Raw genomic sequence first — 51,340 nt, 5'->3', positions numbered from 1 at the left:
GTCAAGCGCGATGCGAAGCGCGGGCTGGCGTCGCTGTGCATCGGCGGCGGGATGGGCGTCGCGCTCGCGGTCGAACGCAGTTGAGCAGGGGCTGATGACGATATTGCACGCGGGCGGCGTCGGCCAGTGCCGCCCGCGTGCGCAGCAACCTTCGCGCGGAACAAGCAACCAACAACAAGCGTGAGGTTCCGGTGCGCCGTGCCCGCCTTGCGGGCACCAGCGCATCGCAGCGGTGGGGCCGCAGCATGTGCCATGCCGTCGCTCCGCATCATTGACTACCTTTTTGTCGGTAACTTATAGGATGACTAAGCGAATTGCAGTTGTGACTGGTGGAATGGGCGGCCTCGGCGAAGCGATCAGCATCCGGTTGAACGATGCGGGCCACCGGGTCGTCGTCACGTATTCGCCGAACAACGCGGGCGCCGATCGCTGGCTGACGGAAATGCATGCGGCCGGCCGCGAATTCCATGCGTATCCGGTGGACGTGGCCGACCACGATTCGTGCCAGCAGTGCATCGACGAGATCGTTCGGGACGTCGGCCCGGTCGACATTCTGGTGAACAACGCGGGCATCACGCGCGACATGACGCTGCGCAAGCTCGACAAGGTCAACTGGGATGCGGTGATCCGCACCAACCTCGATTCCGTGTTCAACATGACGAAGCCGGTCTGCGACGGCATGGTCGAGCGCGGCTGGGGACGCATCGTCAACATCTCGTCGGTCAATGGCTCGAAGGGCTCGGTCGGCCAGACCAACTACGCGGCCGCGAAGGCCGGCATGCACGGCTTCACGAAATCGCTCGCGCTCGAGGTCGCGCGCAAGGGCGTGACGGTGAATACGGTATCGCCGGGCTATCTCGCGACGAAGATGGTGACGGCGATCCCGCAGGACATCCTCGATACGAAGATCCTTCCGCAGATTCCGGCGGGACGGCTCGGTCAACCCGAGGAAGTCGCGGCGCTGATCGCGTATCTGTGCTCGGAGGAGGCCGGCTTCGTGACGGGCTCCAACATCGCGATCAACGGCGGCCAGCACATGCACTGACGCGCGGCGGCCCGGGCGGCGTTCGCGCGCGCGTCCGGGCCGTGCTCCCGCTGTATCCAGCGCCGGGGCGGCGCGGCACGCGCGGTGACGGATCACGGACGCAGCTTCGCCGCGCATGCGGCGGGCCGTGTGCGCCCGCGCTCCGACACCCGCGTCGCGCCAAGCGCGCCGCACCGGCCTCGCATTCCGGAGGAGGCATGGGTGACACCTGGATGGGACTCGCGATCGGCGGCTCGGCCCTGGCCGTCGCGCTGACGATGGCGATCGCGCTTCACTGGCTCGAGCGGCGCCGTGCGCGGCTGCTGCGCAACTTCGATCCGCTCGATTGCTGGCTCGTCGCGTACGGCAAGCGCCTCGCGCGCGGGCCGGCGCGTCGCACGCGCAGCGGCGCGCGCTGACGGCGGCGGTGCGGCAACGGCGCGTTCACGCGTCGTGCCGCATCGCGCGCATTCGTGTGCGGTACGCGGGACGCCCGCGCTCAATCGCTGCTTTTCGCCGAACCTTCGCCCGAACCGTTCTTGTGGAAGATCCGCTTCGTCGTGCGCTTGGTGGCATCCCAGCCCTCGCGCGACGCATGCGCGATGCCGTGGCCGACTGTCTTCGCGGCGCTCGCGGTTGCGTGGCCGAAGCTTCGCGCGGCCTCGCCGGTCTTGTGCGCCGCTTCTTTCGAATCGCGCTTGATGTCCTGCTTCACTTCCGACATGTCCGCGTGCGCGATCGGGCTGATCAGCGCGAGAACGAACGCGGTGCAAATGAACTGACGTGCTTTCACGACCTGGTTTCCTTGGGGCGAGTCATCGAGGGTTTGCGCTGCCGGCAGGCGGCGGAACGAATACGCCGGCCGCCGATGCGTCGAGCATCACCGCGGCGCGGCCGCCGAGCAGCACGCGCTCGCCGCAGCGCAGCGTGAAGTCGTACAGCACGGAGCGGTCGTCGCCGCCGATGCGCTCGGCGTCGACGATCAGCGGCAGCTCGAACGTATCGAGCCGATCGACGAACGCGTCGACGTTGCGCACGCTCGCCAGATAGCCGGCGCGCGGCCGCGCAGGTTCCGTCTGCGTGTGCTGCGTACCGACCAGCGCGCCGTGCACGGCCATCGCCTGTGCCGCGTATTCGATTCCGCAGACCGACGCGAGCCGGCCGTGCGAGCGAAGCGGGTTGTGCGGATCGCGATGGCTCGTCGCGCTGCAGCGGATCCGCGCGGCATCCCATGCTTCGACGCGATCGAGCAAGCACATCGCGCCTTCGTGCGGAATGTGCGCGGCGATCCATGCACGATCGAGCGTTGCCGTCGTCAGCGCAGGCATCGGCGTCGTCATTGCGCGTGCTCCGCCGCGGGATTCGCCGGCGCGATATCGACCCGCACGCGCGTATCGTCGAGATAGTCGAGCACGACGCTCGCCGTGTGCCGAGCGGCGAGCGCGTCGAGCAGTGGCAGTGCGCGCGCGGCCGGATTGCCGGTGCGCAGCGCGTCGAGTTCGGGGTTCGCGAGCGTCGTCGCCGGCGCGTCGGTGAGCTGCACGTCGATGCGCGCGAGCGTGCGTTCGCTCGCGTCGGGCACGAGCACGAGCGCGACGCCGAATGCGTCAACGATCGGTCGCACCGCACGCAGCGGCTCCGGATAGTCGGTGTCGTAGGCGATCAGCAGGCTCGGCACATGATCGACTACGACCTGGCACAGGCTCTCCAGCAGGCCCGCGGCAAAGCTGCCGTCGTGAGCGCACAGCACGTTCGACGCCGCCATCGAGCGGGTCGCGATGCTCCAGTAGCCGGCCGGCGCGTTGTGCACGGAGTTGTGAAAGCGGGTGGGCGACAGGTGGCGATCGTCGCCGGCGAGGGTCTCGCAGATCGCGTGGCAGTTCTGGCCGTCGCCGCCGGACGCGCTGAACACGGTCGCGAGCGTGGCGGCATCGCGCCCGCTCGCGGCTGCCGCTTCGAGGCCGACCGCAAGCGCGACGCGCACGACGGGGCCGGTGCGGCGGCGTTCCGCCGGCGGCAGGCTGGCGGGCGGCGGCAGCACGGTACGCGCGCTCGCATAGGCCGCGCGGCCGGCGAGCACGTCGGCCGCGTGCGGCCAGTCGTTCAGTCCCGGCCCGACGAGGCCGACACTTTCGATGAAGGCGGTGAGGGTCATGTCGGCTCCCGGCGGCGGGCATGCTCGGCACGGCCGAGGATCAGGCTGCAGTTCGTGCCGCCGAATCCGAACGAATTCGACAGGACCGCACGCACGCGCGCGTCGCGGCTCGCGAGCACGTAGTCGCAGGCCAGTGCCGGGTCGGGCTGCGTCGTGTTGATGCCGGCCGGCACGAACTGCTCGCGCAGCGCGATCGCGGTGACGACCGCTTCGAGCGCGCCGGCCGCACCGAGCGTGTGACCGGTCGCCCCCTTCGTCGAGCTGCACGGCGTGCGCGCGAGCAGCGCGCCCACGGCGCGGCTTTCGGCGGCATCGTTGCTGGGCGTGGCGGTGCCGTGCAGGTTCACGTAGTCGATGTCGCCTGCCGCGAGGCCGGCCGACGCGAGTGCCTGTTCGATCGCGATGCGCGCCCCGAGCCCTTCCGGATGCGGCGACGACATGTGATGCGCATCGCTCGATTCGCCGATGCCGAGCAGCAGGATCGCGTCGTCGTCGAGCGCGGCGCGTGTATCCGGCACGCGTTCGAGCAGCGCGAACGCAGCCGCTTCGCCGATCGAGATGCCGTCGCGCGCGACGTCGAACGGCCGGCACGGCCTGCGCGACAGCAGTTCGAGCGAATTGAAGCCGTACAGCGTCGTCAGGCACAGCGAATCGACGCCGCCGACGACGGCCGCATCGATCAGCCCCGCTTCGATCATCCGGCGCGCGGAGCCGAACACCTTCGCGCCGGACGAACACGCGGACGAAATCGCCATCGCCGGCCCGCGCAGCGCGAAATACGCGCGCACGAACGCGGCCGGCGAATACGGGTTGTGCGTGTGCGCATAGCGGAACCCTGCGGGCAGCGCGCCGCTCGCCGGATCGCGTTGCACGTACGCGCGTTCGGTCTCGAGAATGCCGGACGTGCTCGTGCCGATGAACACGCCGACGCGCGCGGCGCCATGGCGCGATACGGCCGCCGCGACGCGCGCGTCGAAGCCGTCCTGGACGAGGCCGAGTTGTGCGAGGCGGTTGTTGCGGCAGTCGAAGTCGGCGAGATCCGTGCGCACGGGATGCGCATCGACGCCGTCCACGGCGCCGATCCAGGTGTCGAGATCGGCGCGTTCGAAGTCGCACGGCGTGAGCCCGCCGCGTGCGTTGCGCAGCGCGTCGACGGTCGCATCGAGGCCGCTGCCGATGCAACTGGTGGCGGTGAAGTGCGAGATCAGGAGAGGTTTCACGAGGGTCGTATCCGGTGACCGGAACGGGCGCCGCAGCAGGGCTGGCGGGCGCGCCGGGCAGGGTCAGATTTTATCAAACGGGGGTGCCGGCGTGCCCGGCTGGCCGGGCGGTTCCGGCGCGAGCGCGGCGCGCAGCGTGGTCCAGTGCAACTGCGCATCGGCGGCCGCGCGCAGCAGCGCCGGCAGCACGTCGAGCACGACCGGTTCGCCGCGCGCGTCGCGTGCCGCGTGGCCGTCGTGCACGAGCAGGATGTCGCGCGGCGCCAGACCGTCGAGCAGGCGGCGCGTGACGACGTCCGCGTCGCTCGCGCGCGTGTCGAAGCCGCGGCGCGTCCAGCTGGCGAGCTGCAGGCCGAGCTCGCACAGCACCGGCTCGAGAAATGGATTGCGCAGGCCGGCCGGCGCGCGGAAGAAGCGCGGGCGCGTGCCGGCGATCTCGGTCAGCGTCTGCTGCGCGGCCGCGATCTCGCGCCGCAGCGCGGCGGGCCCCGACAGCGAGAACGTATGCCGGTGCCGCTGGCTGTGGTTCTCGACCGCATGGCCGCGCGCGACGATCGCTTCGATCCACCGCGGATGGCGGCGCGCGAGATCGCCGATGCAGAAGAACGTCGCGCGCGCATCGTGACGATCGAGCAGGTCGAGCACACGCGGCGTGACGTCGGGGTCCGGGCCGTCGTCGATCGTCAACGCGATCCGGCGGCCGGCGCCGGCCGGCAGGCGCGTCCAGTTCGGTCCGAGCAGCGCGCTGCGCGGCCACAGGCCGGCGGCAGTCAGCGCGAGATGCGACGCGACCACGCCGCCGGCTGCCCACGGCCATGCAGCCGGTTGCGCGACGACGGCCGCGAGCGCGCCCGCGTGCAGCGCCGCCGTGCCGGCGATCAGCGGCGTGGGTTTCCAGCGGCGCGCATCGCCGGGCTGCCACGGTGGAACGGACAACGGCGCATTCATGCGCGGACTCCTGTCAGGTTGGGACGAGCGCTGCTCGTCGCTGCGGCGCGTGGCGCGAGAATCGCGGCGAACGCGAGCGCGAGCATTGCGCCAGGGCCGACGGTCAGCCCGAAGGTTTCGAGCAGCGGCACGCGCGACAGCGCGAGCAGGCCGAAGCCGGCGACCGTCGCGAGGTTCGCGATCAGCAGCGACACGAGCGTATACGGCGTGACCGGTTGTGCGTCGTCGCGTTTGTTGAAGAACAGCGCATAGTTCGAGCCGACCGCGACGATCAGCAGCATCCCGACGAGATGCAGGATGGTCAGCGGCACGCGGGCGAGCGCGAAGCCGGCCGTCACCACCAGCACGGCCGCGACCAGCGGCGCGAGCGCGCGCACGACGCGGCGCGGCGAGCGCAGCGCGATCAGCAGCAGCACGGCGATCGCCGCGAAACCCGCGAGCGACAGCCGGATGTCCTCGTGCACGTAGTTCACGTACAGGCGGTCGGCCTCGGCCTTCATGTCGACGAACAGCGCATCCGGTACGCCGGCGCGCGCGACCGCCGCGCGGATCGGCGCGGCATCGAGCGCCGGTTCGGCCGCCGACGCGGTACGGGCGGCATCAGGCGCGCGCAGCGGCAACATCGCGCTCCAGCGGCCCGCGCGCTCGGTCAGCAGCGCGTCGACGGCGAGCGCCATCGACGTGCCGCGCAGGTCCGCGCGCGTGACCAGCGGCGCGCGGCGTGCGGTCTCGACATCGGCGATGAACGGTGCGAACAGTTCGGGCTGGACCGAGATCGGCTGGTTCGCGATGGCCGCACGCATGCGCATGGCAAGCACGTCGGCGTCCGGCAGGCTCGCCTGGCGCGCGCGCTGCGCGGCCTCGCTCGGCAGGTAGCGCGCGGGACTTTCGAAGCCCGCGAGCGTGCCGCGATCGACGAGCGGCTGCAATTGCGCGGCGACCTGTTCCGCGCGTTCGAGCGCGGCCTGTTCGGTCGGCGCGGAAATCATGACGAGGTAGCGCACGTCCGGCGCGCCGACATCGGCGCGCAGCCGTGCATCGAGTGCCTGCGCGCGGGCGGGAACGGGGCTCAGCGCTGCAAGCTCGCGGCTCCACAGGCCGTCGCGATGCAACACGAGCGTCGCGCACGCGGCGAGCACGAGCACGGCGAGCGGCCAGCGCAGCCGCGGCGCCGCAGCGGCCGCACGCGCGAGCACCGCGCCGACGCGCGACACGTCGCGAATCGCGACGTGCTCGCCGCGCAGGTGAGGCAGCACGAAGCGCGTGACGAGCGCGGCGGCCGTCAACCCGGCGATCGAGTACAGCCCGAGCTGCACGAGGCCCGGAAAACCGGAGAACAGCATCGACGCAAAGCCGCACACGGACGTCAGCACGCCGAGCCTGATCGTCGGCCAGTACGTGGCGACCCATGCGCGCGTCGCGTCGGCGGACCGCGCGGTGCCGCGCGCGCCGACCTGCGCCGATTGCACGAACAGGTAGATCGAATAGTCGACGGCTTCGCCGATCAGCGTCGTGCCGAAGCCGAGCGTCAGCCCGTGGACCGTGCCGAACACGATGCTGACCGCCGCGATGCCGGCCGCGATGCCGGTCAGCACCGGCAGCAGCCCCAGCGCGAGCGTGCGCGGCGAGCGGTACAGCGTCAGCAGCAGCGCGACGATCAGCACGATGCTTGCCGTCGACAGCCGCTCGACGTCGTGCCGGATCGTGTCGCGCGTGTCGACCGAGAACACGCCGGGGCCGGTCATCGCGAGCGTGTACGCGGCGCGGTTCGACAGCGTCTGCGTCGCGGCGGAGAACGCGTGGCGCACCGCGTCGATCGCGCGCGCCTGCGCGTCGGTGTCGGAGCCGGCGGCGGCCGTCTGCACGACCAGCACCGCGCGCGTGCCGTCGCGCGACGTCCACACGCCATCGCGCATCGCGGGCTGCGCGCCGCTGTCGAGCTGGTCGACGAGCGCGGTCACTTCGCCGGTCGGGTCGCGCGGCAACATCGCCTTCGCGACGAGGCCCGCCGACGAGCTCAGCAGGTCGAGGCTGTCGCCGAGCGCCTGGTGCAGGCCGCCCGCGCTGAAGCGTTGCGGCGAGACGGCCGGGCTCAGCAGATAACGATGGTCGAACACGAACTGCCGGTCGTGCTCGTCGTTGACCGCTTCGCCGTTGTTGATCGCCGAGAATTGCCGGTCGGCGCGCAGCGTGCCGGCGACGCGCCGCGACAGCGCGGCGCGCGTGGCCGCATCGCCGCCGTCGATCGCGACGAGGATCAGCCGCGACACGATGCCGTCACGCAGTTGATCGACGAGCACGCGCTGCCCGGCGCTCGGCGCGCTCGGCAGGAACGCGGACAGGTCCGCCGTGAAATTCGCACGGGCGATCGCGATCCCGCATGCGACGAGCGCAACCAGCCACACGAGCACGGCGCGCTGCCGCCACGCGGGCGGGCGATGCGCGACGGGGGCGGCCGGCCGGGTGCGCTCGTCCATCACTTCGCCGGGACGGGTTGCAGGCGCATCGTCGAATGGTCGCCGTCGGCCTGCTGGATCGCGACGCTGCGCAACACGTCGCGCGAGCCCTCGAGCGTGATCGTGCTGACGACCTTCAGCATCCGCGAATCGAGCGGCGTGAGCATCAGCGTCCAGTCGTCGCCGTGGCCGGCGAGTGCGACCTTGTAGACCTGCTCGAGCGCGTAACGATTGCCGGCGAGCGTCGCGCGGATGCTGTCGATGAACGCGCCGAGTTCCGGATAGCGCGCGAGCGCGAGCGTGTACTTGCGGTTGTTGCGCTCGACGGTGAGCATGTCGCCGTCGACGACGAGATGTTCGGGCTTCGGGCTCAGCGTGTGCTTCTCGAGGTGGTCGGGCGCGACGAACACGAGCTCGCCCGATGATTCGAGCGGTTGCGCGGCGATCGACAGCGTCTTCGTCTCGATGAACGTCGCGCGTCCGGACTTGTGCTGCGCGAGCGTCGACATCAGCCGGTCGAGGGTCCACGCCGAACCGGTGTCGGCCGCGTGCGCGGGCAGCGCGAGCGCGACGGCGGCCGTGATGGCGAACGTGCGCGCCGAGCGGCGCAGCACGGGCGCGGACGGTAGCGGGAACAGCGACAGGAAGCGGAGAACGGCGGTCATGCGTCGGAATCCCTCGTGACGGACAGGTTGGCGCACGCGCGCGCATCGTCGCGGCGCGCGGCGGCCGTGCCGGTCTGCCAGAAATCGAAATAGTTGAACCAGTTGTACGGGGCCGCGCGGCAATACCTGTCGAGCAGCGCGACGTAGCGCGCGAGCGCCGCGTCGACGGCCGCCGCGCGCGCTTCGCGGCGCACGTCGGAGAAATCGGCGAGCGTCTCGAAGTGCACGTCATAGCGGTTGCCGTCGCGATAGAGGCCCGTCATGAACAGCACCGGGCGCCGCAGCATCGCGGCCATGTACAGCGGCCCGAGCGGGAACGCGGCCGGTGCGCCGAGCAGCGGCAGCCGCCGCATTGAGGTTGGTGCATCGTCGAGCAGCGTGCGGTCGGCGAGCATGCCGACCATGCAGTTCGCGTCGAGACGCTCGCGCACCTTCAGCATCGAGTCGACCTGCCCGAGCGGAATCACTTCCGGTTTCGCGGCCGGGTTCACGGCGGCGAGCGTCGCGTTGATCTTGCGCGCGTTCTCTTCGAACATCGTGACGACGACGCGCAGGTCCGGACGCGTGCGGCCGATCGCGCGCACGACTTCGAAGCTGCCGAGGTGCGCGCCCATCAGGAATGCGCCGCGCCCGCCGGCGAGCGCATCCTCGACACGCGTTTCGCCGTGCAGGCGGATGTCGAACAGGTCGAAGCGGCCGTTCATCAGGTAGACGCGGTCGTGGATCGTCGCGGCGAACGTGAACACGTGCCGGTACACGTCGCGCCAGCGCACTGGACGGTCGAGCACGCGGCGCAGATAGTCGCGTGACGCCGAGCAGGCGGCCGGCGAGAACAGCACGAAATACGTCGCGATGGCGTGCAGCACGACACGCGACGGCCGTCGGCCGAACCGTAGCGAGATCCAGGTCATCGCGCGCAGCAACGCCGCGTTGCTGCGTTCCTGGCGCTCGGCCCATGCGGTGCGCTTCATGGCCGTGCGCCCTCCTGCGCGGCGGCCGGTGCGGACAGCACGCCGGTGGCGACGTCGCGCGCGCCGGCGCGCAGCGTGAAGCGGATCGCGCCGCCGGCCGCTGCATCGAACGCGAGATCGAGCGGCTCGCCGGGCGCGACCGGGCTCAGGAATTTCGCGGAAGCCAGCCGCCACGTGTGCAGCGGGCGGTTCAGCGACGCACCGAGCGCGGCGATCGCGCGATCGAGCAGCACGACGCCCGGCACGATCGGATGACCGGGAAAATGACCGGGCAGCGCCGGGTGATCGGCGGGAATCGTGAACGTTAGCGGCGCATCGGTTACGGCGCGCGCGCTCGCTTCGGGCGCTGCGGCCCGCGTGTGCCGTGCGACGAGCGCGGCGAGCACGTCGCGCGGCAGCTTGCCCGTTTCGTTGCGCGGCAAAGCGTCGACGAACACGAGCGGACGCGGCATGAACGCGGGATCGATCCGTTCGCGCAGCGCGCGCCGCAGGTCGGCCGCGGCGAGCGTCGGCGCGACCACGAGCGCGACGAGCCGCGTGACCGGTTGGCGGGTCGCATCGGCGTCGGCCGGCGTGGCGTCGTCCGGCATGAAGAACACGCCGTCGACGACGCCGGCGATCGCGTTCAATTGGTGATTCAGATAGGCGAGCGACGTGCGCTTGCCCGCGATGTTGACGAGGTCGGCCTTGCGGCCGTGCAGCAGGAACCGGCCGTCGCCGAGCAGTTCGAGTGCGTCGCCCATCGGCACCGGGGTTTCGACGTGACCGCCCGACACCCACACGGTCGGACCGCTGTCGTCGCCTGCGGCGTCGCGGCCCGGCGCGTCATGTGCCGGGCGTGCGTCGAGGCGGATGCCGGGGAAGAGCTGCCACGTCGCGCCTTGCGACGTGCGGCGCGTCGCGATCTGGCCGGTCTCGGTGCTGCCGTAGATCTCGACGAGCGGCGCATCGAGCGCGGCCTCGGCTTCGCACGCGAGCTTTTCCGACAGCGGCGCGGTGGCCGACAGCACGAGCGCGGCCGGCGGCAGCGCATGGCCGGCCGACAGCAGTGCGCGCAGGTGAATCGGCGACGTGACGAGCACGCGTGGCTGCGGGATCGCGGCGAGTTCGTCGCGAATGTCGACCGGGTAGAACGGCTGGCGGTTGCTGAACGCGAGGCCGCCGATCAGTGCGAGCAGCACCGTCGACTCGAAGCCGTACATGTGTTGCGCGGGCACGGTGCCGATCAGCGTGGCCGCGCGGCCGTCGAGCAGGCCGAGGCGCTCGGCCGCCGCGCGCACGCAGCCGACCAGGAAGCCCCAGGTCTTGCGGTGCGGCACCGGCGCGCCGGTCGAGCCCGACGTGAACACGTACGCCATGATTCGCGACGCGTCGATCTGCGGCACCACGCACGGCGCGTCGTCGAGGCGGTCGCCGGGTGCGGCGTCCGGATAGGCGAAGCGCGGCAGGTCGATCGTGCAGTCCGGCGTGTCGTGCAGGCAGAACGCGTCCGGTGCGAACGACGCGAGCTGGCGCACCATCTCCGGCGTGTGTGTCGACGGCAGCAGGCTGATCCTGCCGGCGACGAGTGCCGCGCACAGGCTGACCGCGAAGCGGTAGCGATCGCGGCATACGTTGAACACGTGGCCGCCGGCGGGCAGCGCGGCGGCGACGCGCGCGACGTCGGCGACGAACGCGCGCACGCTGACGGGCGTGCCGTCACGCCAGGCAATTACCTGGTCCGGCGAGGAATGGAACACCAGCGGGTAAGTCGGCATAAATCGGCGAAAGCGGGAGACGGTCACCGGCGCGGCCGCGATGCGGCGCCGCGCCGGCCATGAATTCATCGTGACGGCTGTGTCGACGCGCGGTACGCGCGCACCGTGTCGATCATCCTCGGCCTTGCGTGGTGCGGCAGTGCGAAGCGCCGGCACGCATGCTCGGCGGCGAACATCACCGCGACGAGCGGCAGCGACAGGTAGTTCGCGAACGTCGACCACGCGACGATCGGCGCGGTCGCGAACAGCAGCGTCGACACGGCGGCGATCGCGACGAAGAACAGCGTCCATGCGAACGTGATGCGCCGCGTGTAGATCGCGACGGCCGGTGAGATCGTGCCGTGGATCATCGTCGCGAAGCGCGTGCACAGCGGCACCTGGCCGGCCGCGAGCGTGCGGCCGAACAGCAGCGCCAGCGCGAGGTTGAAGCTCGCGTGCTCCAGATACAGGCCCCATTCGAAATGGCGCGCGAGCGGAATGCGCGCGGCCCACAGCGCCACCGTGGCGAGCAGCCATGCGGACACCAGCCATCCACGCCTCGGCGAGCGCAATGCGGCGCCGAGCGCGAACAGCAGCGGCGGCACGAGCGCCATCGCGAGGCCGAAGCCGTGCGCGCCGGGTGTCGCGGCCGCGTAGTGCGCGCCGATCTGGTACGCCGCCACCGCAGCGGCCGCGCCGACGCCGCGTGCGATGCCGAGCGGCGAGGTCATCGCGGCGCTCCGGGCGCGCGGCGCGTGCGCGCATGGCTGTCGTCCGTCGCGGCGCGGCGGCGGACGGGCGGGCAAACCGGGGCGAGACGAATGGACGGGCGCGGCATGGCTGCTGGAAACATCGGACGGATCGGGGCCGGACGCGTTCGTCGGGCCGTCAAACATCATATGAATGGCGGCCGGGACGCGTGTCCGGGCCGGTTGTCGTGCACGCACATTTTAGGGCTGCGGCGCGGCGGTTCGAGGTCGACGCAGCCGGGTTTTGTAACCGAATGTATGGCAGCGCACTGAACCTTTCGTGGCGGTGATTCTTTTCCGCCCGAAGCGGCTCAAGCGTCTGCTGCGATCGGGTCCCGAAACCGGCGGCGGCGGGGGCCTTCAGTCTGTAACCAATCCCCGTGTACGTGCCGATACCCATCGTCTAGAATCCGCGTAACTTTTACCAACGACCCCCAATCACGCAGGCGGGGAAGCCGGCAGACGCCGGAGGGACGGAGGTTCGCGCGCGCTTCGCACGCGCCGGGCGTGCACGACGCTTGCCGTTTCCGGGTGCCTCCCGCTGCCATGGGCCGCCTGCCAGCAAGCATGATGAACGCACTTGAACAAGAGCTCGCCACGCTGATCATCGGCGAACTGAATCTCGAAGACGTCACGCTCGAAACGGTGACGGCCGGGACCCCGCTGTATGGCGAGGGCTTCGGGCTCGACTCCATCGACATCCTCGAAATCGCGCTGCTGATCTCGAAGAAATACGGCTTCGAGCTGCGCTCGGACAATCCGGACAACCAGAAGATCTTCGCGACGCTCGGCGCGCTTGCCGAGTACGTCGCCGCGCATCGCACCAAGTGACGGCGGCGCGCGCGAACGCGACGCGGCACGCAGACGATGACGGCACGCGGCGGCGGTCGCTGGACGAACCACGGCCGCGTCGATCGAGAGGAAACGCGATGAACGGAGCAATGCGATGCGGGCGCTCGTAACGGGCGGCAGCGGCGCACTCGGGCAGGCGATCTGCGCGGCGCTCGCGCAGGCCGGCCACGAAGTCTGGGTCCACGCGAACCGGAATCTCGCGCAGGCGGAGGCGGTCGCGCAGCAGATCGTCGCGGCCGGCGGCACCGCGCATGCGATTGCCTTCGACGTGACCGACGCCGATGCGACGCTCGCCGCGCTCGCGCCGTTCATCGACGACGCACCGGTGCAGATCCTCGTCTACAACGCGGGCATTCACGACGACGCCCCGATGGCCGGCATGTCGCGCCGGCAGTGGCATAGCGTGATCGACGTGACGCTCAATGGTTTTTTCAACGTGACGCAGCCGTTGCTGCTGCCGATGATCCGCACGCGGCGCGGCCGGATCGTCAACATCGCGTCGGTCGCCGGCGTGACCGGCAACCGCGGGCAGGTCAACTACGCGGCCGCGAAGGCGGGGTTGATCGGCGCGACGAAGTCGCTGTCGCTGGAGCTCGCGTCGCGCGGCATCACGGTGAATGCGGTCGCGCCCGGCATTATCGAATCGCCGATGGCCGACCATGCCTTTCCCGCCGAACGGATCAAGCAGCTCGTGCCGGTGCAACGCGCGGGCCGGCCCGACGAAGTCGCGGCGATGGTCGCGTATCTGGTATCCGATGCGGCCGCTTATGTGACGGGACAGGTGTTGTCCGTCAACGGCGGGCTCGCATGACGACGCGCGCGGCGTCGGCCTGACGCGACGCAACGGCGCGCAACGCGGCGCGTGGCCACGACGCCGCGAGCCCGCACCGCATAGTGAGGAAATCGAAGTGTCAGTGTATTCAGTCGACGCCGAACGGCGAGCGTGTTCCCCGTCGTCCGCCACGACCGAGGTCGCGCGCGAACACGTGACAGGCGGTGCCGCCGCATTGCGCGCGGGCCTGTCGCTGCGCGAACGCGGCGTCGACGAAGCCTGTCGGCAGTCGCCTGCAGGTCATACACTTTTGTCAGGATCCTCGTCTCCGCAATCGGCCGTTTCCATGTTCAAGCTGCACGCCTCGTCCACCCATCTCGTACTGATTCCGAGCTACAACCCGGGCGTCAAGGTCGACACGACCGTGCGCAACGCCCGCGCGCAGTGGAACCCGGTGTGGGTCGTCGTCGACGGCAGCACCGACGGCAGCGCCGAGCGGCTGCAGGCGATGGCCGAGCGCGACCCCGGGCTGCGCGTGATCGTGCTGCCGGAGAACCGCGGCAAGGGCGCCGCGGTGCTGGCCGGGCTCGACGCGGCGGCCGCAAGCGGCTTCACGCACGTGCTGACGATGGACTCCGACGGCCAGCATCCGGCCGACCTGATTCCCGAATTCATGGCCGCGTCGCAGGCGGCGCCGGATGCGATGGTGCTGGGCCTGCCGAAGTTCGACGCGAGCGCGCCGCAGCTGCGCGTGCAGGGCCGGCGGCTGTCGAACGGATGGGCCGACCTCGAGACGCTTTGGGCCGGGATCGGCGATTCGCTGTACGGCTTCCGCGTGTACCCCGTCGCACCGCTCGCCGCGATCATGCATCGCCAGCCGTGGATGCGCGGCTTCGACTTCGATCCGGAAGCCGCCGTGCGGCTGTGCTGGGCCGGGGTGCGACCGATCCGCATCGAAGCGCCGGTGCGCTACTTCGGCGCGCACGAGGGCGGCGTGTCGCATTTCCACTATGGCCGCGACAACGTGCTGCTCGTATGGATGCACCTGCGGCTCGTCGCCGGTTTTGTGGTGCGGCTGCCGATGCTGGCCGCGCGGCGGCTCACGCGCCGGTCGCGTTCGACGTTCAGCCGGTCATCCGGTCGCGGCGATTGATGATCCGATTGTCGTCAAATGATTGAGCAATCGCGTCGTTCGTTTCGAATTGCTTGGTAATCAAACTGTCATTTGATGTAAACGTCTGGTAATTTTCTGCCGGATTATGCAAAATCCCCGCTTCCAAATACAACTACCGAGGGATCCGGGATGCATATCAAGAAAGCGGCGGCAGCGTGTGGCATGGCGTTCCTGTTGAGCGCATGCGGTGGCGTGCAGAGTCTCGACGCGAACAGCCTGACGTCGGCGGGGACCAGCCTGTTCAAGGCAGCGACGCTGTCGGACAGCGACATCGCGGCGCTGTCGAACGACTCGTGCAAGGCGAGCGACGCCGAATCGAAGATCGCCGCGCCGAACAGCGCGTACTCGAAGCGCCTGACAAAGGTGATGAAGGGCTTCGGCGACATGACGCTCAACGGCCAGAAAATCAACTACAAGGTCTACGTGACCAAGGACGTCAACGCGTGGGCGATGGGCAACGGCTGCGTGCGCGTGTACAGCGGCCTGATGGACATGATGAACGACGACGAACTGCGCGGTGTGATCGGTCATGAAATGGGCCACGTCGCGCTGGGTCACTCGAAGAAGGCGATGCAGACCGCCTACGCGGTCAGCGCGGCACGCACCGCGGCCGGTGCGGCATCGCCGGGCGTCGCGGCCCTGACGAGCTCGCAGCTCGGCGACATCACCGAGAAGTTCATCAACGCGCAATTCTCGCAGACGCAGGAAAGCGCGGCCGACGACTACTCGTTCGACCTGATGAAGCAGAAGAACATGAACCAGAAGGGCCTCGTCACCGCGTTCCAGAAGCTTGCGCAGCTCGATGGCGGCAAGAGCTCGATGATGAGCTCGCACCCGTCGTCGGCCAGCCGTGCGCAGCACATCCAGGATCGCATCGCGAAGGGCAGCTGATCGCCGCCTGGTGCGCCGGCCGCGTTCGGCGCCCGCGATGAACGAAACCCCACGCTCTTGCGGGCGTGGGGTTTTTGTTTTTCGGGGAACCGGAAAAGGGCCGCGCCTCTTGCTTACGGCACCATCCCCGGCAGCACGTAGGCCTGCACGAGCGTGATCAGGCCGACGATCACCGCGAACAACAGGCTGTGGCGCACCGTGAAGCGGAACAGCTCCGATTCCTTGCCGACGAGGCCGGTCGCCGCGCATGCCACCGCGATCGACTGCGGCGAGATCATCTTCGCGGTCACGCCGCCCGTGGTGTTCGCGGCGACCGCGAGTGTCTCGGGTACGCCGAGCTGATGGGCCGTGGCCTGCTGCAGCGAGCAGAAGAGGGCGTTCGACGACGTGTCCGAGCCGGTCAGGAACACGCCGAGCCAGCCGAGGAACGGCGAGAAGAACGGGAACGCGGCGCCGGTCGCGGCCAGCATCAGCGCGAGCGTCGACGACATTCCCGAGTAGTTCGCGACGAACGCGAACGCGAGCACGAGGCCGATCGACAGGATCGGGCGCGTGAGTTCCTTCAGCGTCTCGCCGAACGTGACGAGCGCGTCGCGCGGCTTCATCCGCAACAGCGCCATCGAGATCAGCGCGGTCACGAGGATCGCGCTGCCCACCGCCGACACCAGATCGATCTTCAGCACGGCGTCGAGCGCCTTCGGCGTCGCGGCGATCGGCGCGGTCTTCACGACGAGCTGGTCGAGCCCGGCCACATGGAACTTCAGCACGGTCGACGCGAGCGCGCCGTGCGCGGCGAACAACGCCTTGAACGGCGCGATGCTCCACACGGTGACGACGGCCGTCAGGATCAGGAACGGCGACCACGCACGCGCGGTCTGTACGAGCGTGTACGGCGACGCCTGCCGGCTCGTGCCGGTGCCGCTAGCGCCGAACCCGGCCAGCGCCGCGCCGCCACCGGACACGACGATGCCGCCGGCGGGTTGCTGCGCGCTGCGCGGCTGCCACACCTTCAGGAACGCCGCGAGCGCGACGAGGCTGACGAGCGACGACGTGATGTCCGGCAGCTCGGGCCCGATGTGGTTCGACGTGAAGTACTGCGTGAACGCGAAGCTGCCGCCCGCGACGAGCGCGGCCGGCCAGGTCTGCCGCACGCCGCGCAGCCCGTCCATCATGAACACGAGCCAGAACGGCACCGCGAGCGACAGGAGCGGCAGCTGGCGGCCGGCCATCGCGCCGATGTGGAGCGGGTCGATGCCCGTCACCTGCCCGGCGACGATGATCGGGATGCCCATCGCGCCGAACGCGACCGGCGCGGTGTTTGCAATCAGACACAGTCCGGCCGCGTGCAGCGGTTTGAAGCCGAGGCCGACGAGCAGCGCGGCCGTGATCGCGACGGGCGCGCCGAAGCCTGCCGCGCCTTCGAGAAACGCGCCGAACGAGAAGCCGATCAGCAGCATCTGCAGGCGCTGGTCGTCGGTGATCGACAGCACGGACGCGCGGATGATGTCGAACTGGCCGGTTTTCACGACGATCTTGTACAGGAACACGGCCGCGACGATGATCCACGCGATCGGCCAGAGGCCGTACGCGAAGCCGAAACCGGCGGCCGCGAGCGCCTGCGGCACGGGCATGCCGTAAGCGAGGATCGCGACGCCGAGCGCCAGCAGCAGCGTGATCGCGGCTGCAACGTGGCCCTTCATCCGCAACGCGGCGAGCGCGATGAAAAAGAAGATGATCGGGATCGCGGCGACGAGCGCCGACAGCCCGAGGCTGCCGAGCGGGGTGTAGATCTGATGCCAAACCTGCATGGGTGTCTCCTCCATGGATTTCTATCGGTACGGGTTTGAAAGCGAGGTGGTCTATTCGGGCTGGCCGCGTGCGCGCAGCAGGTCGGACAGGCTGCGCGGCGCCGGTTCGAGCGGCGTGCGGTGCTGCGTCCAGCCCATCTGTTTCGCGGGCGTCAGCGCGCGCAGGCGCGTCGCCGTCCAGCGGAACGCGCGGTACGCGCGCGGATGCGCGAACGCGCCCGACCAGAAGCGCCACACGAGGTCTTCCGCGCGGTTGTAGTTCGCGCCCTGGCCGCGCAGCGGGTGCGCGACGGGTTCGTCGGGCTTGCGGTTCGCCTCGGTGCGCAGCCGCACGAGCAGTTTCGGGATCGGGATCCGGACCGGGCACACCTCGCCGCATGCGCCGCACAGCGTCGACGCGGTCGGCAGGTCGGCCGTCGCGTCGAGGCCGAGCAGGTGCGGCGAGATGATCTTGCCGATCGGCCCCGGGTAGGTCGTCCCGTACGCGTGGCCGCCGATGCGCGTGTAGACGGGGCAGTGGTTCATGCACGCGCCGCAGCGGATGCACTGCAGCGTCGCGCGCAGTTGTTCGTCCGCGTACGCCTGCGTGCGCCCGTTGTCGAGCAGCACGAGATGCAGTTCACGCGGGCCGTCGCGTTCGCCGTCGCAGCGCGGGCCCGAGATCAGGTTGAAGTAGGTCGTGATCGCCTGGCCGGTGGCCGAGCGCGTGAGCAGGCTCGACAGCGGCACGATGTGCTCGAGTTTTTCGACGACCTTCTCGATGCCCATGATCGCGACGTGCGTGTCGGGCACGGTGGTCGACAGCCGGCCGTTGCCCTCGTTCTCGACGAGCCACAGCGTGCCCGTGTCGGCCGCCGCGAAGTTCACGCCCGAGAGGCCGATGTCGGCTTCCGCGAATGCGCGGCGCAGCGCGCGCCGGCCGGTCTGGATCAGCTCGTCGACGTCCTCCGTGTAGCGCGTGCCGGGGATGTGTTTCTCGAACAACCCGGCGATGTCGCCGCGCGTCTTGTGGATCGCCGGCATCACGATATGCGACGGCTTCTCGCCCGCGAGCTGCACGATGAACTCGCCCATGTCGGACTCGATGCAGTCGATGCCGTGATCCGCAAGGTAATGGTTCAGCTCGATTTCCTCGCTCGCCATCGACTTGCCCTTGATCACGCGGCGCGCCTTCTTCGCCTGCGCGATGCCGAGCACGATCGCGTTCGCGTCGGCGGCCGTCTCGGCCCAGTGCACGTGCACGCCGGCTGCCGTGAGCTTCGCCTCCAGCCGCTCGAGCAGCGTGGGCAGTTGCGCGAGCGCGTGCTGCCGCACGGCTTCGCCGAGATCGCGCAGCTGCTGCAGCTCGGTGTCGTCGGGGAACTGGGTCGCGCGCTTGCCCTGCAGGAATTCCATCGCGCCGCGAAAGCTCCGGCGCAGTGCGGGATCGTCAAGCGCGGCGCGCGCGCGGGCCTTGAAGTCGCCCGGGGCGACGAATTGCAGCGGTTGGTCGCTCATCGCGGCAGGTCCTGGCAGGCGGTTGCGGTCGGTTCGGTGACGATCACGACCCAGAGGTTGCGCGGCCCGTGCGCGCCATACGCGAGGGTCTGCTGGATGTCGGAGGTCTTCGACGGGCCCGACACCAGCACGACGTTGGTCGGCATCCCGGCGTGCCAGCGCTCCGCGTGCACGGCCGCGTGGAGGTCCGCGTGCAGCGTGTTCGCATGGACGAGCGCGACGTGCAGCGGCGGCACCAGCGACACCGTGCGCGGCGTGGCGGCATCGGGCGCGAGCACGACGGTGCCGGTTGCCGCGATGCCCGAGCGCGCGACGGTGAAGCCGGCGTCGATCGTGTCGAACAGTTCGGCTTTCCACTCGTCGATCGGCCGGTCGAACGGCACCGGCGCGACCGCGTCGGGCAGCGCGCGCGCGAGGGCAGCGGATTCGGCGCGGGCCGGGTCGAGCAGCAGGCGACGCACGCCGGCGTCGGCGAGCCGTGCGGCAAGCTGCGCGGGCCACGCATCGGCGGTGGCGCACCAGACGTCGGCGTGCGACGCGGCGAGTGCAGCCTGCATCGTCTGCGCGAGCGCATGGGAATCGGGGGCGACCGCGGCGCGCCGCGCCGCGTAATGCGTGTCGATGCGCGCATCGAGGGCGGGGGGGGCGTTCGCTGCGACGCCGGGCGCGGCGGCGCGCAGGCGTGCGAGGATGGCGTCGCGCGCGCTCATTGCGCGTCTCCGCGCAGCGAGCCGGCGCCTGCCGTGCGGCGCCACAGGAAGCTCGCGAGATGCTCGACGGGCAGCGTCGCGCCGGCCTTGGCCGCTGCGTGGCCGATGTTCAGCAGGCAGCCGCAGTCCGCCGACACGAGTCGGTCGCAGCCCGTCGCGCAGGCCGATGCGACCTTGTCATGCACCATCGCGCCGGAGATGTCGGGGTGCTTGAGCGAGAACGTGCCGCCAAAGCCGCAGCATTCCGATTCGCGTTCGTGTTCGATGCGCGTGACGCCCGGCAGCGCGTCGACGAGCGCGACGCCGTGCACGCGCGTGCCCATTTCGCGGCGGGCCGCGCACGACGTGTGCAGCACCACGCGCTCGTCCGGGCCGGCGTTCGTGTCGAGGCGGTCGAGCCGCACGTCGAGCACGTGGACGAGGAATTCGGCGAGTTCGTAGGTGCGCTCCGCGATCGCGCGCGCCTTGGGGCCGTGCACGGGGTCGTCGGCGAACAGGGCCGGCCAATGGTGCCGGATCATGCCCGCGCACGAGCCGGACGGCACGATCACGGGCCACGGCTCGGCGAACAGATCGAGCTGCGCGGCCGCGACGCCGTGAGCCTCGTCGGGATTGCCGCTGCTATAGGCCGGCTGCCCGCAGCAGCTCTGGCCGCGCGGATAGTGGACGGTCAGGCCTTCGCGTTCCAGCAGGCGGACCGCGTCGAGCCCGGCTTCGGGGACGAACAGGTCGACCAGGCAGGTCGCGAACAGATAGACGTGCGCGGGGGCGGCGGCGGGGTAGTGCCTTTCGTTCATGTCTCGCTCCAGGGGGCCGGCCCGGCAAGCGAATGCGGGACGACGATTTCGCTGCATAATTCCCGCGACGGCGCCGTAGCTCAAATTGGTTGGGCCAATCGGGGCGGCGGGTATTCCGATGGGGAGACGGCGATGGCGGCGATGACGGCACGGGGCCGGACCGAAGTGGTGATGCGCAAGATCGAGACGGCGCTGCTCGACGGCACCTGGCCGGCCGGTGCGCGGCTGCCGGCCGAGCGCGTGCTCGCGCAGCAGTACGGCGTGGCGCGCAATACGGTGCGCGAGGCGACCCAGCGGCTCGTCGCGCGCGGGCTGCTGCAGAGCCGGCGTGGCGCGGGCGTGTACGTGACGGACCAGTTGCGCTCGGGCATCGCGTCGCCGTGGGGCCAACTGGTCGCCGACCACCCGGCGCTGCGCGACGACATACTCGAATTCCGTCGCGTGCTCGAAGGCGCGACCGCGTATTTCGCCGCGCTGCGCGCGGATGCGAACGACCGGCGCCGGATCCGTGCGCTGCTGCGCGAGCTCGAGATCGCGCACGCGAACGACGACGGGGCCGTCGAGGCATCGACCGACGCGAAGCTGCACGAGGCGATCGCGCTGGCGTCGCACAACACGATGTTCCTGCACCTGCACACGAGCGTGATCGGGATGCTGCGCGAGCACATCTCGATCAACGTCACGGGGATGACGACGCGCGACGAGCGGGCGTCCGAGCTGCTGTTGCTGCAGCACCGGGTGGTGTGCGAGGCGATCTGCGCGCACCGGCCCGAGGAGGCGCGCACCGCGATGCAGACCCATATCGACTATGTGCGCAGCCACTTCGAGCGAAGCGGCGACACGTCCTGAAATTGGTTGGACCATGGGTGCCGCGGGCTGCCGTTCCCGGATGCCCTCGCCGGCGGCGCGTGTAGCGGTTGCGCGGCGCCGCACGCGCGAGCCGCGCGATTGACCGGTTCATCGGGCGCCCACTAGAATCGACTGGAGCCACCCGTCAGCCGCACGCTGCGGCGTTTGCGGAACCGTTGATCCGCCTGTCGAGGAAGTTTCCGTGCTTACGTCTTTGATCCGGCGCGCGCCGGCCGCGCTGTCGTGGCGCGCCGCCTGCCGCCCGGCCCGTGCGCTCGCCGTCTGCGCGCTGCTGTCGCTGGTCGCCGCCTGCGCGACGCATCCGCCCGCCACCACGCTCGATCGCCCCGTCTCGCACGCGTTGCCGGCCGATGCCGCGACGCCGCTGCGCAACGCGCTGGCCGCGCCGGAAGCGGCGCATCCGGGGCAATCCGGCTTCCGGCTGTTGCCCGACGGCGCGACCGCGCTGCAGATGCGCATCGCGCTCGCGCGTGCGGCGACGAAGACGCTCGACATGCAGTACTACATCGCGACCGAGGATACGACCGGCAAACTGCTGCTCGGCGCGGCGCTGTATGCGGCCGATCGCGGCGTGCGTGTGCGGATGCTGGTCGACGACCTGAATTTCCGCGACATCGACCGCGTCATGGCCGCGCTGAATACGCACCCGAAGATCGAGATTCGCGTGTTCAACCCGTTCGGCGCGTCGCGTTACCGGATGGTCGAGCGCACGGCCAACTTCCTGACGCGGATCGACAGCTTTACGCGGCGGATGCACAACAAGGCGATGATCGCGGACAACCAGATCGCGATCGTCGGCGGCCGCAATCTCGGCGACGAATACTTCAGCGCGAGCCCGACGCTGCAGTTCCGCGATCTCGACGTGCTCGCGGCCGGCCCCGTGACGAACGACATCTCGGCGAGCTTCGACGACTACTGGGCAAGCGCGAGCAGCTATCCGCTGCGGGTGCTGAATCATCAGACGTTCGATCCGAAGGATCTCGACGCGATGCGCGACGAGCTGCGCGACCACTGGCGCAAGAACGCAGATCCGTACAACGCGAAGCCGCTGAACGCGACACCGCTCGCGCAGCAGATCGAACGCGACGAGCTCGAACTCGTGTGGGCACCGGCCGAATTCAAGGTCGACGCACCGGACAAGGTCATGCGGCCGACCGACGCGTACGTGAGCCCGCCGATGCAGCGTCTCGTCGAACTGACGCGCGGCGCGCAGCAGGAATTTCTCGCGTTTTCGCCGTACTTCGTGCCGCACGACGCGGGCGTGAAGATCCTCGGCGACACGGCCGCGCGCGGCGTGCGCGTCGCGATCCTGACCAATTCGCTCGCCGCGACCGACGCGGTCGCCGTACAGGCCGGCTACGCGCCGTACCGCGTGCCGCTGCTGCTTCACGGTGTCGAACTGTACGAATTCAAGGCGCGGCCGAACGCGCCGCGTGCGGGCCTGTTCGGCTCACGCTCGCGCGCGAGCCTGCATGCGAAGGCGTACGTGATCGACCGCAAGATCCTCGTGATCGGCTCGATGAACCTCGATCCGCGTTCCGCGCACCTGAATACGGAACTCGCGCTCGTGATCCACAGCCCGACGATCGCGCAGCAGGCCGCGACGATCTTCGCGCGCGTGACGCAGCCCGACGAAAGCTACCGCGTGAGCCTCGCGACGCCGGCGGGCGGAGGCACGCCCGAACTCGTGTGGACCGGCACCGACAACGACGAGCCGGCCACCTATCACGTCGATCCGCATGCCGGACTGATGCGCAACCTGATGACCGGCCTCTTCATGCTGCTGCCGGTCGACGACCAGTTGTAAGGGCCGGAACGGCTCGGGCCAAACCCGCGATACCGGTGCGCGGGGAAAGGTGATATGGTTGTGCGCGCAACGATATGCGTATCGTGACGGGTGCCGCCGGACGGCTCGTGCAATGCGGGCTGCTGCGGTGCCGAACGACGCAGCGCACGCGCCTGCGCTTGACGCAGCGGCGCGCCGCGTGCGCCGCCAGGAGACGAGGGACGTTGCGCGAGCCGCCCGCGCGGCCGCCGCGCCCGCAACCGGAGTGCCCCATGCAACGTGTACCGAACCAGCCGTTCACGCGTCCCGCCCGCTGCTCCGAAGCCGAATGGCAGGCTCGCGTGCAGCTCGCGGCCGCCTACCGGATCTTCGACCATCTCGGCTGGACCGAGCTGATCTACAACCATATCTCGCTGCGCGTGCCGGGTGAGGATGGCCATTTCCTGATCAATCCGTTCGGGCTCCATTACCGCGAGGTATGCGCGTCGAACCTCGTGAAGATCGACATCGACGGCAACGTGATCGGCCATTCCGACTGGCCGATCAACCCGGCCGGCTTCACGTTCCACAGCGCGATCCATGCGGCGCTGCCCGACGCGCACTGCGTGATGCACGTGCACACGACGCCGACGATGGCCGTGTGCTGCTCGCGCGACGGGCTGTCGTTCTCGAACTTCTATTCGGCGCAGTTGTACGGGAAGATCGCGTATCACGACTTCGAGGGCATCACGGTGCATCTCGAGGAGGGGCGGCGCATCGTCGAGAGCGCCGGCGGGCGGCCCGTGCTGCTGCTGCGCAACCACGGGCCCGTGACGATCGGCGCGACGCTCGCGCAGGCCTTCTCGTTGATGTGGCTGCTCAATCGCGCGTGCGAGGTGCAGGTCGCGACCCACGCGATCGGCGACGCACTGCCGATCGCGCCGCCGGTGCTCGAAGGCTGTGTGCGCGATTCGCTGAACTTCGATCCGAAGCACGGCGCGGGGCAGGACGCATTCGACGCGTTGCAGCGCATCGTCGACCGGATCGATCCGGGCTATCGCGCGTGATTTGGGCGGCGTGCTCGCCGAGTGCGTCCGGCTAGAACCGGTAGCCGAGGCCGGCCTGGATCACGTCGGTGTCTCGATCGTAGCGCGTGACCACGCGGTTCCATGTGATGCGCGTGAGCCAGCGCGGGGAGATCCGGTAACTGGCCGAGATCGACACGATGCCGGAGAACCGGCCATCGCCCGGGCCTGGCCTGCCTGCGCTGTTGTGCTGGTTGACGGTGAAATACGCGCCTGCGCCGGCCGACAGCGTGACCTTGTCGTTCAGGAACGCGCGCGTGAGCCACAGCTCGGAGGCGATGCCGTTGCGTCGGACCGCCTGCTTCGCGCCTTCGTACATCCACGTCGCGGTCCAGTCGATCGAACGCGTGAGGCCGCGCCGGTATTCGAGGCTGCCGCCGAGCGTCGATGGCGATGAGCGGCTGTTGAGAATCGTCTCGCCGAGCATCGCGGTGACTTCGTTGTGCGTGACCTCGCGCGTGCGCGGCAGCGCGGTGTCGCGCGGGCCCGGCGTGTCGGGCGCATCGAGCTGGTAGCCGACGCCGAACATCACCGACGTCGTGCCGGGCCCGCTGAACACCTGCGCGCGGTTGACCTGGAGCTGCGCGATCCAGCGGTGCGATGTGTAGTACGCGGCGCGCACGCTCATCAGCACGCCCCAGCCGTGCGTATTCGAGTACCCGCGGCCTTCGGCGGCCGGCACCGTGTCGAAGTAGCGATACGGGCCCGCGCCGGCCGACAGCACCAGACGGCGGTTCTCGAGCGGCACGCGGCCCCAGAACTGCACCGCCTGACCATCGCGGTGGTGGTTCGGAATGTGCCCTTCGTTGTACCACGTGAAGCCGAGCGCGGTATGCGCGCTCAAGCCTTCCTGGTAGTCGAACGCCCAGGAATACGTGCGTTGGCCGCCGCCCCACAGCGGGCCGGCGAACAGCGAGAACTCCTGCGCGTCGGCGGGGGCGCCGTAGAGGGCGGCGGCGGAGCAAAGACCCGCCAGCAGCGGGCGGACGCCGACGGGGCGGGTCGGGCAGGGCATCGGGAGACAGGCCGGCACGGTTCACTTTCCAGTCACGACAACACGCGAACATTTTCCGGCCCACGAAAACACGTGTCGACCCGGCTTCGCGCAATAACTTGTTACACGTATCGTGACACCCTGCCGGGTATGCGGGCGCGTCTCGCCGCGAGGCGGCAGGCATGTCGAACGCACGTGCACGAGACGGAAAATGATTCGTGGTGCTTGGCAACAGGCGGGGCTGAAAGCGGTACTCGCACGCAGCACGTTGCTTGCCGCATGCAAAAAAAAACGCGGCCGGATGGCCGCGTGAATACTCGCAGACTCCTTCGGACGAAGGAAACAAGCAACTGTGAGACGAAGTGTAGCGAAACGCCGCGTGCGGATTCAGGGCTTCCGCTGCAAAGGTCTCTTCCAGGTTCCGTCAGGCTGGCGGGCGACGCAGCGGTGCCGGATCGGCGGCGATCGACTACCATCATGGAACGTCCCCGTCCGGGTGACGTACCCCTTCGTACAAGGAGGATTCATGCCGAAGCTGCGTTTGCTCCACGTGGCGTTGCTCGCGGGCGTCCTGGCCGCCGGCAGTGCCGCCGCCGAAACGGTGCGCTTGTCCGCCAGCCTGCAGCCGTCCAGCGAAGTGCCGCCCACCGCGACCAAGGGCGACGGCGCCGTCGATGCGACCTACGACACGGCCACCCACATGCTGCAGTGGACGGTGACTTACGAACACCTCACGGGGCCGGCCACCGCCGCGCATTTCCACGGGCCCGCGCCGGTCGGCCAGAACGCCGGCGTGCAGGTGCCGATCCCGAAGGACGCGCTCGCGAGCCCGATCAAGGGCTCGAAGGAGCTCACCGACTCGCAAGTGACCGACCTGATGGGCGGCAAGTGGTACTTCAACGTGCACACGAAGGAGCATCCGTCCGGCGAGATCCGCGGCCAGTTGATGCCGGCGAACTGAGGCCGGCGTTTGATATAGAGGCTCCCGTCGAGCAGCGCGGCGACGATCGCACGTACCATCGTCACACTGCGACGACGGAGTGTGTGTTCGATGAGTTGGCAAAGCAAGTTCGCGTGCTGGCTGCTGCGCTGGCAGTTTCGTCCCGAGACCACGCGCCCGGTGCTCGATCCTGCCCGCGCGCGGCGCTTTACCGAGCTGAGAATGATCGTGCCGCGTCGCGCGCCGTCGGGCTACCGGCTGCGCGAATGCTACGGTCCCGGCGACGCGCCGCTGCGCGGCGAATGGCTCGAACGCACCGATGCGGTCGCCGCTCGCGGGCCCGGCCGCACGCTGCTGTACTTCCACGGCGGCGGCTACTACTTCTGTTCGACGAAGACCCATCGGCCGCTCGTGTTCGGCCTCACGAAGCGCGCGGGCGTGCGCTCGTTCTCGCTCGACTACCGGCTCGCGCCCGAGAACCGCTTCCCGGCCGCGCTCGACGACGCGCTGGCCGCGTACCGGCAATTGCTCGCGCTCGGCACGCCGCCCGAGTCGATCGTGTTCGGCGGCGATTCGGCGGGCGGCGGCCTCGCGCTCGCGACGCTCGTCGCGCTGCGCGATCGCGGCGAGCCGTTGCCGGCCGGCGCGATCCTGTTCTCGCCGTGGACCGACCTGGCCGGCACCGGCGACACGATGCGCAGCAACGACGGCCTCGACCCGATGTTCGCGGCTGCGGCGCTGCCGAAGGCCGCGAAGCTGTATCTGGGAGACGAATCGGCGACGCATCCGTACGCGTCGCCGCTCTATGCGGACTTCACGGGGCTGCCGCCGCTCTTCATCCAGGCGGGCAGCACCGAGGTGCTCCTCGACGATTCACGCCGTGTCGCCGACAACGCGAAGGTGGCCGGCGTGCCGGTGGAGATCGAGGTGTGGCCCGACATGCCGCACGTGTGGCAGCTGTACACGCCGATGGTGCCGGAGTCGCGCGATGCGCTCGACCGTGCGGCCGCGTTCCTGCGCCGCGTCGCGGTCGAGCGGGCGGTTCAGCGCGTGGGCGAGCCGTCGATCGCCTGATACGCGGCCTGCACGGCGAGCGGGCCGTACTTGCGCTCGAGCCGGCGCACGGTGAAGTGGCCGTGCGCCATCTGCTGGAAGTGGTCGATGAACAGCGTGTTGACGGTCGCGCCGAGCACCGCGCCGATCGCCGGGATCGACTTCGCGGCCATCTGCTCGGTGACCTGTACCGAGAAGCGTGATGCCACTGTCTGCACGAGCTTGAACACCGCCGCCGAGCTGTGCGCGGCGATCCCTTTCGTCGTGATGTCGGACGACGCCTTCGAAATCGCCTGCGCGAGCGCACCGCGCAGCACGAAATAGCCGAGATCGGCGTCCTCTTCCCGCTTGTCCGCGTTGCCGCCCATGCCGAGCACGGCCAGGCACTGCAACTGCGTATCCACCGAGCCCAGGTCCTCGCCCTCGCTGCGCGCGATGTCGCACACCGAGCGGAAGATCAGCGTGGTCGTCACCGGCAGCTCGACCGGCAGCGCGAGGAAACCGAACGCGCCGCCCGCCGCGCCGGTCGTCGCGACCGCGAGCTTGTGCAGCAGGTTGCTCGGCTTGTCCGGCTCGGCATCGGGCGTTTGCGGCTTGCCGAGCGTGCGCAGCGCGATGTTCAGGCACTTGCGCAGCGCAAGCTGCGTCGCGTCGTTGATCTTGCCGGTCGCGAAGTCGGGCAGCCGTGCGATCATCTTCTCGACTGGCGCGCCCAGCACGCCCGTCAGCTTCATCGTCAGCGACGGGCTTTCCAGCACCTGTTTCGCGCGCCGCAAGGCGTCCTGGTCTTCCGGCGACAGCGTCGCGGCAGGCGTGATTGAAATCGGTTCCATCTTTCTCCCTGGCGGCCATAGGCCTCGAATCCGTCGCCAGCCTAGATTACTCCGGCGTGCTAGAATTTTGAGATTGTTTGACTCGTCAAAAGTTGCATCAACAAAAAATGGCCGTCCATACTGCCGCCCACCATTCGAGCGGGCAAGTCCTGCCGTTCCGCGAATCGCTGCTGGCGATGATCGGGATTTCGTTCGTCACCATGCTCGTCGCGCTCGACCAGACGGTCGTCGGCACCGCGTTGCCGACCATCGTCGCCGAGCTCAAGGGGTTCGACCTGTACGCGTGGGTTGCGACCTCGTACCTGCTCAGTTCCGTGATCACCGTGCCGATTTTCGGCCGGCTCGGTGACTATTACGGCCGCAAGCCGTTCGTGATCGTGTCGATCGTCTTGTTCACCGGCGCGTCGGTGCTGTGCGGGATGGCCAACGACATGCTGTTCCTGGTGCTCGCGCGCGGCCTGCAAGGGATCGGCGGCGGGATGCTGGTCGGCACCGCGTTTGCGTGCATTCCGGACCTGTTTCCCGATTCCGTCGTGCGGCTGCGCTGGCAGGTATTGATGAGCTCCGCGTTCGGCATCGCAAACGCGGTCGGGCCGTCGCTCGGCGGGATCCTGACCCAGTCGTTCGGCTGGCGCTCGGTGTTCTACGTCAATCTGCCGGTCGGCCTGCTGTCGCTTTTCTTCGTGTGGCGCTATCTGCCGCATCTGCGGCATGTCGAGCACGACCGCAAGATGCAGCTCGACTGGCCCGGCGCGCTGCTGATCGCGCTGTCGCTCGGCGCGCTCCAGCTGTTCGTCGAATGGCTGCCGAAGTATGGCGTCATGAGCTGGGCGTCGCTGCTGCTGGTCGTCGCGGTCGGCGCCGGCGTCGGCCTGTGGCATTGGGAAAAGCGCTGCGCGCAGCCGATTCTGCCGTTCGACATGTTCGGCAATCGCGCGCTGTCGGCGCTGTTCGTGCTCGCGATCCTTGCCGGCTTCTCGATGTTCTCGCTGCTGTTCTACGCGCCGCTGCTGTTCCAGGGCGGCTTCGGGATGTCGCCGAAGGAGGCGGGGCTCGTGATCACGCCGCTCGTCGTGTTCATCACGATCGGCAGCATCATGAACGGCCGCGTCGTCACGCGCATCCGCAATCCGAATACGATGCTGCACGTCGGTTTCGTTCTGTTCGCGATCGCGTGCGCGGGCATCGTCGTGTCGACGCACACGACGCCGACCTGGGTGCTGATGGCGCTGATGGTCGCCGGCGGCATCGGCCTCGGCTTCGTGCTGCCGAACCTCACCGTGTTCGCGCAGCAGACGGCCGGCCGCGAGCACCTCGGCATCGCGACGGCGCTGCTGCAGTCGCTGCGGATGGTCGGCGGGATGATCGGCACCGCGCTGACGGGCACGCTGGTCAACCAGATGTATTCGAGCGGCGTGCGCGATGCGTTGTCGGGCGACCATGCGCTGCAGTGGCACGCGCAACTCGCCGATCCGCAGATCCTGATCGACCGCGCCGCGCAGGGCGGTCTCGTCGCGGAGCTGACCCGCGCCGGGCATAATGGCGCGCTGCTGCTGGAAGCGGCCCGCGAATCGCTGGTCGGCGCGATTCACCTGGGGGTCGCGATGGCGGCCGTCGTCGCCGTGGTGTCGGTGTGGCAGTGTCGCCGCGTGCCGCCGATCGCGCTGCGGCGCAAGATCGAACCGCATGTCGCGGCCGATTGAACGATTCACCGATTGAACGGGTAGATATCAGCGCATGGAAGAACAGGACCGCGTCGCGATCTTGCAGCAATTCGGACGCACGTATCGCGCATTCATGAGCGCGTTCGAAACGCACGTCGGGCAGCCGATGCCGCGCTGGCGCATCATGGTCGCGCTGCACACGATGGGCGGGCATTCGTCGCAGAAGAAGCTCGTCGAGGTGTTGCGCATCGATCCGGGCGCGCTCACGCGCCAGCTGAAATCGCTCGACGCGCTCGGCTGGATCGAGCGCGCGTCCGACGCCCGCGACAACCGCGTGACCAACGTCACGCTGACCGAAGTCGGCCGCGCTGCGTTCGACGCGTGCCTGCCGCGCCGCAAGGCGTTTCTCGACCAGACGATGGCGCAACTGCCGGACGACGTGCTGACCGCGCTGTCGGGTGCGCTGGCGATGCTGGAGTCGCGGATTGCGGAAGTCGGCTCGACGCCGGCGCAGCACTGAAGGGCAGGGCGGAAGCGGCACGACGGGGCGCGCCCCGTCGACCGATCCTGATCGGCCCGGCATGCGGGTCGCACGAACCCGCCGCTGGCCGGCGTTTCACTTCATTTCATTCAGTTTCGTCTACAGCTCGATGCGCGTGCCCAGCAGTGCGAGGAACTGCGCGAGCCATGCCGGATGCGCGGGCCACGCGGGCGCGGTGACGAACGGCGCGTCGGTCACGGCCGCATCGACCGGGATGTCCGCGTACTCGCCGCCCGCGAGCTTCACTTCCGGCGCGCAGGCCGGGTAGGCCGAGATGCGCTTGCCGCGGATCACGTCTGCGGCCGCGAGCAGCTGCGCCGCATGGCAGATCGCGGCGATCGGCTTGCCGGCTTCGGCGAACGCGCGCACCAGCGCGATCACCTTCGCATCGAGACGCAGGTACTCCGGCGCGCGGCCGCCCGCGATCGCGAGCGCGTCGTAGGCCGACGCATCGACATCGTCGAACGTCGCGTTCAGCGTGAAGTTGTGGCCGGGCTTTTCGGTGTAGGTCTGGTCGCCCTCGAAATCGTGGATCGCGGTCTTGACCTTGTCGCCCGCGCGCTTGCCCGGGCAGACTGCATCGACGTGATGGCCGACGGCCTGCAGCGCCTGGAACGGCACCATCGTTTCGTAGTCTTCGGCGAAATCGCCGGTCAGGAACAGGATCTTCTTCGCGGCCATGGCTTTCTCCATTGAACAGCGTTGAGGGCCCGTTCGCGCCGCCGCATATGGCAGACGGCGTGCGGCGGCGAAGCGGCCCCGAGGACGAAAGCGCAGTGTACTCCGGCCGCTTGAAGCGCGCGTGACGGCCGCCCCGCGCGGCGGCAGGGCGGTGTGCGCGGGGCTTCAGAAGAAGGTTTCGACGACTTCCGTCACGCGGAACTGCGGATCGAGGACGAGCAACTGGCGCCACTTGTCGAACGTCAGGCACGGGTGCGAGATGTCGAACGCGACCATGTCGCCGACCTTCACGTCCGCGCCCGGCGGGATCTGCAGGTACGCGTGCTGGTCCATCATCCCGGTGACGGCCCAGCCTTCGCTCGCGGCGACATCGCGCGGCGCGCTGTCGCGGCCCGGGCGGAAGTGGCGCGCCGGCTCGGGCAGGCCCGCGTCGAACGCCGCGTCGCGCTTGCCGAGCGCGATGATCGCGCGATTCTGCTCGGGCACCGACTGCACGTACGCCCACAGCTGCAGCGCCGGCAGCAGCCCTTCGCCCATCCTGCGGGCGATCGGGTTGCGCGCGAACACGTCGGTCTGCGCCTTCTTGTAGATGCCGACGTCGTGCGTCAGGTAGCAGCCCGGACGCAGCACGACTTCCGCAAAACCGGCGTCGGATGCCTTCGCGAATTCCTCCGCGACCACGTCGTACCACGCCGACCCGGCGCCCGACAGGATCGCCGGCGTGCGCGCGAAACGGCCGGCTTCGGCCAGCTCTCGCGTGAGTGCGACCGCGTCCTGCAGGAACGTGCGGATCTCGCCTTCCTCCTTCAGCACGCCTTCGTAGAGTTCGATGCCGGCCAGCTTCAGCGTGTCCGGATAGCGTGCGATCGCGTCGAGCACGGCCTGGCGTTGCGCGGCGTCGCGCACACCCGCGCGGCCGCCTGGCACGCCGAGCTCGAGCAGGACGTTCAGCGTCTTCTTCGCGTCGCCGAAGAAACGGCCGAGCTGGTCGACGCCGTCGGCCGAATCGACGAGGCAGAAGAATTCGAACTCGGGATCGGACAGCAGCTGAGCGACGATCGTCATGTTCTGGCGGCCGACCAGCTGGTTCGCGAGCAGCACGCGCCGTACGCCGCCGTGATACGCGGCCTGCGTCTGGTGCGCGGTCGCGAGCGTGATGCCCCATGCGCCGGCGTCGAGCTGGCGGCGGAACAGTTGCGGCGCCATCGTCGTCTTGCCGTGCGGCGCGAACTTCACGCCGTACTGCTGGACGAACGCCTGCATCCAGTTCAGATTGTGTTCGATGCGATCCGCGTACAGCACGGCGGCCGGCAGGCTGACGTCTTCCGCAAGCAGGTTCCACTCGAGGCGGCTCGCGTCGTCGAGCGGCACGCTCGCGCTCGGCAGGTTGCCGAGGCCCTTGCCCAACGGATTGATTGTCGGTTCCTGATAGTTTGTAACTTTCATGTCATCCCGCTCCATCATCACTATACATTGCACTGAAGTTGACACGCAGATGGTACAGAAAGTAGCATCGGCGCGGTGATGTTATTTAGTAACATGAGGCGCAACCCACTTTTCAGCAGATGAATTCGCCCGCCACCCCGTCCGCTCCGTTCACGGCCGAGGCCCATTCGGCTTCGGCTGCCCCGCCGGTCCTCGACATCGTCGCGCGGATCGCCGAATGCGCGCCCGAGTTGCGCGAGGCCGAACGCAAGGTCGCCGCATTCATCCTCGCCGATCTCGCGCGCGCCGCGCATGCGAGCATCGGCGCGCTCGCGCGCGACGCGGAGGTCAGTGTCGCGACGGTCACGCGTTTCGCGAAGGCGGTGGGCTGCCGCGACGTGCGCGAACTGAAGGTGCTCGTCGCGCAGGCGGCGGCCGTCGGCCAGCGCTTTCTCGTGCCGGCCGATGAGCATCCGGAAGAAGACGCGAGCCCCGCATCGGTCGTCTACGACGAAATCCGCGTGGCGCTCGCGCACAACCACCAGTTGCTGCGCAACACGTCGTTCGACGCGGCGGCCGACCTGCTCGCCGGCGCGAAGATGATCTACGTGTACGGGCAGGGCGGCGGCTCGACCGCGCTCGCCGACGAATTGCGCTTCCGGCTCGTGCGCTTCGGCCGGCCGGTCGCGACCTACCAGGACAGCCTGCTGCAGCGGATGGTGTCGGCGACGCTGTCGCGCGATGCCGTGGTCGTCGCGCTGTCGGTGAGCGGGCGCGTGCCCGAGCTGCTCGAGAGCTGCCGTCTCGCGAAGCGCTACGGCGCGAAGCTGATCGCGATCACCGCGCCGGCTTCGCCGCTCGCGAAGCTCGCCGACCACCTGATCCCGGTCGTCGCGTTCGAAACCGATTTCATTTACAAGCCTTCGACATCGCGCTACGCGATGATGATGGCGATCGACGTGCTCGTCACCGGAGTCGCATTGCGGCTCGGCGATGCGGGCCGAGAATCGCTGCGCCGCATCAAGCATGCGCTCGATGCGCACCGCGGCGGCGGAGACCGTCAACCGGTAGGAGACTGACCATGCATTCGCATCCCGAAGCCGCCGATACGCTGATCGTCGGCGCGCAGTTGTACGACGGCACCGGCGCGCCGCCCGTCACGCGCGACGTCGCGATCCGCAACGGCGTGATCGCGGCGATCGGCAATCTGTCGAACTGGCTTGCCGAGACCGTCGTCGATGCGAACGGCCGCGCGCTCGCGCCGGGCTTCGTCGACGTGCACACGCACGACGACACGCACGTGATCCGCGCGCCGGAGATGCTGCCGAAGATCTCGCAGGGTGTGACGACGGTGATCGTCGGCAACTGCGGGATCAGCGCGTCGCCGGTGACGCTCGCGGGCGATCCGCCCGACCCGATGAACCTGCTCGGCGAGCGTGGCGCGTTCCAGTACCCGACCTTCGCCGCCTATGTCGCGGCCGTGAACGACGCGCGTCCGGCCGTGAACGTCGCGGCGCTCGTCGGGCACACCGCGCTGCGCAACAACCAGATGGACCGCCTCGATCGCGCGGCGACCGACGGCGAAATCGCCGGCATGCGCGCGCAGCTCGAGGAGGCGCTCGCGAACGGCGCGCTCGGGCTGTCGTCGGGCCTCGCGTACGGCTCCGCGTTCGCGGCGCCGACCGAAGAGGTGATGGCGCTCGCCGAGCCGCTCGCGAACGCGGGCGCGCTGTACACGACGCACATGCGCACCGAGTTCGACGCGATCCTCGACGCGATGGAAGAGGCGTACCAGGTCGGCCGCCATGCGCGCGTGCCGGTCGTGATCTCGCACCTGAAGTGCGCGGGCCCGTCGAACTGGGGGCGCAGCACGGAAGTGCTCGCATCGCTCGAAGGCGCGCGCCGCTACCAGCCGGTCGGCTGCGACTGCTACCCGTACAGCCGCAGCTCGTCGACGCTCGACCTGAAGCAGGTGACGGGCGACATCGACATCACGATCACGTGGTCGGAGCCGCACCCGGAGGTGGCGGGCAAGCTGCTGAAGGCGATCGCGGCCGACTGGGGCGTGACCGAGCAGGAAGCCGCGCAGCGCATCCGCCCGGCGGGCGCCGTGTACCACAACATGTCCGAGGACGACGTGCGGCGGATCCTGTCGCATCCGGCGACGATGGTCGGCTCCGACGGCCTGCCGAACGATCCGCTGCCGCACCCGCGGCTGTGGGGCGCGTTCCCGCGCGTGCTCGGCCACTACGTGCGCGACACGAACCTGCTGCCGCTCGAGGAGGCGATCCGCAAGATGACGTCGCTGTCCGCGCGCCGCTACGGGATCGCGCGGCGCGGCGAAGTGCATGTCGGCTACCACGCGGATCTCGTGCTGTTCGATCCGGCGCGTGTGATCGATGCCGCGACGTTCGAGAAGCCACAGCAGCCCGCGCACGGTATCGACGCGGTGTGGGTGAACGGCGTGCTCACTTATGAAAACGGCCAGCCGACCGGCGAGCGCGCCGGCGGATTCGTCGCGCGCGGCGAGCGCGTGCCGGCGAGTGCCGACGCCGCGTTCTGAGCGCGGTCGTTGTTCCGATCTGCCGCGCGTGCCGTCGTCGGTGCGCGCATCCGCAACCGTGTGTTGCATGGGCCGGAGCCAGCGCTGACGCTCGGGCTGCGGTCGACATACAAGGAGTGAAACGATGAAGCGATATGGCGTGGGCGAAGCGAAGGGCACGGGCGGGCAGGTGATGCCGTTTGCACGTGCAGTCGAGGCCGATGGCTGGCTGTACGTGTCGGGCCAGACGCCGATGGTGAACGGCGAGGTCGTCGAAGGCGGCATCGTCACGCAATCGAAGCAGACGATCGAGAACGTGATCGCGATCCTGAAGGAAGCCGGCTACGGCCTCGAACACGTCGTGCGCTGCGGCGTGTGGCTCGACGACGCGCGCGATTTCGCGTCGTTCAACAAGGTGTTCGTGTCGTACTTCGGCGAGCATCCGCCGGCACGCGCATGCGTGCAGTCGAGCATGGTCATCGACTGCAAGGTCGAAGTCGACTGCATCGCTTACAAGGCGCCGGCGAAGTAACGCGGCCGCGCAATCTCCTGCGCACAGTGAAACAGCCCCGTCGACGCGAGCCGGCGGGGCTGTTTCGTTTCGGGCAGGCCGGTGTTACTGCCGCGCGGTCCGTGCGTTGTCCGGCATCGGCTGGTTGTAGTTGGTGCGGAACGGATTGATGTCGAGCCCGCCGCGGCGCGTATAGCGCGCATAGACGGCGAGCTTCACCGGTTTGCACGCATGCAGGATGTCGAGGAAGATCCGCTCGACGCACTGCTCGTGAAAGCCCGTGTGGTTGCGGAACGAGATGATGTAGCGCAGCAGCCCCGCGTGATCGATCTGCGGCCCGACGTAGTGAATTTGCACGCTGCCCCAGTCGGGCTGGCCGGTGACCGGGCAGTTCGAGCGCAGCAGATCGGACACGAGCGTTTCCTCGACCGGCGCTTCGTCCTCGGCCGCCGACAGCAGCGACGGATCGGGTTCGTACACGTCGGTGTCGAGGTCGAGCCGGTCGAGCGACAGCCCGTCGAGCTCTTCCATCTCGAGCTTGCCGAAATCGTGCGCCGACACGAGCTGCACGGAGACGCTCGCGCCGCATGCGGCCGAGACGTCGCGCTTGAGCGTGTCGCGCACCGCGTCGATCGAGTCGAACTTCGACTGCGCGAACGAGCCGAGATACAGCTTGAACGACTTCGATTCGACGATGTTCGGCGATTCGGCCGGCACGTAGAAGGTCGCGACCGCGACCTGCGGCTTGCCGCGCGCATTGAGCCACGACAGCTCGTAGGCGTTCCAGATGTCGGTGCCGAAGAACGGCAGCGCGGCCGTGATGCCGAGCTGCTCGCGCGCGCCCGCGCGCGGGATCGGGAACAACAGCGACGCGTCGTACTGGGCTGCGTAGACGGTGGCCTTGCCGAGCGGGGAGTGTTCGGGATTCATTGCACGAAGCCTTTACGACAGGAAGAGGCGGTAAGCCGGATTGGCGCTCTCTTCGACATACGGATAGCCGAGCGCCGCGAGGAAGCGTTCGAATTCGGCGCGATCGGCCTGCGGCACCTGCAGCCCGACGAGGATCGAGCTGTAGTCCGCGCCCTGGTTGCGGTAGTGGAACAGGCTGATGTTCCAGTCCGGCGCCATCGACGACAGGAACTTCATCAGCGCGCCCGGCCGCTCCGGGAATTCGAAGCGGAACAGGCGTTCATCGAGCGCAAGCGGCGAGCGGCCGCCCACCATGTAGCGGATGTGTTCCTTCGACAACTCGTCGTGCGTCAGGTCGACGGTCTTGAAGCCGTGCGACTCGAAGTTCGCCGCGATCTCGGCCGATTCTTCACGCCGCTTGATCTGCACGCCGACGAAGATGTGCGCGGATTGCGCATCGGCGATCCGGTAGTTGAACTCGGTCACGTTGCGGTCGCCCACGAGCGAGCAAAAGCGCTTGAAGCTGCCGCGCTCCTCGGGGATCGTGACGGCGAACACGGCTTCGCGCGCCTCGCCGACTTCCGCGCGTTCGGCAACGAAGCGCATCCGGTCGAAGTTCATGTTCGCGCCGGACGTGACCGCGACGAGCGTCTGGTTCTCGATGCCTTCGCGCTCCGCGTAGCGTTTCGCGCCCGCGACCGCGAGCGCGCCGGACGGTTCGAGCACGCTGCGCGTATCCTGGAACACGTCCTTGATCGCCGCGCACAATGCGTCGGTGTCGACCGTCAGCACGCCGTCGAGGAATTCGCGGCAGAGCCGGAAGGTTTCCTCGCCGACGAGCTTCACCGCGGTGCCGTCCGCGAACAGGCCGACCTCGCTCAGCTCTACGCGCTCGCCTTTCTGCAGCGACTGCGCCATTGCGCACGAATCCTCGGCCTGCACGCCGAACACCTTGATTTCCGGCCGCACCGCCTTGACGTAGGCCGCCACGCCGGCCGCGAGCCCGCCGCCGCCGATCGGCACGAAGATCGCGTGAATCGGCCCCTGGTGCTGACGCAGGATTTCCATCGCGATCGTGCCCTGGCCGGCGATCACGTACGGATCGTCGAACGGGTGGACGAACGTGAGGTCTCGCTCCGCCTGCACCTTGACCGCGTGCGCGTAAGCATCGCTGTACGACTCGCCCGCCTGGATCACCTCGACGCTCGGGCCGCCGTGCGCGCGCACCGCGTCCACTTTCACCTGCGGTGTCGTGACGGGCACGACGATCACCGCCTTGATGCCCATCCGTGCCGCCGAGAACGCGACGCCCTGTGCGTGGTTGCCGGCCGACGCGGTAATCACGCCGCGCGCGAGCGCGTCGGCCGGAATGTGCGCCATCTTGTTGTACGCGCCGCGCAGCTTGAACGAGAACACCGGCTGGTTGTCCTCGCGCTTCAGGTATACGGGGTTGCGCAGTCGGGCCGACAGGTTGCGGGCGGATTCGAGTTCCGTCTCGAGCGCGACGTCGTAGACGCGCGCGGTAAGGATTTTCTTCAGGTAATCGTGGGATGCCATGGGCGCTCGCGTGCAGTGCGGAAGCAGACGGTAAAGGATCAATGATAGCGCCAAGGGTCCGTCCGCACGCAAGCGGCATGCCGGGCGTACGGTCGCGGAACCGCGCCGGCGGGCGTGTTTGCCGCGCGGCGTGTTCCTTTTTACCGATTTAACTGCATGGTTACCGACCGGACGGACGGCGAATGCGGGCACGAAATCGCGCCGAAGCAGGCCCGGCGCGGGTTGCGGCGAAAGCCCCACGCGCTGTCCGGCGTCTCACGGGCGGGCCGATCATGGGTTAGAATTCTGTTTTGAATCAAGGATCGGAAGATGCAGAGGCACCCTCGGATCGCCCCGTTGAAGCCGACGCCGCGCGCAGCCAGCCCCGCGGCGGAGCGGCATGCGCGCCGCGCGCGATCGTGCTGATGGCGCCGAGTGCCGCCAGGCCCCACCGGCCCGGAACCGTGAGTTCAGACCCGCTCCGGCCCCATGCGAGATAGTCGCGCGCCTGGCACCAGAACAGATTTCCCCAAGATTGCGCCAACGCGCTTGCCGACGCCCGTGCACGGTGTATCGGCCCTCCGAGTCGTCCGAACATGAACGCACCACAAGTTTTCGATCCGCATGGCGCGGCCGCTGCCGTCGCCGCCGACCCCGCGCCCCGTCTGCGCGAGATTCCCTACAACTACACGTCCTTCTCCGACCGCGAGATCGTGATCCGTCTGCTCGGCGAGGAGGCGTGGTCGGTGCTCGACGAGCTGCGTGCCGAACGCCGCACGGGCCGCTCGGCACGGATGCTGTACGAAGTGCTCGGCGATATCTGGGTCGTGCGCCGCAACCCGTACCTGCAGGATGACCTGCTCGACAACCCGAAGCGCCGCGCGCTGCTGATCGAGGCGCTGAACCACCGCCTGACCGAGATCGGCAAGCGCCGTCGCGCCGACCTGACCGAGCACCGCGACGACGCGGGCCGCGAACGTGCCGGACGCGTCGAGATGCTCGAAGCCGCCGCGCAGCGCGCGGTCAACGAGTTCGCCGACGAATTCGAGAAAATGGCCGACCTGCGCCGCCGTGCGACCAAGGCGCTCGGCCGCTGCACGCAGAAGGACAACATCCGCTTCGACGGGTTGTCGCGCGTATCGCACGTCACCGACGCGACCGACTGGCGCGTCGAATACCCGTTCGTCGTGCTGACCCCCGATACCGAAGCCGAGATCGCCGGTCTCATCAAGGCCTGCTTCGAGCTCGGCCTGACCGTGATCCCGCGCGGCGGCGGCACCGGCTACACGGGCGGCGCCGTGCCGCTCACGCCGTTCTCCGCGGTGATCAATACCGAGAAGCTCGAACAGCTCGGCGCGGTCGAGCTGACCGAGCTGCCGGGCGTCGCGCACAAGGTGCCGACGATCTTCTCCGGCGCGGGCGTCGTCACGCGCCGCGTGACCGAGGCGGCCGAGGCGGCCGGCTACGTGTTCGCGGTCGATCCGACCTCGCTCGACGCATCGTGTATCGGCGGCAACGTCGCGATGAACGCCGGCGGCAAGAAGGCCGTGCTGTGGGGCACAGCGCTCGACAACCTGGCCTGGTGGCGGATGGTCGACCCGGACGGCAACTGGCTCGAAGTCACGCGCCACGAGCACAACCAGGGCAAGATCCACGACATCGCGGTCGCGCGTTTCGAGCTGAAGTGGTTCGACGGCGCGTACGCGCCGGGCGAGAAGCTGCTCAAGAGCGAAATGCTCGAGATCGAAGGCCGCCGGTTCCGCAAGGAAGGCCTCGGCAAGGACGTCACCGACAAGTTCCTCGCCGGCCTGCCGGGCGTGCAGAAGGAAGGCTGCGACGGGCTGATCACGTCCGCGCGCTGGGTGCTGCACAAGATGCCCGCGCACACGCGCACCGTCTGTCTCGAATTCTTCGGCCAGGCGCGCGAGGCGATCCCGAGCATCGTCGAGATCAAGGACTACCTGTTCGAAACGTCGAAGCAGGGCGGCGCGATTCTCGCGGGCCTCGAGCACCTCGACGAGCGCTACCTGCGCGCGGTCGGCTACGCGACCAAGAGCAAGCGCAACGCATTCCCCAAGATGGTGCTGATCGGCGACATCGTCGGCGATGACGCCGATGCGGTCGCGCACGCGACGTCCGAAGTGATCCGGATGGCGAACGGCAAGAGCGGCGAAGGGTTCGTCGCGATCAGCGCGGAGGCGCGCAAGCGCTTCTGGCTCGACCGCAGCCGCACGGCCGCGATCGCGAAGCACACCAACGCGTTCAAGATCAACGAAGACGTCGTCATCCCGCTGAACCGGATGGGCGAGTATACCGACGGCATCGAGCGGATCAACATCGAGCTGTCGCTGAAGAACAAGCTGCAGCTGATCGACGCGCTCGAAGCGTTCTTCCGCGCCGGCAACCTGCCGCTCGGCAAGACCGACGACGCGAATGAAATCCCGAGCGCCGAACTGCTCGAGGATCGCGTGCAACAGGCGCTGGAGCTGCTCAAGCGCGTGCGTGCGCGCTGGGAATTCGTGCGCGACCGGCTCGACCAGCCGCTGCGCGAGGCGCAGCACTATCTCGTGCAGCTCGGCTACGAGGCGCTCGCCGAGAAGTTCGCCGATCGGGCGGACGAGCAGCCGGGCGCGACCGTGTTCCACGTCACGCAGGACCGCACGGTGCGCATCTCGTGGAAGCAGGAGATCCGCGCGGAGCTGCGCGCGATCTTCAACGGCGGCGCGTTCAAGCAGATCCTCGACGAGGCGCAGGCGATCCACAAGCAGGTGCTGCGCGGGCGCGTGTTCGTCGCGCTTCACATGCACGCGGGCGACGGCAACGTTCACACGAACCTGCCGGTCAACTCCGACAACTACGAGATGCTGCAGGACGCGCACGCGGCGGTCGCGCGCATCATGACGCTCGCGCGTTCGCTCGACGGCGTGATCTCCGGCGAACACGGCATCGGCATCACGAAGCTCGAGTTCCTGACCGACGACGAGATCGCCGAATTCCGCGCGTACAAGCAGCGCGTCGACCCGAACGGCCGCTTCAACAAGGGCAAGCTGCTCGAAGGCGCCGACCTGCGCAACGCGTATACGCCGAGCTTCGGGCTGATGGGCTACGAGTCGCTGATCATGCAGCAGTCCGACATCGGCGCGATCGCCGATTCGGTGAAGGACTGCCTGCGCTGCGGCAAGTGCAAGCCGGTGTGTGCGACGCACGTGCCGCGCGCGAACCTCCTGTACAGCCCGCGCAACAAGATTCTCGCGACCTCGCTGCTGGTCGAGGCGTTCCTGTATGAAGAACAGACGCGCCGCGGCGTGTCGATCAAGCACTGGGACGAGTTCAACGACGTGGCCGACCACTGCACGGTGTGCCACAAGTGCGCGACGCCGTGCCCGGTGAAGATCGACTTCGGCGACGTCACGATGAACATGCGCAACCTGTTGCGCAAGATGGGCAAGAAGAAATTCAACGCCGGCAATGCGGCGGGCATGTTCTTCCTGAACGCGACCAATCCGCAGACGATCAACGCCGCGCGCAGCGTGATGATGGGCGTCGGCTACAAGGTGCAGCGCTTCGCGAACGACATGCTGAAGAAGGTCGTGACGAAGCAGACCCAGCACCCGCCGGCGACGGTCGGCAAGCCGCCCGTGGTCGAGCAGGTGATCCACTTCGTCAACAAGAAGATGCCGGGCAACCTGCCGAAGAAGACGGCGCGCGCGCTGCTCGACATCGAGGACAACAAGATCGTGCCGATCATCCGCAACCCGAAGTCGACGACCGTCGATTCGGAAGCGGTGTTCTACTTCCCGGGCTGCGGCTCCGAGCGCTTGTTCTCGCAGGTCGGCCTCGCGACGCAGGCGATGCTGTGGGAGGCGGGCGTGCAGACCGTGCTGCCGCCGGGCTACCTGTGCTGCGGCTATCCGCAGCGCGGCTCGGGCCAGTACGACAAGGCCGAGAAGATCGTCACCGACAACCGCGTGCTGTTCCACCGGGTCGCGAACACGCTGAACTACCTCGACATCAAGACGGTGGTCGTGTCGTGCGGCACCTGCTACGACCAGCTCGCGGGCTACGAATTCGACAAGATCTTCCCGGGCTGCCGGATCATCGACATCCACGAGTTCCTGCTCGAGAAGGGGATGAAGCTCGATGGCGTGACGGGCACGCGGTACATGTATCACGATCCGTGCCACACGCCGATCAAGACGATGGACCCGGTCAAGCTCGTCAACGAGCTGATGGGCACGGAGAAGGACGGCTACAAGATCGAGAAGAACGATCGTTGCTGCGGCGAATCGGGCACGCTCGCGGTCACGCGTCCGGACATCTCCACGCAGGTCCGCTTCCGCAAGGAAGAAGAGATCCGCAAGGGTGCCGCGAAGCTGCGCAGCATCCCGGTCGTGGCCGACGGCGCGAGCGCACCGGCGCCGGCCGCGAACGGCGGCCCGGACGTGAAGATCCTGACGAGCTGCCCGTCGTGCCTTCAGGGGCTGTCGCGCTACAACGAGGATGCGAACATCGAGGCCGACTACATCGTGGTCGAGATCGCGCGCCAGGTGCTCGGCGAGAACTGGATGGCCGACTATGTCGCACACGCGAACAATGGCGGGATCGAGCGCGTGCTGGTCTAATGCGGGCATGACGACCGCCCGGCCGGGCCAAGGATGAGAGCGGGCGCCTGCGCTGAAGCGCCGGCGCCCGTCCACATGGGAGCGACGATGGAATGCGTGTTTTGCCGTGAAGACGGCGGCGAGGTGCTCTGGCAGGACGATGCGCTGCGCGTCGTGCTCGCGACGGGCGAGCACGACTACCCGGGTTTCTGCCGAGTGATCTGGGGCACGCACGTGGCCGAGTTCTCCGATCTCGGCGAACCCGAGCGGGCACACCTGATGCGCGTGGTCTACGCGGTGGAGCGGGCCGTGCGCCGCGTGATGCAGCCTAACAAGGTGAATCTCGCGAGCCTCGGCAACATGGTGCCGCACGTGCACTGGCACGTGATCCCGCGCTTCACCAACGACGCCCATTTCCCGCAGCCCGTCTGGGCGCCGCGCCAGCGCAGCGTGTCGGAGGCGCTGCTGCGCGCGCGCGCGGCGCAGGCCTCGCTGCTGCACAATGCGGTGCGCGAGGAAATTCAACGCATGACCGATTCGAGGCAGCCATGAGCGGTTTGACTTCCACGACGCCGATTCCGTCCGGCGTCGTCGTGCACGCGGTGTCGCGCGTGCTCGAATTGCAGTACCCGAACGGCGAGAGCTACCGGATTCCGTTCGAGTTGATGCGCGTTTATTCGCCGTCGGCCGAGGTGCGCGGCCACGGACCCGGCCAGGAGACGCTGCAGACGGGCAAGCGCGAAGTGACGATCACCGCGCTCGAGGGCGTGGGCAACTACGCGCTGCAGCCGACGTTCTCGGACGGCCATTCGACCGGCATCTACTCGTGGGATCTGCTGTACGAACTGGCGACGCAGCAGGACGCGCTGTGGCGCGACTATTTCGACAAACTGAAGGCGGCGGGCGTCGAGCGCGACGCGCCGATGCAGGCGGCCCCCGCGCCGCACGGCCACTGCCACTGAAATCGACGGCGCCCGATCGGCGCCGTCTTGCCATTAACTGAGGATCAACGCGATGAGCAAAACCCACTTCGGCTTCGAAAGCGTCGAGGAAACCGAAAAAGCGAAGAAAGTGGCGGGTGTGTTCCATTCGGTCGCGAGCAACTACGATCTGATGAACGACCTGATGTCGGCGGGCATGCACCGCGCGTGGAAGGCGTTCACGATCGCGCAGGCGAACGTGCGCCCCGGCTTCAAGGTACTCGACATCGCGGCTGGCACGGGCGACCTGACCAAGGCGTTCGCGAAGGCGGCGGGCCCGACGGGCGAGGTCTGGCACACCGACATCAACGAATCGATGCTGCGCGTCGGCCGCGACCGGCTGATCGACAAGGGCATCGTGACGCCGTCGCTGCTGTGCGACGCAGAGAAAATCCCCTTTCCGGACAACTACTTCGACGTGGTCACGGTCGCGTTCGGGCTGCGCAACATGACGCACAAGGACGCCGCGCTGGCCGAGATGCGCCGCGTGACGAAGCCCGGCGGCCGCGTGATGGTGCTGGAATTCTCGAAAGTCTGGGATCCGCTGAAAAAAGCGTACGATTTGTATTCTTTCAAAGTATTACCGTGGCTTGGCGACAAGTTCGCGAAAGATGCTGAGAGTTACAGGTATCTTGCTGAATCTATCCGGATGCACCCCGATCAGGACACGCTGAAGACGATGATGGAACAAGCAGGCCTCGATGCCGTCAAATATTACAATTTGTCAGGTGGCGTGGTAGCTTTACACATGGGAACCAAGTACTAAGGGGTTCTTTCCATACATTCGCCTTACATCTGGAGAAAGTGATGTCCGAATCGCGTTCGTTGTTCCACCGTAGCAAGCCGTCGAAGCCGTGGGCTCGACGGGTCGGCACGCTGCTGATGGTCGGCCTGCTCACGGCCGGCACGTTCGCATCGCTCGATGCCGAAGCCAAGCGCATGGGCGGCGGGCGCAGCATCGGCCGTCAAAACTCCACCGTGACGCAGCGCCAGGCCACGCCGCCCGCGCAGCAGCCGATGCAGCAGGCTGCGCCGGCGCAGGCGCAGCGCGCGAACCCGGCCGCACCGGCTCCGGCCGCGCAGCCGAACCGCTCGCGCTGGCTCGGGCCGATCGCCGGTCTCGCGGCCGGCCTCGGCATCGCGGCGCTGCTGTCGCACTTCGGCTTGGGCGGCGCGTTCGCGAGCATGATGGCGAACGTCATCGTGATCGCATTGCTCGCGATGGTCGGCATCTGGCTGATCCGCAAGTTCATGAACCGTCGCCGCCCGCACGAACCGGCGTACTCGGTGGGCGGTTCGGCATCGTCGTCGGGCGGCTACTCGCAGAGCCCGTCGTTCCAGCAGGGCAGCACCGGTAACAACTATGCCGGCAGCGGCAGCAGCTATGCGAACGAAGCGCAAGGCGTGTTCGGCGGCGGCGCAGCCGCCGCTGGCGCGGCGGGCGCGATGGCGGCCGCGCCGCTGCAGGTGCCGGCGGGCTTCGACACCGAAGCGTTCCTGCGCAGCGCGAAGGTCTATTTCGTGCGCCTGCAGGCTGCGTGGGACCAGGGCAACCTGGCCGACATCCGCGAGTTCACGACGCCCGAAATGTTCGCCGAGATCAAGATCGACCTCGATTCGCGCGGCAATGAGTCGAACCAGACCGACGTCGTGCAGCTCGACGCGGAACTGGTCGCGATCGAGGATCGCGGCATCGAGCAGTCGGCGAGCGTGCGCTTCCACGGTCTGATCCGCGAATCGGCGAATGCGTCGGCGGCGCCGTTCGACGAGGTGTGGAACCTGTCGAAGTCGGGCAGTCAGGGCTGGTTGCTCGCGGGTATCCAGCAGATCAACACGCACTGAGCGTGACCGGCGGCCGGCGTGCCGGCTGCCCGGGCGACGGCTGCCGCACTGCGACCGCTTGCCGCCCGGGTGTGCGGTTGGCCGCGGTCTACCGTCGATCCGACGTTACAATAGAAACCCGCGTGGGCGCCCGGCCTGCGCGGGTTTTTTCTTTCCCAGCCCGATGACCTTTGCCGCCAAGCCTTTTGCTGCTGCTGTCAATCACCTGCTCGCGCGCGAATCGTGGGCGCGCGACCGCCTGATCCCCTACGCGGGCAAGACCGCCCGGCTCGACGTGCCGCCCGTCACGCTCACGCTGCTCGTGCAGCCCGACGGCTATCTGTCCGCTGTGGAAGCGCACGACGCGAAACACGTCGACGTGTCGATCGCACTCGCGGGCGACACCGTCGCCGCATTCCTGCAGGGCGGCCAGGCGGCCGTGATGAAGCACGTGAAGATCGAGGGGGACGCGGAGTTCGCGACGCAGATCGCGAAGCTGGCCGAGCACCTGCGCTGGGAACCTGAGGAGGATCTCGCGAAGCTGGTCGGCGACGCGGCGGCGCACCGGATCGCGACGGTCGTGCGCGACGCCGGCGCGCGCGCGCGCCGCACCGGCCGCAACGTGCTCGATTCCGTCGCCGAATACTGGCTCGACGAAAACCCGCAAGTCGTCCGGCGCACGGTGCTCGGCGGCTTCGACGCCGAACTGGCGCGTGCGCGCGATGCGCTCGCGCGGGTCGAAAAGCGGGTCGAGCGACTCGAACAAAAAATCGGCGCGCGCGCGGGTTCCGACCCGCGCGGCGCGCACTGAGGGCCGCAGGGCATGCGCATTTTCCGTTTCATCAAGATTGTCTATACCGTCATCCGCTTTGGCCTCGACGAAGTGATGCTGTCCCGGATCGACGACCGGCGCGTGAAGCTGCTGTTGCGGATCACGACGATCGGCCGCCGCTATTCCGATCCGCCTGCCGTGCGGCTGCGTCACGCGCTCGAAAGCCTCGGCCCGATCTTCGTGAAGTTCGGCCAGGTGCTGTCGACGCGCCGCGACCTGCTGTCGGTCGATTTCGCGAACGAACTCGCGAAGCTGCAGGACCAGGTGCCGCCGTTCGATTCGGCGGTCGCGATCGCGATCATCGAGAAGTCGCTCGGCGCGCCGGTCGACGAGTTGTTCGACGAATTCGAGCGCGAGCCGGTCGCGAGCGCGTCGATCGCGCAGGTGCACTTCGCGAAGCTCAAGCAGGGCGTGCATGCGGGCAAGGCCGTCGCGGTCAAGGTGCTGCGCCCGAACATGCTGCCGGTGATCGATTCGGACCTCGCGCTGATGCGCGACATCGCGACGTGGACGGAGCGCATGTGGGCAGACGGCCGGCGCCTGAAGCCGCGCGAAGTCGTCGCCGAATTCGACAAGTATCTGCACGACGAGCTGGACCTGATGCGCGAGGCCGCGAACGGCAGCCAGCTGCGCCGCAACTTCGCGGGCCTCGACCTGCTGCTCGTGCCCGAGATGTTCTGGGATTTCTCGACGTCGCAGGTGCTCGTGATGGAGCGCATGACCGGCGTGCCGATCAGCCAGGTCGAGACGCTGCGCTCGGCCGGCGTCGACATCAAGAAGCTCGCGCGCGAAGGCGTCGAGATCTTCTTCACGCAGGTGTTCCGCGACGGTTTCTTTCATGCGGACATGCACCCGGGCAACATCCAGGTGAGCCTCGATCCGAACACCTTCGGCCGCTATATCGCGCTCGATTTCGGGATCGTCGGCGCGTTGTCGGATTTCGACAAGAACTACCTCGCGCAGAACTTCCTCGCCTTCTTCAAGCGCGACTACCACCGCGTCGCGACGCTGCACCTCGAATCGGGCTGGGTGCCGCCCGAGACACGCGTCGAAGAGCTCGAAAGCGCGATCCGCGCGGTGTGCGAGCCATATTTCGACCGCGCACTGAAGGACATCTCGCTTGGTCAGGTGCTGATGCGTCTGTTCTCGACGTCGCGCCGCTTCAACGTCGAGATTCAGCCGCAGCTCGTGCTGCTGCAGAAGACGATGCTGAACGTCGAGGGGCTCGGCCGTTCCCTCGATCCTGAACTCGACCTGTGGAAGACGGCGAAGCCGTATCTCGAGCGCTGGATGACCGAGCAGATCGGCCTGCGCGGCTGGTACGAGCGCTTCAAGGTCGAAGCGCCGCAGTGGAGCAAGACGCTGCCGCAACTGCCGCGCCTGATCCACCACGCGCTGGCGGCGCGCCACGACGCACCGCGCGCGGCGAGCGAGGAGCTGATGCGTCAGATCCTCGTCGAGCAGAAACGTACCAACCGGCTGCTGCAGGCATTGCTGATCTTCGGTCTTGCCGTCGGCGTCGGGGCGCTCGTCGCGCGCGTGCTGCTCGCGCTCGCGTACGGCGCATGACCGAAGGGAGCCGCGCAATGTCCGAACCGAAACGACCGCCCGCACCGAGTACCGCCGATTTCGCGACGCGCGACCCCGGCAACGCCGCGTTCTGGGACGAACGTTTCGCGCGCGGCGTGACGCCGTGGGAGTTCGGCGGCGTGCCGAACGGGTTTCGCGCGTTTGCGCAGCGCCTCGAGCCGTGTGCGGTGCTGATTCCCGGCTGCGGCAGTGCGCAGGAGGCCGGCTGGCTCGCGCAGGCCGGCTGGCCCGTGCGCGCGATCGATTTCTCGGCGCAGGCGGTGGCGGCGGCGAAGGCGCAGCTCGGCGCGCATGCGGACGTCGTGGAGCAGGCCGATTTCTTCGCGTACCGACCGCCGTTCGATGTGCAGTGGGTGTACGAGCGCGCGTTCCTGTGCGCGTTGCCGCCGAGCCTGCGCGCCGGCTATGCGGCGCGGATGGCCGAACTGCTGCCCGCCGGTGCGCTGCTGGCCGGTTTTTTCTTCGTGACGGCGAAACCAAAGGGGCCGCCGTTCGGCATCGAGCGCGCGGAACTCGATGCGCTGCTCGCGCCGCACTTCGAACTGATCGAGGATCTGCCGGTGACCGATTCGCTGGCCGTGTTCGAAGGGCACGAGCGCTGGCTCACGTGGCGCCGTAGCTGAAGCTCGGGCGTCGCGGCCGTTGCCGGAGCGTGCCGGGGTTTCAGCTATAATTCAAGGTTTTGCAAGCCGTTTCCAGTTTCTGCGGGAAAAATATCATGCCGATCTACGCCTATCGATGCGAAGCGTGCGGTTTCGCGAAGGACGTGCTCCAGAAGATGAGCGACGCGCCGCTGTCGCAATGCCCCGAATGCGGGAAGGATGCTTTTCGCAAGCAGGTCACTGCCGCCGGCTTCCAGCTGAAGGGCTCCGGCTGGTATGTCACCGATTTCCGCGGTGGCTCGGGCGGCACCAGCGCGCCGGCGACGGCGTCAGGCGACACGGCGGCCGCACCGGCAGCCGCGCCCGCTGCCGCGAGCGCCGAAAGTACGACGACGAGTGCCGCGCCCGCCCCGGCTGCAGCGCCCGCCGCCAGCAGTTGACCGTCGCGGCCCGGCCGGGTCGCGACCAACCCGCGCTTCCGGCGCGGTTCATTGACGGCAGATGATGAAAAAGACGACCCTGAAAACGGTGTTCCTGACCGGCCTGCTGGTTCTCGTCCCGCTCGCGATCACGCTGTGGGTGCTCGGCCTCATCATCGGCACGATGGACCAGACGCTGCTGCTGTTGCCCGAATCGTGGCAGCCGGAGCGGTTGCTCGGCTTCCGCCTGCCGGGGATCGGCGCGGTGCTGACGCTCGCGTTCATCTTCGTCGTCGGGCTGGCCACGCAGAACTTCATCGGCCAGAAGCTCGTCACGTGGTGGAACGCGGTGGTGCGTCACATCCCGGTCGTCGGGCCGATCTACACGAGCGTCAAGCAGGTGTCGGACACGCTGCTGTCGAGCAGCGGCAACGCGTTCCGCAAGGCGCTGCTGATCGAATACCCGCGTCGCGGCTCGTATACGATTGCGTTTCTGACCGGCGCGCCCGGCGGCGACGTGGTCAACCATCTGACGGAAGAGTACGTGAGCGTGTACGTGCCCACGACGCCGAACCCGACTTCGGGCTTCTTCCTGATGCTGCCGAAGAGCGAAGTCATCGAACTCGACATGTCGGTCGATGCCGCGCTCAAGTACATCGTCTCGATGGGCGTCGTGGCGCCTTCGGTGCCCGCTCCGGCGCCCGCCCGCCGTCCCGTCGAGCCGCCGCTGTAAGTAAAGAATCATCGCCCGGGCCGCGCGTTGCGGCACCCGTTGATCAAACCGAACGAAAGCAAACATCATGTCGATGCGTACTGAATACTGCGGTCTCGTGACCGAACACCTGCTGGGCCAAACCGTGTCGCTGTGCGGCTGGGTGCAGCGCCGCCGCGATCACGGCGGTGTGATCTTCATCGACCTGCGCGATCGTGAAGGCCTCGTGCAGGTGGTGTGCGATCCGGATCGCGCGGAGATGTTCGCGACCGCCGAAGGCGTGCGCAACGAGTTCTGCGTGCAGATCAAGGGTCTCGTGCGCAACCGTCCGGAAGGCACGGTCAACGCCGGCCTGAAGAGCGGCAAGATCGAAGTGCTGTGCCACGAGCTGATCGTGCTGAACGCGTCGGTCACGCCGCCGTTCCAGCTCGACGACGACAACCTGTCGGAAACGACGCGTCTCACGCACCGCGTGCTCGACCTGCGCCGTCCGCAGATGCAGCACAACCTGCGCCTGCGCTACCGCGTCGCGATCGAAGCGCGCAAGTACCTCGACGAGCAGGGCTTCATCGACATCGAAACGCCGATGCTGACGAAGAGCACGCCGGAAGGCGCGCGCGACTACCTCGTGCCGTCGCGCGTGAACGCGGGCCAGTTCTTCGCGCTGCCGCAGTCGCCGCAGCTGTTCAAGCAGCTGCTGATGGTCGCGAACTTCGACCGTTACTACCAGATCACCAAGTGCTTCCGCGACGAGGACCTCCGTGCCGACCGTCAGCCGGAATTCACGCAGATCGACTGCGAGACGTCGTTCCTCGGCGAGCAGGAAATCCGCGACCTGTTCGAAGACATGATCCGTCACATCTTCAAGACGACGATCGACGTCGAACTCGACGCGAAATTCCCGGTGATGCCGTACTCGGAAGCGATGGCGCGTTTCGGTTCGGACAAGCCGGACCTGCGTGTGCAGCTCGAATTCACAGAGCTGACCGACGCGATGAAGGACGTCGACTTCAAGGTGTTCAGCACGCCGGCCAACGCGAAGGACGGCCGTGTCGCGGCGCTGCGCGTGCCGAAGGGTGGCGAGCTGTCGCGCGGCGACATCGACGGTTACACGGAATTCGTGCGCATCTACGGCGCGAAGGGCCTCGCCTGGATCAAGGTCAACGAGAAGGCGAAGGGCCGCGACGGCCTGCAAAGCCCGATCGTCAAGAACCTGCACGACGCATCGATCGCGGCGATCCTCGAGCGCACTGGCGCTGAAGACGGCGACATCATCTTCTTCGCGGCCGACCGCGCGAAGGTCGTCAACGACAGCCTCGGCGCACTGCGCCTGAAGATCGGCCATTCGGAATTCGGCAAGGCGAACGGCCTCGTCCAGGCCGGCTGGAAGCCGCTGTGGGTCGTCGACTTCCCGATGTTCGAATACGACGACGAAGACGCGCGCTACGTCGCCGCGCACCACCCGTTCACGAGCCCGAAGGACGAGCACCTCGAGTACCTCGAGACCGACCCGGGCCGTTGCCTCGCGAAGGCCTACGACATGGTGCTGAACGGCTGGGAAATCGGCGGCGGCTCGGTGCGTATCCACCGCGAGGAAGTGCAGAGCAAGGTGTTCCGCGCGCTGAAGATCGGTGCGGAAGAAGCGCAGGCGAAGTTCGGCTTCCTGCTGGACGCGCTGCAGTACGGCGCGCCGCCGCACGGCGGTATCGCATTCGGTCTCGACCGCATCGTCACGATGATGGCCGGCGCCGACTCGATCCGCGACGTGATCGCATTCCCGAAGACGCAGCGTGCTCAGGATCTGCTCACGCAGGCACCGAGCCCGGTCGACGAGCGTCAGCTGCGCGAGCTGCATATCCGTCTGCGTCAGCCGGAACAGCCGAAGGCGTAACGCTTGTCACAGGTCGTGTGCGCGGCGACGCGCCCACGACGCTGTCAAGTCCTGGAATAGGTTGACAGTATCCAGGCGCTAGAACGCCCGATGCACCGCATCGGGCGTTTTGTATTTC

The 51,340-nt window shown here is 68.3% G+C and carries 47 protein-coding genes; 27 read left to right on the top strand and 20 right to left on the bottom strand.

From position 1 onward, the window contains the following. The first annotated feature begins 301 nt into the window (after positions 1–301). Both phbB and WS75_RS23880 read left to right on the top strand, forming a co-directional pair. Positions 302–1,045, top strand: coding sequence for an acetoacetyl-CoA reductase (gene phbB / locus WS75_RS23885; RefSeq protein WP_059683849.1), 744 nt, complete (start codon positions 302–304; stop codon positions 1,043–1,045). A 197-nt stretch (positions 1,046–1,242) separates the two neighbouring features. Continuing rightward, complete coding sequence (locus WS75_RS23880) at positions 1,243–1,443, top strand: hypothetical protein (RefSeq protein WP_059683846.1); 201 nt, start codon at positions 1,243–1,245, stop codon at positions 1,441–1,443. A gap of 80 nt (positions 1,444–1,523) precedes the next feature. On the opposite strand, the gene WS75_RS23875 is transcribed toward WS75_RS23880, so the two are convergent. From WS75_RS23875 to WS75_RS23830, 10 genes are all read right to left on the bottom strand, one after another. Continuing rightward, entirely contained in the window at positions 1,524–1,817 is a 294-nt protein-coding gene (locus tag WS75_RS23875; protein WP_059683844.1) for a hypothetical protein, read from the bottom strand. A 22-nt stretch (positions 1,818–1,839) separates the two neighbouring features. Further along, positions 1,840–2,364, bottom strand: a complete 525-nt coding sequence (locus WS75_RS23870; protein ID WP_059683842.1) for a hotdog family protein — start codon at positions 2,362–2,364, stop codon at positions 1,840–1,842. Next, entirely contained in the window at positions 2,361–3,179 is an 819-nt protein-coding gene (locus tag WS75_RS23865; protein WP_059683840.1) for a beta-ketoacyl synthase chain length factor, read from the bottom strand. The genes WS75_RS23870 and WS75_RS23865 overlap by 4 nt, the downstream gene beginning before the upstream one ends. Continuing rightward, a complete protein-coding gene (locus WS75_RS23860; protein WP_059683838.1) occupies positions 3,176–4,399 on the bottom strand; it encodes a beta-ketoacyl-[acyl-carrier-protein] synthase family protein in 1,224 nt (407 codons plus the stop codon). Before WS75_RS23860 ends, WS75_RS23865 begins: the two co-directional genes overlap by 4 nt. A gap of 63 nt (positions 4,400–4,462) precedes the next feature. Further along, the gene (locus tag WS75_RS23855; protein ID WP_059683836.1) at positions 4,463–5,347 is read right to left on the bottom strand and encodes a polysaccharide deacetylase family protein; all 885 of its coding nucleotides are present in this window, start codon (positions 5,345–5,347) and stop codon (positions 4,463–4,465) included. Continuing rightward, entirely contained in the window at positions 5,344–7,824 is a 2,481-nt protein-coding gene (locus tag WS75_RS23850; RefSeq protein WP_059683834.1) for an MMPL family transporter, read from the bottom strand. The genes WS75_RS23855 and WS75_RS23850 overlap by 4 nt, the downstream gene beginning before the upstream one ends. After that, a complete protein-coding gene (locus WS75_RS23845; RefSeq protein WP_059683832.1) occupies positions 7,824–8,468 on the bottom strand; it encodes a LolA family protein in 645 nt (214 codons plus the stop codon). Before WS75_RS23845 ends, WS75_RS23850 begins: the two co-directional genes overlap by 1 nt. After that, positions 8,465–9,439 carry an LpxL/LpxP family acyltransferase gene (locus WS75_RS23840; protein ID WP_059683829.1) on the bottom strand — a complete coding sequence of 325 codons (975 nt, stop codon included), beginning with the start codon at positions 9,437–9,439 and terminating at the stop codon, positions 8,465–8,467. The genes WS75_RS23845 and WS75_RS23840 overlap by 4 nt, the downstream gene beginning before the upstream one ends. Beyond that, positions 9,436–11,196: an AMP-binding protein gene (locus WS75_RS23835; protein WP_059683827.1), complete on the bottom strand. Its 1,761-nt coding sequence runs from the start codon at positions 11,194–11,196 to the stop codon at positions 9,436–9,438. Before WS75_RS23835 ends, WS75_RS23840 begins: the two co-directional genes overlap by 4 nt. A 65-nt stretch (positions 11,197–11,261) precedes the next feature. Next, the gene (locus WS75_RS23830; RefSeq protein WP_059683855.1) at positions 11,262–11,906 is read right to left on the bottom strand and encodes a hypothetical protein; all 645 of its coding nucleotides are present in this window, start codon (positions 11,904–11,906) and stop codon (positions 11,262–11,264) included. Between the two features lie 564 nt (positions 11,907–12,470). Between WS75_RS23830 and WS75_RS23825 the strand changes: the two genes are divergently transcribed. From WS75_RS23825 to WS75_RS23810, 4 genes are all read left to right on the top strand, one after another. Beyond that, positions 12,471–12,755, top strand: a complete 285-nt coding sequence (locus WS75_RS23825) for a phosphopantetheine-binding protein (protein WP_082729721.1) — start codon at positions 12,471–12,473, stop codon at positions 12,753–12,755. A gap of 115 nt (positions 12,756–12,870) precedes the next feature. After that, positions 12,871–13,587 carry a 3-oxoacyl-ACP reductase FabG gene (fabG, locus tag WS75_RS23820; protein WP_059683826.1) on the top strand — a complete coding sequence of 239 codons (717 nt, stop codon included), beginning with the start codon at positions 12,871–12,873 and terminating at the stop codon, positions 13,585–13,587. A 307-nt stretch (positions 13,588–13,894) separates the two neighbouring features. Next, the gene (locus WS75_RS23815) at positions 13,895–14,701 is read left to right on the top strand and encodes a glycosyltransferase family 2 protein (RefSeq protein WP_059683824.1); all 807 of its coding nucleotides are present in this window, start codon (positions 13,895–13,897) and stop codon (positions 14,699–14,701) included. A gap of 150 nt (positions 14,702–14,851) precedes the next feature. Continuing rightward, positions 14,852–15,613, top strand: coding sequence for a M48 family metalloprotease (locus tag WS75_RS23810; protein WP_059683821.1), 762 nt, complete (start codon positions 14,852–14,854; stop codon positions 15,611–15,613). 113 nt (positions 15,614–15,726) lie between these two features. Here WS75_RS23810 and WS75_RS23805 read toward each other — a convergent pair whose 3' ends face one another. The 4 genes from WS75_RS23805 to WS75_RS23790 are packed head-to-tail and all read right to left on the bottom strand — an operon-like array spanning position 15,727 to position 20,425. Then, positions 15,727–17,421, bottom strand: coding sequence for a lactate permease LctP family transporter (locus WS75_RS23805; protein WP_059683818.1), 1,695 nt, complete (start codon positions 17,419–17,421; stop codon positions 15,727–15,729). A gap of 51 nt (positions 17,422–17,472) precedes the next feature. Then, positions 17,473–18,918, bottom strand: a complete 1,446-nt coding sequence (locus WS75_RS23800; protein WP_059683816.1) for a LutB/LldF family L-lactate oxidation iron-sulfur protein — start codon at positions 18,916–18,918, stop codon at positions 17,473–17,475. Continuing rightward, complete coding sequence (locus WS75_RS23795) at positions 18,915–19,628, bottom strand: LutC/YkgG family protein (protein ID WP_059683814.1); 714 nt, start codon at positions 19,626–19,628, stop codon at positions 18,915–18,917. The genes WS75_RS23800 and WS75_RS23795 overlap by 4 nt, the downstream gene beginning before the upstream one ends. Continuing rightward, entirely contained in the window at positions 19,625–20,425 is an 801-nt protein-coding gene (locus WS75_RS23790; protein ID WP_059683813.1) for a (Fe-S)-binding protein, read from the bottom strand. The genes WS75_RS23795 and WS75_RS23790 overlap by 4 nt, the downstream gene beginning before the upstream one ends. 132 nt (positions 20,426–20,557) lie before the next feature. Between WS75_RS23790 and WS75_RS23785 the strand changes: the two genes are divergently transcribed. The 3 genes from WS75_RS23785 to WS75_RS23775 all read left to right on the top strand — a co-directional run bounded on the left by WS75_RS23785 (position 20,558) and on the right by WS75_RS23775 (position 24,127). Further along, positions 20,558–21,274 carry a FadR/GntR family transcriptional regulator gene (locus WS75_RS23785; protein ID WP_059683811.1) on the top strand — a complete coding sequence of 239 codons (717 nt, stop codon included), beginning with the start codon at positions 20,558–20,560 and terminating at the stop codon, positions 21,272–21,274. A 202-nt stretch (positions 21,275–21,476) separates the two neighbouring features. Then, positions 21,477–23,102: a phospholipase D family protein gene (locus WS75_RS23780; protein ID WP_059683809.1), complete on the top strand. Its 1,626-nt coding sequence runs from the start codon at positions 21,477–21,479 to the stop codon at positions 23,100–23,102. A 251-nt stretch (positions 23,103–23,353) separates the two neighbouring features. Further along, positions 23,354–24,127 (top strand): class II aldolase/adducin family protein, encoded by a 774-nt coding sequence (locus WS75_RS23775; RefSeq protein WP_059683806.1) that lies wholly within the window; start codon positions 23,354–23,356, stop codon positions 24,125–24,127. Positions 24,128–24,158: 31 nt separating this feature from the next. Here the strand turns inward: WS75_RS23775 and WS75_RS23770 are convergent, their stop codons facing one another. Next, a complete protein-coding gene (locus tag WS75_RS23770; protein WP_059683805.1) occupies positions 24,159–25,160 on the bottom strand; it encodes a hypothetical protein in 1,002 nt (333 codons plus the stop codon). A 505-nt stretch (positions 25,161–25,665) separates the two neighbouring features. Between WS75_RS23770 and WS75_RS23765 the strand changes: the two genes are divergently transcribed. Both WS75_RS23765 and WS75_RS23760 read left to right on the top strand, forming a co-directional pair. Continuing rightward, positions 25,666–26,100, top strand: coding sequence for a CHRD domain-containing protein (locus WS75_RS23765; RefSeq protein ID WP_059683803.1), 435 nt, complete (start codon positions 25,666–25,668; stop codon positions 26,098–26,100). A gap of 90 nt (positions 26,101–26,190) precedes the next feature. Then, positions 26,191–27,153, top strand: coding sequence for an alpha/beta hydrolase (locus WS75_RS23760; protein WP_059683800.1), 963 nt, complete (start codon positions 26,191–26,193; stop codon positions 27,151–27,153). Here the strand turns inward: WS75_RS23760 and WS75_RS23755 are convergent. After that, positions 27,123–27,965, bottom strand: a complete 843-nt coding sequence (locus WS75_RS23755) for an EcsC family protein (protein WP_059683797.1) — start codon at positions 27,963–27,965, stop codon at positions 27,123–27,125. The two genes, WS75_RS23760 and WS75_RS23755, sit on opposite strands and share 31 nt — an antisense overlap. Before the next feature lie 107 nt (positions 27,966–28,072). On the opposite strand from WS75_RS23755, the gene WS75_RS23750 reads away from it, so the two are divergent. Then, entirely contained in the window at positions 28,073–29,668 is a 1,596-nt protein-coding gene (locus WS75_RS23750; protein ID WP_059683794.1) for an MDR family MFS transporter, read from the top strand. Between the two features lie 34 nt (positions 29,669–29,702). Beyond that, positions 29,703–30,149 (top strand): MarR family winged helix-turn-helix transcriptional regulator, encoded by a 447-nt coding sequence (locus WS75_RS23745; RefSeq protein ID WP_059683792.1) that lies wholly within the window; start codon positions 29,703–29,705, stop codon positions 30,147–30,149. A 120-nt stretch (positions 30,150–30,269) separates the two neighbouring features. On the opposite strand, the gene WS75_RS23740 is transcribed toward WS75_RS23745, so the two are convergent. Beyond that, positions 30,270–30,851: a DJ-1/PfpI family protein gene (locus WS75_RS23740; RefSeq protein WP_014896064.1), complete on the bottom strand. Its 582-nt coding sequence runs from the start codon at positions 30,849–30,851 to the stop codon at positions 30,270–30,272. Between the two features lie 165 nt (positions 30,852–31,016). Continuing rightward, a complete protein-coding gene (locus WS75_RS23735; RefSeq protein WP_059683790.1) occupies positions 31,017–32,297 on the bottom strand; it encodes an amino acid deaminase in 1,281 nt (426 codons plus the stop codon). 119 nt (positions 32,298–32,416) lie between these two features. On the opposite strand from WS75_RS23735, the gene WS75_RS23730 reads away from it, so the two are divergent. From WS75_RS23730 to WS75_RS23720, 3 genes are all read left to right on the top strand, one after another. Continuing rightward, entirely contained in the window at positions 32,417–33,355 is a 939-nt protein-coding gene (locus WS75_RS23730) for a MurR/RpiR family transcriptional regulator (protein WP_059683787.1), read from the top strand. Between the two features lie 2 nt (positions 33,356–33,357). Continuing rightward, entirely contained in the window at positions 33,358–34,839 is a 1,482-nt protein-coding gene (locus tag WS75_RS23725) for an N-acyl-D-amino-acid deacylase family protein (protein ID WP_059607679.1), read from the top strand. A gap of 124 nt (positions 34,840–34,963) precedes the next feature. Beyond that, complete coding sequence (locus WS75_RS23720; RefSeq protein WP_006751946.1) at positions 34,964–35,350, top strand: RidA family protein; 387 nt, start codon at positions 34,964–34,966, stop codon at positions 35,348–35,350. Between the two features lie 84 nt (positions 35,351–35,434). On the opposite strand, the gene queF is transcribed toward WS75_RS23720, so the two are convergent. Further along, positions 35,435–36,259 (bottom strand): NADPH-dependent 7-cyano-7-deazaguanine reductase QueF, encoded by an 825-nt coding sequence (gene queF / locus WS75_RS23715; RefSeq protein WP_059607677.1) that lies wholly within the window; start codon positions 36,257–36,259, stop codon positions 35,435–35,437. 12 nt (positions 36,260–36,271) lie between these two features. Then, positions 36,272–37,795: a threonine ammonia-lyase, biosynthetic gene (gene ilvA, locus WS75_RS23710; protein ID WP_059683785.1), complete on the bottom strand. Its 1,524-nt coding sequence runs from the start codon at positions 37,793–37,795 to the stop codon at positions 36,272–36,274. A gap of 575 nt (positions 37,796–38,370) precedes the next feature. Here ilvA and WS75_RS23705 point away from each other — a divergent pair. The 11 genes from WS75_RS23705 (at position 38,371) to aspS (ending at position 51,222) form a co-directional block, all read left to right on the top strand. Then, positions 38,371–42,396 (top strand): DUF3683 domain-containing protein, encoded by a 4,026-nt coding sequence (locus WS75_RS23705; RefSeq protein WP_059683782.1) that lies wholly within the window; start codon positions 38,371–38,373, stop codon positions 42,394–42,396. A gap of 87 nt (positions 42,397–42,483) precedes the next feature. Next, positions 42,484–42,927 (top strand): HIT family protein, encoded by a 444-nt coding sequence (locus tag WS75_RS23700; RefSeq protein WP_059683780.1) that lies wholly within the window; start codon positions 42,484–42,486, stop codon positions 42,925–42,927. Next, positions 42,924–43,337, top strand: a complete 414-nt coding sequence (locus WS75_RS23695; RefSeq protein WP_011886002.1) for a gamma-butyrobetaine hydroxylase-like domain-containing protein — start codon at positions 42,924–42,926, stop codon at positions 43,335–43,337. Before WS75_RS23700 ends, WS75_RS23695 begins: the two co-directional genes overlap by 4 nt. Positions 43,338–43,389: 52 nt before the next feature. Further along, positions 43,390–44,121 (top strand): bifunctional demethylmenaquinone methyltransferase/2-methoxy-6-polyprenyl-1,4-benzoquinol methylase UbiE, encoded by a 732-nt coding sequence (gene ubiE, locus WS75_RS23690; protein WP_059683776.1) that lies wholly within the window; start codon positions 43,390–43,392, stop codon positions 44,119–44,121. A gap of 41 nt (positions 44,122–44,162) precedes the next feature. Next, complete coding sequence (locus tag WS75_RS23685) at positions 44,163–45,197, top strand: Tim44 domain-containing protein (protein WP_059683773.1); 1,035 nt, start codon at positions 44,163–44,165, stop codon at positions 45,195–45,197. Between the two features lie 163 nt (positions 45,198–45,360). Beyond that, entirely contained in the window at positions 45,361–45,987 is a 627-nt protein-coding gene (locus WS75_RS23680; protein WP_059683770.1) for a ubiquinone biosynthesis accessory factor UbiJ, read from the top strand. Between the two features lie 12 nt (positions 45,988–45,999). Further along, positions 46,000–47,577: a ubiquinone biosynthesis regulatory protein kinase UbiB gene (ubiB, locus tag WS75_RS23675; RefSeq protein ID WP_059683768.1), complete on the top strand. Its 1,578-nt coding sequence runs from the start codon at positions 46,000–46,002 to the stop codon at positions 47,575–47,577. A gap of 17 nt (positions 47,578–47,594) precedes the next feature. Beyond that, positions 47,595–48,221, top strand: coding sequence for an SAM-dependent methyltransferase (locus WS75_RS23670; RefSeq protein WP_059683851.1), 627 nt, complete (start codon positions 47,595–47,597; stop codon positions 48,219–48,221). 95 nt (positions 48,222–48,316) lie between these two features. Further along, complete coding sequence (locus tag WS75_RS23665) at positions 48,317–48,640, top strand: FmdB family zinc ribbon protein (RefSeq protein WP_059683766.1); 324 nt, start codon at positions 48,317–48,319, stop codon at positions 48,638–48,640. Between the two features lie 61 nt (positions 48,641–48,701). Next, positions 48,702–49,352: a DUF502 domain-containing protein gene (locus tag WS75_RS23660; RefSeq protein WP_059683763.1), complete on the top strand. Its 651-nt coding sequence runs from the start codon at positions 48,702–48,704 to the stop codon at positions 49,350–49,352. 67 nt (positions 49,353–49,419) lie between these two features. Beyond that, positions 49,420–51,222 (top strand): aspartate--tRNA ligase, encoded by a 1,803-nt coding sequence (gene aspS, locus WS75_RS23655; RefSeq protein ID WP_059607657.1) that lies wholly within the window; start codon positions 49,420–49,422, stop codon positions 51,220–51,222. Positions 51,223–51,340: the final 118 nt, after the last annotated feature.

This window comes from Burkholderia sp. FL-7-2-10-S1-D7, from assembly GCF_001524185.1.
In the GTDB taxonomy this organism is placed as follows: Bacteria; Pseudomonadota; Gammaproteobacteria; order Burkholderiales; family Burkholderiaceae; genus Burkholderia; species Burkholderia diffusa.
The sequence above is the reverse complement of the archived record's forward strand: the minus strand, read 5'-3'. Positions and strand labels throughout refer to the sequence as shown.

Excerpts from the sequence above, each read along its gene's own strand:
- WS75_RS23825 (WP_082729721.1), top strand. The coding sequence starts at position 12,471 with ATGGGCCGCCTGCCAGCAAGCATGATGAACGCACTTGAACAAGAGCTC.
- WS75_RS23725 (WP_059607679.1), top strand. The coding sequence starts at position 33,358 with ATGCATTCGCATCCCGAAGCCGCCGATACGCTGATCGTCGGCGCGCAG.
- WS75_RS23720 (WP_006751946.1), top strand. The coding sequence starts at position 34,964 with ATGAAGCGATATGGCGTGGGCGAAGCGAAGGGCACGGGCGGGCAGGTG.
- WS75_RS23845 (WP_059683832.1), bottom strand. The coding sequence starts at position 8,468 with ATGACCGCCGTTCTCCGCTTCCTGTCGCTGTTCCCGCTACCGTCCGCG.
- WS75_RS23785 (WP_059683811.1), top strand. The coding sequence starts at position 20,558 with ATGGCGGCGATGACGGCACGGGGCCGGACCGAAGTGGTGATGCGCAAG.
- WS75_RS23850 (WP_059683834.1), bottom strand. The coding sequence starts at position 7,824 with ATGGACGAGCGCACCCGGCCGGCCGCCCCCGTCGCGCATCGCCCGCCC.
- WS75_RS23805 (WP_059683818.1), bottom strand. The coding sequence starts at position 17,421 with ATGCAGGTTTGGCATCAGATCTACACCCCGCTCGGCAGCCTCGGGCTG.
- WS75_RS23735 (WP_059683790.1), bottom strand. The coding sequence starts at position 32,297 with ATGAAAGTTACAAACTATCAGGAACCGACAATCAATCCGTTGGGCAAG.
- queF (WP_059607677.1), bottom strand. The coding sequence starts at position 36,259 with ATGAATCCCGAACACTCCCCGCTCGGCAAGGCCACCGTCTACGCAGCC.
- WS75_RS23685 (WP_059683773.1), top strand. The coding sequence starts at position 44,163 with ATGTCCGAATCGCGTTCGTTGTTCCACCGTAGCAAGCCGTCGAAGCCG.
- WS75_RS23750 (WP_059683794.1), top strand. The coding sequence starts at position 28,073 with ATGGCCGTCCATACTGCCGCCCACCATTCGAGCGGGCAAGTCCTGCCG.
- WS75_RS23810 (WP_059683821.1), top strand. The coding sequence starts at position 14,852 with ATGCATATCAAGAAAGCGGCGGCAGCGTGTGGCATGGCGTTCCTGTTG.
- WS75_RS23835 (WP_059683827.1), bottom strand. The coding sequence starts at position 11,196 with ATGCCGACTTACCCGCTGGTGTTCCATTCCTCGCCGGACCAGGTAATT.
- aspS (WP_059607657.1), top strand. The coding sequence starts at position 49,420 with ATGTCGATGCGTACTGAATACTGCGGTCTCGTGACCGAACACCTGCTG.
- ubiE (WP_059683776.1), top strand. The coding sequence starts at position 43,390 with ATGAGCAAAACCCACTTCGGCTTCGAAAGCGTCGAGGAAACCGAAAAA.
- phbB (WP_059683849.1), top strand. The coding sequence starts at position 302 with ATGACTAAGCGAATTGCAGTTGTGACTGGTGGAATGGGCGGCCTCGGC.
- WS75_RS23830 (WP_059683855.1), bottom strand. The coding sequence starts at position 11,906 with ATGACCTCGCCGCTCGGCATCGCACGCGGCGTCGGCGCGGCCGCTGCG.
- WS75_RS23665 (WP_059683766.1), top strand. The coding sequence starts at position 48,317 with ATGCCGATCTACGCCTATCGATGCGAAGCGTGCGGTTTCGCGAAGGAC.
- WS75_RS23700 (WP_059683780.1), top strand. The coding sequence starts at position 42,484 with ATGGAATGCGTGTTTTGCCGTGAAGACGGCGGCGAGGTGCTCTGGCAG.
- WS75_RS23695 (WP_011886002.1), top strand. The coding sequence starts at position 42,924 with ATGAGCGGTTTGACTTCCACGACGCCGATTCCGTCCGGCGTCGTCGTG.
- WS75_RS23745 (WP_059683792.1), top strand. The coding sequence starts at position 29,703 with ATGGAAGAACAGGACCGCGTCGCGATCTTGCAGCAATTCGGACGCACG.
- WS75_RS23740 (WP_014896064.1), bottom strand. The coding sequence starts at position 30,851 with ATGGCCGCGAAGAAGATCCTGTTCCTGACCGGCGATTTCGCCGAAGAC.
- WS75_RS23755 (WP_059683797.1), bottom strand. The coding sequence starts at position 27,965 with ATGGAACCGATTTCAATCACGCCTGCCGCGACGCTGTCGCCGGAAGAC.
- WS75_RS23730 (WP_059683787.1), top strand. The coding sequence starts at position 32,417 with ATGAATTCGCCCGCCACCCCGTCCGCTCCGTTCACGGCCGAGGCCCAT.
- WS75_RS23770 (WP_059683805.1), bottom strand. The coding sequence starts at position 25,160 with ATGCCCTGCCCGACCCGCCCCGTCGGCGTCCGCCCGCTGCTGGCGGGT.
- WS75_RS23795 (WP_059683814.1), bottom strand. The coding sequence starts at position 19,628 with ATGAGCGCGCGCGACGCCATCCTCGCACGCCTGCGCGCCGCCGCGCCC.
- ubiB (WP_059683768.1), top strand. The coding sequence starts at position 46,000 with ATGCGCATTTTCCGTTTCATCAAGATTGTCTATACCGTCATCCGCTTT.
- WS75_RS23670 (WP_059683851.1), top strand. The coding sequence starts at position 47,595 with ATGTCCGAACCGAAACGACCGCCCGCACCGAGTACCGCCGATTTCGCG.
- WS75_RS23680 (WP_059683770.1), top strand. The coding sequence starts at position 45,361 with ATGACCTTTGCCGCCAAGCCTTTTGCTGCTGCTGTCAATCACCTGCTC.
- WS75_RS23800 (WP_059683816.1), bottom strand. The coding sequence starts at position 18,918 with ATGAGCGACCAACCGCTGCAATTCGTCGCCCCGGGCGACTTCAAGGCC.
- WS75_RS23660 (WP_059683763.1), top strand. The coding sequence starts at position 48,702 with ATGATGAAAAAGACGACCCTGAAAACGGTGTTCCTGACCGGCCTGCTG.
- WS75_RS23840 (WP_059683829.1), bottom strand. The coding sequence starts at position 9,439 with ATGAAGCGCACCGCATGGGCCGAGCGCCAGGAACGCAGCAACGCGGCG.
- WS75_RS23760 (WP_059683800.1), top strand. The coding sequence starts at position 26,191 with ATGAGTTGGCAAAGCAAGTTCGCGTGCTGGCTGCTGCGCTGGCAGTTT.
- WS75_RS23765 (WP_059683803.1), top strand. The coding sequence starts at position 25,666 with ATGCCGAAGCTGCGTTTGCTCCACGTGGCGTTGCTCGCGGGCGTCCTG.
- fabG (WP_059683826.1), top strand. The coding sequence starts at position 12,871 with ATGCGGGCGCTCGTAACGGGCGGCAGCGGCGCACTCGGGCAGGCGATC.
- WS75_RS23775 (WP_059683806.1), top strand. The coding sequence starts at position 23,354 with ATGCAACGTGTACCGAACCAGCCGTTCACGCGTCCCGCCCGCTGCTCC.
- WS75_RS23870 (WP_059683842.1), bottom strand. The coding sequence starts at position 2,364 with ATGACGACGCCGATGCCTGCGCTGACGACGGCAACGCTCGATCGTGCA.
- ilvA (WP_059683785.1), bottom strand. The coding sequence starts at position 37,795 with ATGGCATCCCACGATTACCTGAAGAAAATCCTTACCGCGCGCGTCTAC.
- WS75_RS23815 (WP_059683824.1), top strand. The coding sequence starts at position 13,895 with ATGTTCAAGCTGCACGCCTCGTCCACCCATCTCGTACTGATTCCGAGC.
- WS75_RS23855 (WP_059683836.1), bottom strand. The coding sequence starts at position 5,347 with ATGAATGCGCCGTTGTCCGTTCCACCGTGGCAGCCCGGCGATGCGCGC.
- WS75_RS23790 (WP_059683813.1), bottom strand. The coding sequence starts at position 20,425 with ATGAACGAAAGGCACTACCCCGCCGCCGCCCCCGCGCACGTCTATCTG.
- WS75_RS23865 (WP_059683840.1), bottom strand. The coding sequence starts at position 3,179 with ATGACCCTCACCGCCTTCATCGAAAGTGTCGGCCTCGTCGGGCCGGGA.
- WS75_RS23880 (WP_059683846.1), top strand. The coding sequence starts at position 1,243 with ATGGGTGACACCTGGATGGGACTCGCGATCGGCGGCTCGGCCCTGGCC.
- WS75_RS23705 (WP_059683782.1), top strand. The coding sequence starts at position 38,371 with ATGAACGCACCACAAGTTTTCGATCCGCATGGCGCGGCCGCTGCCGTC.